Source organism: uncultured Devosia sp. (genome assembly GCF_964244875.1).
Lineage (GTDB): Bacteria > Pseudomonadota > Alphaproteobacteria > Rhizobiales > Devosiaceae > Devosia.
On the sequence record NZ_CAXTKA010000010.1, the window covers coordinates 1 to 57,671 of the forward strand.

Genomic DNA, 57,671 nt, shown 5'->3' on the forward strand with positions numbered 1-57,671 from the left:
CCCTCACAATGTTCTTCAACCAATCCCTCATCCAGAGTCCCAAGTGAACACTCCCGTCGGGGAGAGGGTGGCCGAGCGAAGCGGAGGCCGGATGAGGGTGCCTACCCCTCCAGTTCTTCGCGCAGCAGTTCCAGCTCCAGCCAATCCTCTTCGGCCTTGGCGCGGCGAGATTCGGTGGTTGCCAAGAGCTTTGACGTCTCGGCAAAGGCGTCGGGGTTCTTGGCATAGAGTTTTGGATCGGCCAGAGTGGCGTTGAGCACCTTGATCTCGCCCTCGAATTTTTCGATCTGCTTGGGCAGGGTCTCCAGCGCGTGCTTTTCCTTGAAGGAGAGCTTGCGCTTGGCGGTCGCCGCTGTGGTCTGGGGCAAAGCGGTCTTGCCGGCCCGGTGGGCCTTGGTGATGGCCGCACGGGCGTTCACGCCCTCGCCGCGCTGGATCACCATATCGGAATAGCCGCCGGCATACTCGGTCCAAACGCCTTCGCCTTCGGCGATAATGATGGAGGTGGCGACGCGATCGAGGAAGTCGCGGTCATGGCTGACGATGATGGCGGTGCCGGTATAGTCCGACACCATTTCCTCGAGCAGGTCGAGGGTTTCCAGATCGAGGTCGTTGGTCGGCTCGTCCAGCACCAGGAAGTTGGAGGGCAACGACAAGGCGCGGGCCAAAGCGACACGGGCGCGCTCGCCGCCCGAGAGCTTGCCGATCGGGGTACTGGCCTGTTCGGGGGTGAACAGGAAATCCTTCATGTATCCGACGACGTGGCGCGGTTCGCCATTGATGTGGATGGTGTCGCTGCCACCGCCGGTCAGGGCGTCCTTGAGACGCGTTTCGGGCAAGAGCTTGGCGCGGCCCTGGTCGAGCATGGCCAGTTCAATCGCCGAACCGAGCCTGATCTTGCCGCTATCGGGCGCCAGAAGACCCGTTAGCATCTTGATCAGCGTGGTCTTGCCCGCGCCATTGGGACCGACGATGCCGATGCGGTCGCCGCGCAAGACGCGGGTGGAGAAATCGGCGACGATGACGCGATTGCCATAGGATTTATGGATGTTCTCGGCCTCCACCACCAGCGCGCCCGAGGTGCGGCCCTCGGAAACCTGCATGTTGACCGAACCGGTGACGCGTCGCTGTTCGCGGCGATCCTGGCGCAAGGTGCCAAGCCGTTCGAGGCGGCCGACATTGCGCTTGCGGCGCGCGGTGACGCCATAGCGCAGCCAATGTTCCTCGCGCACGATCTGGCGGTCCAGCTTGTGGCGGTCGCGCTCTTCTTCCTCCAGCACGGCGTCGCGCCAGGCCTCGAAAGCGGAAAAACCCTTGTCAAGGCGGCGGGTCAGGCCGCGATCAAGCCAGACGGTGGCGCGGGTGAGATCGGAGAGAAAGCGACGATCGTGGCTGATCAGCACCATGGCCGAGCGCATCGAGGCTAGTTCGGACTGCAGCCACTCGATAGCGGGCAGATCGAGATGGTTGGTCGGCTCGTCCAGCAAGAGGATATCGGGCTTGGGCGCAAGGACGCGGGCCAAAGCCGCGCGACGACCCTCGCCGCCCGAAAGCGATTTGGGATTTTCCTCGCCGGTCAGGCCCAGCGAATTGAGCAGGTATTGTGCGCGGTAGATGTCGTCGCCCGGCCCAAGTCCGCCTTCGACATAATCCAGCGTGCTCTTGAACGCCGACAGGTCCGGCTCTTGGGGCAGGTAGCGCACGGTGGCGCTGGGCTCGATAAAGCGCAGGCCGCCATCATGACCGACCTCGCCCGAGGCGATCTTGAGCAGGGTCGATTTGCCAGAGCCGTTGCGGCCGACCAAGGCGATGCGTTGTCCCGGCGAGACGATCAATTCGGCGCTTTCGAGCAGGCGCGAGCCGCCAAAGGTCAGCGAAATGTTCTGGAGCGATAAGAGGGGTGCAGCAGCCATAAGGGTTCCGGTGGTTTGGCCGGGATAGAGCATAGTGGGGGATCGAGATCAATGCGCGGCGGCGAGGGCCGGGCATGCGCCAGAATTAAAGGGACCGCGATCAAAACGGATTGATCAAAGGCTGGCCAGGGTGTTGAGGACCTTGGCCAGCCCGGGAGACGGTAGCAGCAAGCCCCGTCGTTCCAATCGAGGCGATGGCAGTCGCTCCGATTTGTGGAGCGACCTAACCATGATTTAATATGAGTGTCAAACTCATATTATGCGAGGCAGGTCGAGCCGCCATGACGGCTGAGCAGAAAGGCTGCGCCTAGTGCGTAACCGCAAGTTCGGGTTCAAGCAGCAGCAGGCCAAGGCGTTCGCGCAGATTACGCTTCTTGCTCGCGAGATCGGCGATGGTATAGCCATCCAGAACCGAGAAAAACGCCCCGAGCGCCTCGCGCAAGGCGCTGTTGAGGTCGCATTCGCCGATCAGGGGACAATCGGCACCGCCGTCCTCGAAGCATTCGGCCAAGGCAAAACTTTCCTCAGTCAGCATGATGGTTTGTAGCAGGGTGATTTCAGCCGCGGGCTTGCCCAGGCGAATGCCGCCATGACGCCCGCGCACGGTTTCGAGCAAGCCATTTTCCACCAATGGCTTGATCAGCTTGAACAGGAACAGCTCGGAGATGGCATAGGCCTTGGCGATATCGGCAACGCGGCTCAGGCCGGGCTGATTGACCGCACAATAGACCAGGGCCCGGATCGCGTAATTCGATTGGCGCGTCAGTCTCACTTGCGACCTTTCCCCGGGCGTTCGGCCCGTCGATTCGTTTGGGTAGAACTGAAGTGCCTGCACTTGCGAGGCTTTCAGCCATGAAACCGATAATAGTATGCGTTGCAGCTTATAACGATTCTAAGTTATGTCAACTAAAGTTGAATGGTTTGATCATATTTTCAACTCGCATGCAGGTCCTGTGGACAGGATTTTAAATTCCTCGTATGAATTTAACGGGAAGAGGAGTTGCTTGTGACCGAGACGATCACCAAGGCAATGTTGTGCGCGGCTGTGGCTCGCCGGACCGGCCATTCCAAAGGCGATGTTGCGGCGATCAGCGATGCGATGTTCGCGACCATAAGCGCCAGGCTGGTGGCGGGAGATTATGTCAAGCTCAGCGCCTTCGGCACGCTGGCGGTTCGCCCCCGGGCAGAACGGCTGGGGCGCAATCCCAGGACCGGTGAACAACACCGCATCGCGCCGCGCCATACTGTGACCTTGATACCGAGCGGGCAATTGCGCGTCGCGCTCACCGCGCTTACACAGGAACGCGTCCTGGAACCCAGCGCTGGCTGAACGGTTCACGCCCTTGTGGCGCAGCAGGCGATTGCGGTGAATAGTGCCGCACTGTCCTGTTCGGTGAGCCATTATGCCATTACCCCAAACCATGACGCAGATCGAAATCACACGCTTCGGCGCACCCGACGTGCTGGACGCACGGGAGGCGCCGGTGCCTCTGCCCCGTGCGGGTGAGGTGCTGATCAAGGTCGCAGCGGCTGGGGTGAACCGGCCCGATATCTTGCAACGGCAAGGACACTATTCCCTGCCGCCCGATGCGTCGCCTATTCCGGGCCTCGAAGTTGCGGGCGAGATCGTCGCACTGGGCGACGGCGTCACCGGATTTGCGATGGGTGACAAAGTCTGCGCGCTGACCAACGGTGGGGGCTATGCGCAGTACTGCAACGTCCCGGCCGGACAGGTGCTGCCGATACCAAGCGGCGTCGACATGATCAAGGCGGCAGCCATCCCCGAGACCTGCTTTACGGTCTGGGCCAATCTGTTCGCCTTGGGTGGCGCCAAGGCGGGTATGACGGCTCTGGTCCATGGCGGCACCAGCGGCATCGGCACGACCGCGCTGATGATGTGCCGGGAATTCGGCATCAGGGCCTTCGCGACGGCGGGCAGCGATGAGAAATGCGCAGCCGTTACCGCGCTGGGCGGGATTGCCATCAACTACCGGGATGCTGTGTTCGACGCAGTGGTGCTGGAGCACACGAAGGGGCGCGGCGTCGATATCGTGCTCGATCTGGTCGGGGCCCGGTATTTCGAGCAGAACCTGCGGGTATTGGCGCAGGATGGCACGATCGTTCTGGTGGGGATGATGGGCGGTTCGGTGGTCGAAAAATTCAACCTGTCCGCGATCATGGCCAAGCGCGCCAGGATCACTGGCTCCACTATGCGGCCACGCAGTGCGGCCGAAAAGGCGGCGATTGCGGCGGGTTTGCAGGCGCAGGTGTGGCCCGCGGTTGCAGCGGGGCGGTGCCTGCCCATCGTGCATCAAGTGTTCCCGCTGGCCGAGGCCGCGCAGGCGCATCGGATGATGGAAGCCGGCGATCACATCGGCAAGATCGTCCTGGAAGTCAATCCAGCGCCTTGACCAGCGCCGGCACGAGCGTGAACAGATCGCCGACCAGCCCGAAATCGGCCACCTGAAAGATTGGCGCGTCGGCGTCCTTGTTGATGGCGACGACAATCTTGGCATTCTTCATGCCCGCCAGATGCTGGGTGGCGCCGGAAATGCCGACGGCGATGTAGAGATCGGGCGCAACGACCTTGCCGGTCTGGCCAACCTGCAAGTCATTGGGGGCATAACCATCGTCCACGGCGGCGCGCGAGGCGCCGATGGCGGCATTGAGCTTGTCGGCTAACGGGGCGAGCAGCGCTTCGAACTGCTCGGCGGAGCCCAGCGCCCTGCCTCCAGCGACGACCACGCGCGCGCCGCTGAGTTCGGGCCGCAAGGACGGGGACAGCTCGGCGCTGATCCAAACCGAGCGGGCGCTGTCGGGCGGGGTGGCAACCGCCTCGATCGGCGCATTACCCTCCGCGCCGGCAGGCGCGAAGGCCGATGCACGGATGGTCAGCACGAGGGTTTCGGATGCCTGCACGGTTTCGATGGCGTTGCCGGCATAGATCGGGCGCTCGAAGGTATCGGGCCCAACGATCCGGGTAACTTCGGAAACCTGCATGACATCGAGCAGAGCGGCAACGCGCGGGAGCGTGTTCTTGCCCGATGCGGTGGCTGGCGCGGCAATGGCGCCATAGCCGGGGGCGAGCGAGACGATTAAAGCCGAGACCGATTCTGCGCGCTGGTGGGCCAGGCTCTCGCCATCGGCGAGCAGCACCTTAGCGACACCGTCCAACTGGGCGGCCGCTTCGGCAACCAGCCCGACACCATGACCGGCGACCAGCAGGTGCACCGGCGCACCGAGCGCCGTGGCGGCAGTCAGTACCCTGGCTGTCGCTTGGTTCAACGATTTGCCGTCATGCTCGGCAAGCAGCAGGGTCGTCATGTCAAAGCACTCCTGACTGCTTGATCTTGGCCGCCAGTTCCTCGGGCGAGGCAAGCATGATGCCAGGCGGACGGCTGGCGGGTTCGCGTGTCTGCAAAATGGTCAGGCGGGGCGTCATATCAACGCCGAGGATGTCGGGGCTGGATTCGTCCAATGGCTTTTTCTTGGCCTTCATGACATTGGGCAAGGAGGCGTAACGCGGCGCGTTGAGGCGCAGATCGGCGGTGATCACTGCCGGCAGCGACAGCCGCAGGGTCTGAAGGCCGCCATCGATTTCGCGCGTGACATCGACGCTGGCATCTCCCAATTCGATCCTGGAGGCGAAGGTGGCCTGGGGCCAATCGAGCAGGGCCGAGAGCATCTGGCCGGTCTGGTTGCTGTCGTCATCGATGGCCTGCTTGCCCATGATGACCAGGCCGGGCGTTTCGGCGGCGATGATGGCCTTGAGCAGCTTGGCGACGGCGAGCGGCTCGACGCGGGCCGCTTCGGTCTTGATATGAATGGCGCGGTCCGCGCCCATGGCCAAGCCCGCGCGGAGGGTTTCGGCGGCCTTGTCCGGGCCAATGGTGACTACGACGACTTCGCTAGCCTTGCCGGCTTCCTTGAGACGAATGGCTTCCTCGAGAGCATTTTCATCGAAGGGGTTCATCGACATCTTGACGTTGGCGGTGTCGACGCCCGAGCCGTCGGCATTGAGGCGTATCTTGACGTAGGCATCCACCACCCGCTTGACGGGCACGAGAATTTTCATGTCGGACTATCCTGAAGCGTTGCCGCGCTTAAAGCAGGCGCGAGGGGTCCGTGCAAGTTTTCACGCGGCTTGGGGCTACATGTTGACGTAGTTCGGCCCGCCGCCCCCTTCGGGCACGACCCAGTCGAGATTCTGGTTGGGGTCCTTGATATCGCAGGTTTTGCAGTGGACGCAGTTCTGGGCATTGATGACGAAGCGGGCATCGTCGCCCTGCCCGATCCACTCATAGACGCCGGCCGGGCAATAGCGGGTGGAGGGACCAGCGAAAATGTCCAGCTCGCTGGATTTCTGCAGGGCCATATCGGCGACGTGCAGGTGCGATGGCTGGTTTTCGGCGTGATGGGTGCCCGAGATGAACACCGAGGACAGCCGATCGAAAGTCAGTACATCGTCGCGCTTGGGATAGTTGATCGGCCGGTGCTGCGCGGCAGGTTCGAGCGCGGTGTGGTCGGCCTGGCTGTGACGGAGCGTGCCGAACGGGGAGAGGCCGAACAGCGTCATGCACCACATGTCGATGCCGGCAAGACCCATGCCCAGCAGGGTTCCAAATTTGGCCAGCAGTGGCTTGACGTTGCGCACCTTGTGCAGGTCCCGGCCGATGGGGCCTGCGCGCAGGGCAGCATCGAGATCGGCCAGCGTATCGTTGGCGCGCCCGGATGCGAGCGCGGTGACAACATGCTCGGCCGCCAGCATGCCTGAGAGGACGGCATTATGGCTGCCCTTGATGCGCGGCAGATTGACCAGTCCGGCGCTGTCGCCGATCAAGGCGCCACCGGGAAACGCCAGCTTGGGAATAGACTGGTAGCCGCCTTCCGAAATGGCGCGGGCGCCATAAGAGAGGCGCGTGGCCCCGGCGAAGGTTTGCCGGATCGCGGGATGGGTCTTGAGGCGCTGGAATTCGTCGAACGGGGACAGATAGGGATTTTTGTAGTCGAGATGAACGACCAGGCCGATAGCGACCTGATTGTCTTCCAGATGATATAGGTAGGAGCCGCCGCCGACTAAATTGTGCAATGGCCAGCCCAGCGTGTGCTGCACGAGGCCAGGCCGATGGTTGGCGTCGGTGACGCGCCAGATTTCCTTGAAACCGATGCCGTATTTGGGGAAGTCGGCCTGCTTCGCCAGCCCGAATGCGGCGATGGTGCGCTTGCTGAGCGAGCCGCGAACGCCTTCGGCCAGCAGCACATATTTGCCCTTGAGCGCGATGCCGCGAGCAAAGTTGGGGCCTGGCTCGCCGGATTTTTCGACGCCCATGTCGCCAGTCGCGACGCCGACCACCACGCCGTCCTCGATCAGCAGTTCGGCGCCGGCAAAGCCAGGATAGATGTCGACGCCCAGCGCTTCGGCTTCGGCCGCCAGCCACCTACAGACTTTGCCCAGCGAGACGACATAATTGCCGTGATTGCTCATCAATGGCGGCATGATGAAGCCCGGCAAAGGGATGGCAGCGGTTTGGGTCAGCCACAGGAACTGGTCGGCCGAGACCGCGGTCTTGATGGGGGTGTCGCGCTCGCGCCAGTCGGGCAACAGGAGATCCAGCCCGGTCGGATCGATCACTGCCCCGGACAGAATATGGGAGCCCACTTCGGCGCCTTTTTCGACGACGAGCACCGCAAGGTCGGGCGACAATTGCTTGAGACGGATCGCGGCCGACAGGCCTGCGGGGCCGGCACCGACGATGACGACATCGAATTCCATTTCTTCGCGGGGCTCGGTCATGGCGGCACTCGTTGGGCTATGAGCGTGGGCCTTACCATTGTCGTTTCGACCACCGCAAGCGCCGAACGCCCTATGGAGCAAGCGTTTTTACCACAGCCGCCGCTGGCAGGACATTGTCTGCGCCAAGCCGCGTGGTTTAGCCGCGCACGAAGGCGAGCTGGACGATAAAGCCCCAACTGGCCCGGTTGGCTCCGGCCGGAATGGGCGGAAACGGGGCAGCGCGCAGCACGGTTTCGACGCCGGCCTGATCGATGACAGCATTGCCCGAAGATTTGACGATTCGCATGCCAGACGGCTGGCCGCCAGCCGAGACGGTAAACTGGACATGCACCTCGCCGGCGGCGCCCCCGGCGCCCCCCGGATAACGCAAGGCGCGCCGCAGCTTGGCGACGACCTGGCTGGGATAGCGGGCCACCTCGGCATCGCCGCCCAATCCGGCATTGCCCTCCTGGCCAGTGGCGGGCCTCGCCGCGACAGAGTCCGCCTGATTCTGGCCGCCATTGCCGGCGGGAGCGGCCAGTCGGGGCGGCGCAACCGGTGACTTGGGAGTGGTCCGTAGCGGCAAGCTTTCGGTCTGTTGCAAGGACAGCCGCCGGGTCGGTTCGGACGGACGCGGGCGGCTCAGACTATGTGGTACCGGAGCGGGCTCGAGATCGGTGATTTCGACCGGGAGCAAAGTGGCCTGCTGCAGGGGCTGAACCGGCCGCGCCCTTTGCAACGGCGTTGTTGGCCCAGGCGCTGCCGGCGCCACAACTTCGGCTTGCAGCGGCTCGGGCGAAACGGCGCTCAGCACAGCCATTTCCAGGCGTTGGGGCTCAGTCGGTGTGGTCTCAACCGGCTCGGTCGAGGTGAATCGTGGTGCGGTGGTTTGTTGGAGCGTAGCGAACAGCGGCGGCTCCGCTGCTTCCGGCCTGACTGCCGGGTCCAGCGTTTCCGGCTCTCGTGCCACGATGGTCTGGGGCTTAGTGGATGGCAACGCCTCGGCGCCGGAGGATACCAGAGTGTCGGCGGCATCGCTTTGAATGGTGCCGGTCTGGTTGGCCGAGACCGAGGCCATGGCTATCAGCTCGACAGACACCGATTGCGCGGCCGGGGCATCGCTGGGTTCCGGCCATGCAAACAGCATCAGACCCGCCCCGAGTGCGAGGGCATGGGCCAGCGCCGATCCCGGAAGCGCGTAATGCATATCAAGGGGCCTGCTGCTGTTCGGTGATGAGGCCGATCTTGTCGAAACCGGCAGCCGAAAGGGCGCCCATGACCTGCATGACCATGCCGTATCGGGCGGTAGCGTCGCCACGCACGTAGAGGCGCTCGTCGGTACCCTGGGTAGCGAGCGTGCGGACCGTGGGGACCAGCGTCTCGAGGGTAACGGGTGCGTTGTCGATAGACAGGGCACCATCAGGCGTGACTGTGACGGTAATCGGCTTGGCATCGACCGGCATGGCCTGGGCAGGGGTTTGCGGCAGATCGACCGGAACGCCCATGGTCATGAGCGGAGCGGCGACCATGAAGACGATCAGCAATACCAGCATGACATCCACCAGGGGCGTGACATTGATCTCACTGATGGGGCCGGCGCGACCACGGCGCCCGCGCCGGCCAGCGGCCTTGCCAGCACCCGCGGACATGCCCATCAGAGCGCCCTGCCCGCATCGATCTGGCGCGACAGCAAGGCGACGAGGCGATCGGCAAAGCCTTCGTGGCGTGCAATCAGCTTGCCGGCATCGGCGCTGAGCTTGTTGTAGGCGATCACTGCCGGGATGGCGGCGAGCAGGCCCAGTGCGGTGGCGAGCAGCGCCTCGGCAATGCCGGGGGCGACGACCGCGAGGCTGGTGTTTTCGGCGGCGGCGATAGCAGTGAAGGCATTCATGATGCCCCAGACGGTGCCGAACAGGCCCATGAACGGGCCGGCGCTGCCGATGGTGGCAAGAAAGCCAAGGCGCTGTTCCAGCTTGGCGCTTTGTTCGGTGACGGCCAGATCGAGCGCGATTTCAAGGCGGCTTTGCAGCCCGCCGGCGGTGGCCTGGGCGGCGTGGCTCTTGTCCCATTCGTCCATGGCAGCGATGAAGACAGCGGAGAGGCCGGAGGCGTTTGTGTCGGCGTAGTCACGGCGCAGATCGGCCAGCGGTTTGCCGCCCGCAAAGGCCTTGTCGAAAGCGGCCATGTCGCGACGCGCCTTCGCATAGGCGGCAATGCGGTTGGCGATGATGGCCCAGCACCAGACGGAGGCGAGCAGCAGGCCGATCATGACGCCCTTGACCACCCAGTCGGCCTGGAGAAACAAAGCGAGCATGGAGAAATCGTGGGCGGGAACGGCGGTGTCCATCAGCGATATCCTTAAAGCCCGAAGGTGATGGGAAGACGCGTCGCCGTGTTCAGACTGTCGAGGCACACGGTGGGGGCAAGGCCGGTTCCCTCGCAGGCCGAAATGTCGTTGATCAGCACCCGGCCGATGCCGTCACAAGGGAGGTCGGCCAGTTCGAACTGCAAGACCTTGGTCTTGCCCGGCCTCAGCGCCTTGAAATCGAGGGTAACGATGCGATCGATGACACCATCGGCGTCGAACAGGGCCGTTTCGATGGCGGCGCGATCAATCGGAGCCGCAAGTCGGTTAGCGGCTAGGAAGGTGATGCGACAGCCGTTTTGGGTCGGTTGCAGGGCATTGAGTTCGAGATCCAGCGCTGCAGGAGCTTCCTGCTGGGCCGTGACGGGTGCGGCCAGGGCCATGACGAGCGCGACGGCTTTGAAGAGGGTGGACATCAGGCAACCTTGGACTGGCGGCCATCCGAGCGGATGGCGGATTGGGGGAGCACGAAGGGAATACCCGGAACGGGAGGCTGATTGACGCGCATCGGGCAATCGAACACATCGGCCAGGAGGCTATCGGTCAGCACCACGGATGGCGCGCCGAAGCCGACAAAGCGCCCCTCGCGTAGCGCCAGGATCGCATCGGCATAGATGGCGGCAAGGTTGAGATCATGCAGGATCGCGATGACGCCGCCACCGGCATTGGCAAAGGCGCGAGCCACGTCCATGACCAGCAACTGATGCTTGATATCGAGGCTGGAGACCGGCTCGTCGAGCAACAGGTAGCGCGGCATGCCATCGAGCACCGGCACCCAGACCTGGCAGAGCACGCGGGCAAGCTGGACGCGCTGCTGTTCGCCGCCGGAGAGCTCGCCGTAAAAGCGGCCGGCGAAACCATCGAGATCGACGCGGGCCAGAGCTTCCTCGGGCAGGCGCTTGCGGGCGGACAGCGGCACGCCGGAAAGGCCGGAGGCGAGCCCCAGGGCGACCACTTCGCGTACGGTGAAGGGGAACGGCAGCGCGTTATGCTGGGGCAGCACGGCACGCATCCCGGCCATCTCGATGGGGCGCAGCAATTGCAGGTCACGGCCGTTGATGGAGATCAGACCGTCATAGGCGTAGTCGCGGCACAGCGCTTTGAGCAGCGTGGTCTTGCCCGAGCCGTTGGGGCCGATGATGGCGGTCAATTGCCCCGCTTTGGCAATAAGGCTGACGTCCTCCAGGATGCGGCAACCGGAGGTCGTGACGCTGACATCGCAGGCTTGGATCATGGCATCACCAGGGCAGCGCATTGCGGCGGGCCAGCAATATCCAGAGGAAAAAGGGACCGCCGACGGCTGCGGTGACGATGCCGATGGGCAATTCGGCCGGGGCAACGACGAGGCGGCTGACGGCATCGGCCAGCAAGAGGAACGAGGCGCCGAGCAGGGCCGAGGCGGGCAGCAGAAAACGATGATCGGGGCCGATGATCAGACGCAGCAGATGCGGCACGACGATACCGACAAAGCCGATGCCGCCGGAAACCGCGACCGAGGCGCCGGTCGCGGCGGCGACGGCGACGATGGTGGCCAGCTTGAAGCGCTGCACCGGCAGGCCGAGATGGCCTGCGGTGGCCTCGCCCAAGGTCAGGGCGTTGAGGCCTTTGGCAAGGAAAGCCGAGGCAGCGAGGGCGGCGAGGATGATGGGGCCGGAGGCCATGATCTTGGTCCAATTGGCGCCAGACAAGGAGCCCAGGCCCCAGAAGGTCAGGTCGCGCAACTGGCTGTCGGTGGCGACATAGACCAGAACACCGGTGATGGCGCCAGCCAGGGCGCCGATAGCGATGCCGGCCAGCATCATGGTGGGAACCGCGGTCTGGCCGGCCCGGGTGGCGATGCGATAGAGCAGGAACGTGGTGATCAGGCCGCCGAAAAAGGATGCGATTTGAAGGGAATAGATGCCCAGCAGGGCGGTTAGCGGTGCCAGCAGGCTGGTGCCGAGCACGATAATGCCGACGGCGCCGAGCCCGGCGCCGGCCGAGACGCCGACGAGGCCCGGATCGGCCAGCGGATTGCGGAACAGGCCCTGCATCAGAAGGCCCGAGACGGCGAGCGCAGCGCCGACGAGGACGCCCAGGATCATGCGCGGGAGGCGGATTTGGTAGATGACGGTCTGGTCGCGCGGGAGAGCGGCGGGATCGGCGATGGTGGGGCCGAACCAGGAGAAAACGAGGTTGAGCGCCGAGGCGCCGGAGGCGCCGGTGGTCATGGAGAGGGCCATGGTGACAAGCAGGATAAGGGCGAGGATAACTACGGCGCGCCGGCCCACAGCCGAACGGTCGCCGGCGGGAGCGCGGGTAAAATCGCCTGTTATGGACACCGAAGCGCTCATGGGACCTTGCCGTAAAGGGCGTCGACGAGTTCGCCGGCGGCGCTGGCAGTGCGGGGGCCGAAGCCCAGGAGATAGGCACCGTCGAGGCGGATGATGGCGCGGTTCTGGCCGGCTTTGGTGAGGGCAATGGCGGGGTGGGCAAGCAGGTCGGCATCGGTGCCGCCATGGTCGCCGCCGCGATCCATCATCAGGATGACATCGGGATTGGCGGCGATGATGGCCTCTTCGGTCAGGGCCTTGTAGCCGGAATAATCGGTGACGGCGTTGCGGGCGCCGGCCAGTTCGATGATGCCGTTGGCGGCGGTGCCGGTGCCGGAGGCCTGGATCTTGCCGCCCTGGGTGGAGAGGATGAAGAGGATGGTCTTGCGCTGGGAAAGGGCAGCGGTGCGCGCCTGGACAGCGTTCAGGGCGGCGTCGAGCTCGGCGGCGAGGGTCTCGGATTTTTCAGGCACACCAAGGGCTTGCCCGACGACGCGGACCTTGGCCAGAATGCCTTGATGGGAGAAAACCTCGGGCACGGTCTGGTAGGCAATTCCGGCATGGGAGAGTACGTCGAGGGCTTCGGGCGGGCCGCTGCCAGCGATGACGAGCAGGGCCGTGGGGGTGACCGAAAGGACGCCTTCGGGGGCCAAGGCGCGCATATAGCCGACATCGGGGAGATCGAGCACCTGGGGGGGATAAGTGGCGGTCTGGTCGCGGGCGACAAGGCGTTTTTGCTCGCCCAGGGCATAGATGATCTCGGTCAGCGACCCACCGATGGAGACCAGGCGCGAGGTATCGGCGAAGGGTTTCACCGCCTGCGCAAACGACAGCGTCGGGGCCACTAATGTCAGCATTACGCTAACGGCGACGACGATTTTGGAGGCACAGCGCATCACGGGTCCTCAAGCGGCGTTGGTTTGGGAAAACAGGGGCAGGTTTTGCACCAGATCGCGCCAGGCGACGCGCTCGTCGGAGCCCTCGATGCGCTTGCCGAAGAACTGGATGATCAGCTCGCGATTTTCGTCATAGACCTCGAGGGAGGTGACGTGACCGTCCGCAGTGGGCTTGCGCACGCCCCAGACGGCGGCGACCTGGTCGAGGCGCAGATGCAGGTGGAAGGTGTCGTCCATGATGTTGAGCCAGGGGCCCATGGTCTTGACGGTGGTGATGGGGCCGGAATGGATCTGGATGCAGCCATGATTGCCGACAAAGGCCATCAGCGGCAGGTCGGTGCCGGCAGCGGCGGTGAACAGGCCGGCGACGGCGGCATGGTCGAGCTGCCAGGCGTAATCCTCGCCAACCGTTTCGAGGGCGGTAAGGCGGGGATAGTTCAGCGCCTTGAGCAGGCCGAAGAACTGGTGAGTATCGGTCATCGCCGACCAGCGCCGGCGCAACTCGTCGAGGCCGGCAGGGGTGCCAGGCGCTGCGGGCACCGGCTTGGGCTGGGTCAGGATCGGGCCCTGATCGAGCGCACGCAGCTTGCCGACGAGCAGGCTCCAGGCGTCCATATTGGTGGCCGGACGGGCGTGGACCTTCAACACGGCCGTGCCTTGCGCATCGAAGAACTGCAGCGAGTGGCGGATGGCGCCGTCGTCGCCGGGCTTTTCGACCGCAAAGCCGAAGGCCCATTTGGAGGGGAATAGGCGCAGGTCGATCTGGGCGCCGAGCACCATGGAGGCATGGGCCCCGACCACTACCTTTTCCACCGCGCCGATCTTTTCGTGCACGGCGCTTTCGTTGCGGGTCAGGGCCATGATCTCGCCGCAGGCGGCGAGCCCGTTGAGCAGCACAGGCAGATCGGGTTCGAGCCGGGTAACGGTCTGGCCGATAAAGGCGGCGACCAGCTCAGCCTCGGAGATGGCGTGGATGCGGGCAAAATCGCGCTCGCGCATTTGCGGATGCAGGGCCCGCAGGGCACGGATTTCGCTTGGGGTCTTGAGGGTGGCGTTGGTCACTGGGGCGGCCCTATTTGGTGAGAATGAGCTTGTCCTGGCGCGTGATGCGCAGGCGGTAAGGGGTGCCGTTGTGGAGGATGATGAGCTCGTTGGCGCCATCGAACAGGGTCGCCGAGTCGATCAGGCGCGGCGAAATCGTGGCGGTTCGGGCGCTGCTGTCGCTGTCGGCCATAGCTGCCGTATCCATCCATAGGGGCATGAAATCGTGCTGTTTCAAGCTGTTGCCGCGTGGCGGATGGCTGGCGGGGCGTTGCGTTATTAGTTGACTCTAATAATCAGCTTATCTACCAAGCGCAATAGGTGATTTTATTGGTCATGTTTTATGGCCGTCACTGCCAGCCAGCCCCCAGCCAGCCAGTGCGCACAGAACAATCAGGAGTTTGGAATGGGGCTGGTGAAGACGGGCGCGGTTGCGCTGATGGGCGGCGTGGCTTTGAGCGCGATCGCGCTGCAAGGGGCGGCCGGACGGGCGACGACGCCGACACAGACCGTCAATATGAGCAATATCACGCTGCTCGAGCGCCTGGTGATCGGGGCGGGTGCGCCCAAGATCGCCATCGACACGCCGCAGGCGGTGACAGTGATCAACCAGGCCGATATCGACCAGTTGCAGGCCAGCACCACCGGCGACATCTTCGAAAGCGTGCCGGGCGTCAGCATGGTGGGCAGCGATCGTCAGTTCGGCGAGGCATTCAACATCCGCGGCATCGGCACGACGGAAAATTCGTCGGACGGCTCGCGCGTCATCGTCAATGTGGATGGGACGCCCAAGTTCAACGAGCAGTACCGCATGGGCTCGTTCTTTTCCGATCCGGAATTGTACAAGCAGGTGGAAGTGCTGCGCGGCCCGGCATCCTCGACGCTGTATGGCGCGGGCGCCCTGGGCGGAGTGATCAACTTCACCACCAAGGATGCTTCCAACTTCATCAGGGAGGGCTATGGCGGGGCCGCGCGGCTCAAGACCAGCTTTTCCAGCAATGGGCTGCAGACGCTGACCTCGGCAGTGGTGGCGCAGCAGATCACCGATACGTTCGAAGTGCTGGCCACGGGCAATTGGCGGCGCAGCGACAATCTGGACCTGGCCAAGGGCACGCCGCTCGAAGGCTCGGCGTTCGACACCTGGTCGGGCCTGCTGAAGGGCACGCTGCACTTCGGCGACAATAACGAGCAGACGTTGCGGGCGTCCTACCAGCGCTGGTACAGCGATGCCAAGGACCAGCCCTATGCACAAACCTCGACGCAGGCGGCATTCGGCTTTATCGACCGCGAGGTGATCGACCAAACCGCCGTACTGGTGTGGGAGAACCCGGCAACGGACAATCCCTGGGTCGATCTCAAGGTCAACGTCAGCTATTCGGACACGACCAACGAGCAGACCAATCATCGTGCCGTGCTGGGCGGGCCAGTCACGCCCAATACGGGCACCAATCTGTTTGCCGACACGCGCTATGGCTACAAGACCTGGCAACTCAAGGCCGACAACACGGTGGAGTGGATCGGCGACGACTTCGAGAACTTCTTCACCTTCGGGTTCCAGGGCAGCAAGCAGGGGCGCACCGCGACCCGGCCCGGCACGGCCCTGCCACTGCCTGCCCATCCGCAGGGCACCGAGGACAAGCTGGGGATCTATGCGCAGAACGAATTCGTGTGGAACGAAAAGCTGACGCTGATCGCCGGCGCGCGCGGCGATTTCCACTGGGTCGAGCCGACGACGACCGGAGTGCCCGAACGTGATGGTTCGGCATTTTCGCCCAAGCTTGCGGCGCTTTACCAGGTCAACGAGACCGTGGGCCTGTTCGCTTCGATCGCCCATACCGAACGCCTGCCTACGATCGACGAGCTTTATTCGGTGGCGGCGGCCACACCGGCCAGCGTGCGCAGTCCGCTGGGCAGTTCAGGCAAGACGGCAAGCCTGGGCCTGCGCAAGGAGAGCGCCAATACCGTCGAGGGCGGCATCACGCTATCGGACTATGACCTGTTCCAGGACGGGGACAGCGCCAGCATCAAGACCACGGCATTCTACAGCGATTTGACCGATCTGATCACGTCCAATGCGACGCCCGGCATCGCGGTGCCCGCGCCCGCCTATTACGGCAATATCGGCAAGGCGCGCATCTACGGGCTGGAAGTGGAGGGGTCCTATGACAATGAATGGTTCTACGCCAACCTGGCCTATTCGGTGACGGTGGGGGAAAACCTGGTGACCGACACGCCGCTGAGCACGGTGCCGCAGAGCAAGCTGGTTGCAACGCTGGTCGGCAAGAATTCGGACTGGGACTTGAACTATGGCGCAAGGGTGACGCTGGCAGCGGCAGGCCGCTATGTGGCCCCGGCCATCCAGCAGGGCCAGGTGGTGGCTGATGGCACGGCCGAAGCGTTCGCGACGCTCGATCTGTTTGCCAGCTGGAAGCCATCACAGGGCCAGTTCGCGGGCACGGAACTGACGGCGGGTATCGACAATGTGTTCGATGAGGACTTCCGCGAGAACCTGTCGGGTGACCGCTCGATCGGGCGGACATTCAAGCTGACGCTGGCCAAGCAATTCGACTACTGAGCGTTCCGGTGCGACTTGAACAGTTGGTCTGCCACCGTACCAGGAACCTGCGGACATGCGGGCCGTTGGCACCTTGCTAGGATTTTTGACGCTAGGATCGTAGCTGCCCTGGTCTTCTCGAGGACCAGGGCTTATTTCTGCGCGCTTTGGAAGGGTTTAACCGGAAATGCCGCCCAGGGTCACCTCGAGCGGGTCGGCAGGAACGCGTGCAGCATCGAAAAGAATAACCAAAGCCGGGCGAAGTCGCTGATTTTGTTATAAGACGGGTAAGGGCGAAGCCCTTGAACTTGACTTAGGTTATGCTTATTCTGGACCGGCTTCGCCTGAAGCTGGAGACCGGTTTGCGGCGCGTCTTGCCCAGGACACTCGACGGAAGAGTCAGCGCGCCCATCGTCACGATGGGGTTGACGGAGCTGTTTCTCGTGCTGTTTTCGGCACTGACCGCCTATATGATCTATGGAGCCTATCAGGACGCAGTCTCGCGCTCGCAGACGCGGGCCACAGCATCGGCCTATGTGGTGGCGGCGCATACCCAATGGCTGATGGAGGCCAGCTTCCAGGCATTGCGGCGGATCGATGCGGCAGCGGGCGATCGGCTCTCCGCGCTACAAGCCGATGCGATTGGCGATCTCAACGAAGCCGTGCAGAGCCTGCCCGGGAACGTGCAGGCCTGGGTGTTCGATGCCAATGGCATGCCGCGCCTGACCAATGCGGGCACATCGCAACGCGTCAATGCGGCAGACCGGGATTATTTCCTCGCGATCAAGGCGGGCCGGCCGTTCGAAATTTCCCAATTGATCACGTCTCGCTCGATCGGCGAAAACGTGTTCGTGGTGGCCAAGCGCCTGGAGCGAAACGGGGTGTTCGTGGGTTGCGCGATCATTGTCTTGCCCGCAACGGTGCTGTCGCAGTTCCGCAGTTCGCTCGAACTGGGTCCGCAATCGACGGTGGCGCTGTTTCGCGACGACGGCCTGCTGATCACGCGCGATCCGGTGCCCGACGCGCCGCAGGATCTCAGCAAATATGTGCTATTCACCGATTACCTGCCAAAAAGCATGAGCGGAACGTATTTCGCGCGGTCGCCGACCGATGGCGTCGATCGCGTGGTCGCGTACCGGCGCGTCGACGGCCATCCCCTGGTGGCGATCGCCGCAATCTCGCAAAGCGAGGCTTTTGCCAATTATTGGCAGAGCCTGCGCACGGTGTTGATCGTGGCGGTGCCGGGGCTGATCGGGCTGTTGCTGATGGCGCTGTGGACGGCCAGACTGCTGCGGCGGGACGAATTGTCCCGGCAGGCATTGAGCCTGGCGCTCGACGGCAACCAGACGCTGTTCCGCGAATTTCACCATCGGGTGAAAAACAACCTGCAGCAGGTTTCGGCACTGGTGCAACTGCAGAAGCTGCCGGCGGACGCCAAGCGCGAAATGGACCGCCGGATCGCCGCAATGGTGGCGGTGCACGAGCACATCTATCGCTCCGACCAGTTCGAGCGGGTGGACGTGGCCGACTATATCCCCAAGCTCGTACAGGAATTGCGCGAGAGCTATGGCGACGGGGTGAGCATCGCCTGCCAGGTGGAGCCGGCGGAGGTGGATCGCGAGCACGCGCTGCCGCTGGGCCTGTTGATCAACGAAGTGGTCTCCAACGCGGTCAAGCACGGCTTTACCGACGGGCGGGAGGGGCACATCAGCATCGCCCTGAGCACGCTGGCGGACGGGCGCGCGCGGCTGACGATCAGCGACAATGGCGTGGGCTTCGATCCTGCCAGCGACAGCAAGGGCATGGGCACGCGGCTGATCCGGGGACTGGCGGCCCAACTGGACGCCGACTACCGCTTCGAAGCGGCGAACGGCACCCGCTTCGTGCTGGTCTTTGCGCTGGTGGGCGTGGCGGCCTAGGCCCCGACGGTTGCCGGGGTGGGCAAGCGCCTGGACGCGCCGCGCAGGCGGAAGTCATGGCCGAGCAGGCGCTTATACTCGGCTTCCGCCAAGCCATAGGAGCCATTGGCGGTTTCCTCGAGCCCGTCGCGGTCGAGGACGATGATGTGGCCGCGATTGGAGCGGATCAGGCCCCGGCCCTCCAGCATGTGCAGGGTCACGGTGACGCCGGGGCGACGACAGGCGAGCATGGTGGACAGCAGATCATGGGTGACTTCGAGCCGGTCGCCGATAATGCGGTCGTGGGTCATCAGCAGCCAACGCGACAGGCGCTCCTCAAGCTTGGCGCGGCCATTGGCCGATGCGGTCGAGGCCGTCTGGATTTCAGCGGCGCGCACGAAGCGCAGCAGGAAATCGTGCAGCCGCCGGCTTTGGGCGATCGCCTGGCTCAGCACATCGGCATGCAGGCGCTGGGCATAGCCGGCGACCTGAACATTGGTGGCGTAAGTGGGAAACCGGTCGTTCAGCAGCATGTGACCACCCGACATGCCTTCGCGGCCGGCCACGCCGACCTCGACGTCACGGCTGCTGCTGAACCGCGAAACAATGGACAACATGCCTTCTTCGGGGAAGTAAACATAGTCGATCGGCTCGCCGGGATGCTCAATAACGTCCTTGAACACGAGTTGGGTAGGCGACAATTCGTCCTTGATCAGGGCGTAATCGTCCGGGTCCATACCGTTGAGCAGAAGATTTCGCGATCGATCGCCGAAGACTTGAGACATAGCTCTTCCCATTGGCAAGAGCAGATATTGCCCGGCCGTCCGCCCAAAAACGTGCGGACGATGGCAACATTGTACGCTCGTCCACGGACGGCACAAGCACGACTGACGTTCATAAATTGAACAAAACGTACAAATCGCGCGGGTTGGGACGGTCCTGGGTTAACATAGGTTAAGTGCAGGCAAGCGGGCTCGCGTCAAGGGTCGAATCGATCGGCCGGCAGCGACGGTTTCCACTGCCTCGAGCGCTTGCCAATGCGGGGGCGATGGGCGAGCCTAGCGCCAGACCGGAGGAGCGAGCATGAAGCAGCTGATCACCACATTGGGGCGCCTGGGCAAGGACGAGCTGGGCATGATCCTGCCGCACGAGCATGTGTTCGTGGATTTGCGCACGCCCGACCAGGCGGGTTATGCAGAGGCCGAGACGGCCGACGTGGTGGCGCTGATGGCGCCGCAGATCGCCGCGATCCAGCGCCAGGGCATTACCGCGCTGGTGGAATGCAGCACCGGCGGGGTCGGCCGGCGCGCCGATATCGACCTGGCGGTGTCGCAGGCCACCGGCCTGCCGATCGTGGTGCCGACGGGCAATTATCGCGAACCGTGGATCCCCCACTGGATCCGGAGCGCCAGCGGCGATGCACTGGAGGCCTGGATGGTCGGGGAACTGACCGGCCAGATCGAGGAGAGCGGGGTAACCGCCGGCTGGATCAAGCTCAGCGCCGGGGACGATGGAATCACGGCGCTGGAGGAGCGCATCCTGCGGGCGGCGGCGCGGGCGGGGCAGCAGACGGGCGCGGTGATCGGCTCGCACACCATTGCCGGCCGGGTGGTGATGGACCAACTCGACATCATCGAGGACGAAGGCTACCGGGCCGAGCGGTTCATTTCCATCCATACCCAGGCCGAGCCCGACTTCGGCCTGCACCAGGCGGTGGCGGCGCGCGGGGCCTGGATCGAATACGATCATATCGGGCGCGATCCCGACGCCGAGGTGTGCGCGCTGATCCTTCGGGCGTTAGGGGCGGGGCTGGGCGGGCAATTGCTGCTGAGCCACGATCTGGGCTGGTACGACCCGGCCCAGCCGGGCGGGGGCACGCCCCGGCCCTATACGCGGCTGGTCGAGGTCATGCTGCCGATGCTGCGCGACGCCGGGGTGAGCCAGGAGGTGCTGGACGGGCTGACGCGGGACAATCCGTTCGCGGCGTTTGCCCGCTAGGCGCGCTATTGGGCGGCTTGCAGGCGGCGTTCCTCGGCAGCCTCCTGCTGGCGGGTGGAGCCGCCCCACCACGAGATCCAGGCCGCAGCCAGATACAGCACCAGGGAGATGGAAAAGGCGATCTTGATGCCGACCATGAACGGACCCGAAAGCAGGTCGGGGAAGAAATGGCTGCCGGTGATGGTGGCCAATTGGTCGGGCGCCAGCGCAGCCAGGGCTGCGGCGGGAATCAGCTCGCCCATGGGATTATAGCCCAGGAACGCGGCAAAGAGGCTGGCGACCGGCGGGGCGGCGGCGACCTGGGCGGCAATATCGGCGGGCAGTCCCTGCGCGATCAGGCGTGTTTGCATCACCGCGGGCAGGCTCCAGGCGAGGCCGATGATCATGAGCGTGAAAAACACCCCGATGGAGAGCACCTGCCCGGCATTCATGGTGGTGGCGCGCAGGCCCGAGGCCTGGCCGCGCTCGGCGGCGGGGACTGCGTTCATGATCTGGGTGCCGTTGGGCGCGCTGAACAGGCCCGAGGCGACGCCATTGACGAACAGCAACAGGGCAAAGACGGGATAGGGGAAATCGGCGCCCAGCAGCATCAGCCCGAAAAAGGTCGCGGCGCCCAGCACCATGCCGCCGGATGCGAAGCGGTGCGAGCCGTAGCGATCGGACAGGATGCCGGCGGCCGGGCCCGAGAGCAGCACGCCCAGGGTCAGCGGCAGCATGAAGATGCCGGCCCAGAGCGGGGTGGATTCAAAGCTGTAGCCATGCAGCGGCAGCCAGATGCCCTGGAGCCAGATGATCAGCATGAACTGCAGGCCACCCCGCGCGATGGAGGTCAGCAGGCTGGCCGAAATGCCGGCGGCGAAGGGGCGGATGCGCAGCAGGTTCAGATCGAACATCGGACGCGCGACGCGCTTTTCGATGGCATAGAAGGCGACAAGGAAGGCCAGGCCGAGCAAAAGCTCGAGCAGGACCTTGGGACTGCCCCAGGCCATCAGATCGGCGCCGTGCGGCTGGATGCCGTCATTGACGCCGATCAACACCAGCACGAGGCCGACGGCGAAGGTGATGTTGCCCCACCAGTCGAGCCCGCCATGGCGTTGCGGCGGGGTCTGGTCGCGCAGGCTGACGAAGGCCCAGATGGTGCCGATCAGCCCGATGGGAACATTGACCCAAAAGATCAGCCGCCAGTTCACATCGGCCAGCACGCCGCCCAGGATGAGGCCGATGAACTGGCCACCGATGATGGCCATGGTGTTGATGCCCAGAGCCAGGCCGCGCTGGTGCGGCGGAAAGGCATCCACCAGGATGGCGGTCGAGGTCGCGGTCAACATGGCGCCGCCGACGCCCTGAAGGATGCGCATCCACACCAGATAGCCGGCGGCGCCGTCGCCGGTGGGCATGAAGCTGAGGGCAATGGAGGCCAGGGTGAAGATGGCAAAGCCCAGATTGTAGATGCGGGCGCGCCCGAAAATATCGCCCAGCCGTCCGAAGGTGACGACCAGGACGGCGGTCGCCACCATATAGCCCATGATGGTCCAGAGCAGGGTATTGGTATTGCCCGGATCGAGCGGCTGCAGGCCGATGCCGCGAAAGATCGCCGGCAGGCTGATCAGGATGATCGAGCCGGTCACGGAGGCGGCAAAAACGCCGAGCGTGGTATTGCTCAGCACCAGCCATTTGTGGCGATCGCCGCGGGCGAGGCTTGTATCTAGGTTCGACATGACTTCAACATAGATGTGGTGTCGCGTTCGGTGGGCGGCGATCTCAGGGTCGCTGCCGCAAACGTCGGTGTGGGTGATATCCCCTGCGAGGGTATATAACTAGGATGCTAACTAATTAATATGACGGATTTTGCAGAGCTGCTGCGCATTTTTACCGCCGACATGGTAGTGGCGGGACGGATGTGGCGCAAATTGGCGCGCGAGGCGGTGGCCCGCCATGGCGTGGCGGAAGCGGGCGCGGCGCCGCTGCTGTGGATCGGGCGGCTGGGCGGCAAGGTGCGCCAGAACGTGCTGGCGGATTATTGCGGCATGGAGGGGGCGTCGCTGGTGCGGATCCTGGACGACCTGGAAGCGGCGGGCCTGGTGGTGCGCGTGCCCGACGCGTCGGATCGGCGCGCCAACCTATTGGACCTGACTGACGAAGGCCAAAGCCGGCTGAGGGAGATCGAAGCGGACCTGGCAGCATTCCGGCTGCGCACGTTCGAGGATATCGGGCCGGGCGATATCGAGGCGGCACTACGGGTGTTCGGCGCGATCAAGGCGGCGGCGGAGCGGGATGGCCAGGGCGGCAACGACGCTTAGCCGGGCTCTTCGAGATCCTCGGGATCGGCCGGGGGGCGATGGATATAGTTCTGGTCTGTCAACCACTCGCGCAGGATGGCGTTGATGGCATCGTTGCGGCTGAGATGGCCGGCGGGCGCGCCGTCGCGATCGGCGATGAACCGATCGAGGCCATTGATCAGGTCTTCGTCAAGATCAGGGATTGGGCTGAGATCGGGTGTTGCGGTCATCGGCGCCTGCGGCGGTGTTGGGAGAATTGAGGCAACACCCCTGCCCGGCCCGGGGTTCCGCCCATGCCCAAACGAAAAACGGCGCCCGAAGGCGCCGCTTTCAGTGACCGGCCTGATGGCCGTGAGCGGTGTTACTGCACCAGGGTCAGGTTGGTTGCCGAGATCTTGCCGTCGCGGCCGGTCTCGAGCTCGTAGGTCACCTTGTCGCCTTCGTACAGGCCCTGCAGGCCCGAGCGCTCGACAGCAGAGATATGGACGAACGCGTCCTTATCGCCGCCTTCAGGCGAGATGAAGCCGAAGCCCTTGGTGGTGTTGAAAAATTTGACGGTACCGTTGATGGTGGCCATGATGATAATCCTGATAGCCCGAAGCACAAGCGAACGAGCGAATACCCAATGGCAACATGCCAAGGGGATGTAAACGTTCGCAAAGTAAAGAGGGGAGCCAGGGCCGGCGAACCAGCGATCAGGCAGCCGACGATGGCTGAAAACGTAGCGCCCTTATCTACCTTTGTTTGGCAAAAGTAAAGAGCGGGCCAGTGCCGGCCGGCTGGTGCTGTTCGAGCCCCCAACCGGTGGTGCAGGCCGGGCCCGCAAACAAAGACGGCTTAACGCTTGCGGGCCTTGCGGGCGGCGTAGCGGCGGTCGCGTTCGGCCTTGCGCTCTTCTTCGCTCTGGGCCTCGCGTTCGCGCTCGGCGATCTCGCGTGCCGCGGCCGCTTCGGCTTCGGCGGCAGCAGCGGCGGCGTCGGCCAGACGCTTGGCCTCGGCGGCTTCCGCGTTGAGGCGGGCGCGTTCGGCCTGGCGAAGCTCGCGCGCGGCGGCAGTGGCTTCGCGCTCGGCACGCCTGGCGATCATTTCGGGGTCGTCAGGCTTGGGCGCTGCCTGGAATTTCTGGAGCAACAGTTTCTTGGCCGCGACGGCATTGTTACGGCGTTCGGCGAAACCGGCTTCCTTGGGCTGCTTCATGTCTGGTCCTGTTTGAGGCAATGTCGAAATCGTCGCCGCGCGTTCCGATGGCCAAGCCAGTCCCATGCGGCAAACGCGGTGGCTTTAGCCGATTGAACGCGACAGGACAACACTTGGTGCCACGCGACCGCGGTTTTTGCGCGGCGCCGCAAGCGTATCAGGGGAGCTCGGGCAAATAGGGCCAGCCGTCATCGGTCCACAGGATGGGCGCGGTTTGCAGCTTGGAGCGGCCCCGATCGTCACCATCGTAAAAGTGATAGACCAGGCTTGGGACATCGCCGGCGACGAAGCTTTCCTGGCCGCCGGGCCCGATATAACGGCCGGTGGCGGCCAGCACGCTTTGGGCGGCGCCCGCCATCATGTCGTTCCCGGCCCGGTCGCGGTAAGGGCCGGTGATGGCATCGGCGCGGCCCACCATGATGTGGTAGGTGCTGTCGAGCCCGGCGCAGCATTGATCGAACGAGACGAACAGATAGAATTTGCCATCGTGTTCCAGGATTGCCGGCGCCTCGATGCCGGCGCCGTTGCGGGACGCCAGGGCGAGGGGCGGCGCCGCGGGGTCCAGCGCCTTGCCGCCGGCGGGATCGATCTCGATCAGGCGGATGCCATCCCAATAGGAGCCGAAGACGAGCCAGGCCCGGCCATCGGCGGTGTCGATGCGATAGGGATCGATGGCGTTGAAATCGTCGCCCTGCCGGCTCTGGACGATCATGCCCTGGTCCTGCCAGCCTTGCCCGGGCGCCGCCGGATCGAGCGCGTCATTGGTCATCAGGCCAATGGCGCTGACCTGGATGCCGAAGACCGAAACGGCATAGTAGAGAAAGTGGCGGCCGTCACGCGCGCTGATCGAAGGCGCCCAGATATTGAGCGGCTGAAAGCCCAGCGCCGGTCGTACCCATTTGGGCAGGCCCTTGCCGACGGCGCCGGCATCGGTCCAACTGATGCCATCGGGAGAGGTCTTGGCCCGGATGGCGCCGCGATATATGCCGCCCTCCTCGCCCGTGCCGAAAGCCATATAGGCGCCCTCGACGATGGCCAGGGTGGGATCGTGAATATCCAGATCGCCGCGCAAGACGGGTTGGGTGGGCCGGTCCTCTGCCAGAGCGGGCAGGGCCAGCAGGCAGAGGACCAGGGCTGACAGCAGGCGCGCCATGGCGTTACCCCTTGATGCCCGCCGACAGCATGATCGCCTGGGTGACGCGGCGCTGGAAGATCAGATACAGCACTGCCACGATCAAAGCTGCCGAAACGGCACCGGCCAGCTCGCGCGCATATTGCACGCCAAAAGCGTCATCGACCTGGGTGATGCCCACGGCGACGTTCATGGCTTCCTGCTTGGTAACGGCAAGGAACGGCCAGAGGAACGCGTTCCAGGAGCCGATGAAGGTGATGATCGCCAAGGCCGTGGTGATGCCCCAGTTCATGGGCAGGTAAATCCGGAACAGGATGCCGAACTCGCTGGCCGAGTCCATCATGGCCGCCTCGCGCAGTTCCTTGGGCACGGAGTCAAAGAACTGCTTGTAAACGATGACGGTCACCGGCGCGATCAGCTGGGGCAGGATGACACCAAGCCAGTTGTTGATCAGCTTCATCTGGCTGACCAGGATGAAGTGGTTGACGATCAAAGCCTGGATGGGAACCATGAAGCTGGCCAGGATCAGGAACCAGAGCAGCTTGCGGCCGGGGAAGTTGAGCTGGCTGATGGCATAGCCGCAGGTGAGGCTCATGAAGATGACGATCAGGGTCACGCCGGAGGCGGTGATCAGGGAATTGAGGTACCAGCGGCCGATATTGGTGTTGAACAGGACGTGCCAGTAATTGTCGAAGGTCCAGGTCTTGGGGATCAGGTTGAGGCCGGGCTGGACCACCTGGGCCTCGGGCTTGAGCGTGGTGATGATGGCCCAATACAGCGGGAAGGCCCAAATCAGGGCGATCACCAGCGTCAGCACGGTCAGCGCAATGCCACCGATATCGAACGCGCGCAGGGCGCGGCGCCGCGGGGGCGCGGAAGCGAGCGACCGGGACATGACGGCCTGGGTGTCTGCGCTCATTTTTCGCCCCTCGCCCGCAGGAATTGGTATTGCAGCATCGAAACGACGATGACCATGACGAACAGCGCCACTGAAATGGCGGCGGCGTAGCCGCCCTGGTTTTTCTGGAAGGCCTGGTTGTAGATATATTGCACGAGGACCATGGAGGGATCGGCCCGCCCGCCCTGGACGAACAGATAGACCTGATCGAAAATCTTGAGCTGCAGGATGAGCTGGATGGTCAGCACCAGAGCGGTGACCGGCCAGATCAGCGGCCAGGTGATGCGGCGAAACTGGGTCCAGCGATTGGCATTGTCGAGCTGGGCAGCCTCGTAGATTTCGGGCGAGATCGAGCGCAGGCCGGCCAGGAACAGCAGCACGTTGAAGCCACAGGTCCACCAGACGGTGACCAAGGCCACGGCCGGCATGAACAGCGGCACGGTGCGGAACACGGGGGTGCGCTTGCCCAGCAAAGGCTCGATCAGATATTGCATGATGCCGAACTGCAGGTCGAACATCCAGTTCCAGATGCGATAGACCACCGAAACGGGCAGGATATAGGGCAGGAAGAACATCGCCAGGATCAGCGATTGCTGCCAGCCCTTGAGGCGGTTGACCATCATGGCGATGCCCAGCCCGATCAGGGTGTTGGGAATGACGGTCAGCAGGACGAAATAGAGCGTGTTGATCACCGCGGTCTTGAAGCGGCGGTCGTCGAACATCTCGAAATAGTTCTCGAGGCCGATCCAGTTGCCGGGCCCGATCAGGGGCGCGTCGGTAAAGGACAGCTCGACCATCCTGTAGGTCGGATAAACGAACAGCAGGCCATAAATGACCAGAAAAGGCGCGACCAGGATGAACGCCGTAATGATTTCAGTTCGCCGGTTCTTGATCATTGCGCCCTCCCGTGTCGCTGTACCAATGTGCCGGCCGGACCCGAAGGCCCGGCCGGCAAGGCAAGAGCCGGTTACTCGGCTTGGTCCTGCAGATCGGCGGCCATTTCTTCCATGGCGGACTGGGCGTCCATTTCGCCGTTGATCGCGGGCATCAGATAGTTGCCGGCCGCGTCATAGATGGGCGAGGCCACGCCGGCCAGAACCGAGCTCGGATCGAAGGCGGCGGTATCGGCCAGCACCGAATAAGTGGCATTGGGCTGCAAGGCCTTGAACTCGGCGCTGTCGCGCACGGGCGAATAGGCCGGGATATGGCCGGCATTGGCCCAGGCGAGCGAATGCTTTTCCATCCAGGCGATGACTTCCATGACGGCCGCCTTCTTTTCGGGCGTCATGTCCTTGCCGACATTGTTGGGAATGGCGAAGGAATGGCTATCGGCCCAGGTGGCGGGATGATCGAAGAACACCGGCAGCTCGATGGCGCCCCATTCAAAGCCGAGCTCGCCCTTGGCGGCCAGATCGGTGAAGGTGGGGACTTCCCAGACGCCGTTGATGTGCAGGGGCGCGGCGCCCGAGGTGAACAGCGCGATCGACGCGGGATATTCGGTCTGGGCGGGGGCGAGGCCGCTGGATACCCAATCGGCCACGACATTGACCGCATTGACGGCCTTGCCGAGATTGTCGCCGGACAGGAACTGGCCCTGGTCGTCCAGGAACACGCCGTCCTGCTGGTTGAGGAGCGAATAGAAGATGCGCCACTGGCTGTCGCCGGCCGCCGAATGGATGGAGACGCCGTATTCGGAGCCGCCGTCCTTGAGCTTTTGCAGGGCGGCCTTGAAGTTGTCGGCGCCATCGAGGCCGGTGGGCAGACCGTCTTCGCCGAGCAGGCCGGCTTCGGCCAGCTTGTCCTTGTTGTAGTAGAGCACGACGGAGTGGATATCGAAGGGCACGGCATAGATCTTGCCATCGCTCTGGGCGGCGGCCCAGTTGGCGGGGGCAAAGGTATCGGGACCGAGCCCGACGCTGGCCAGGTCCTCGGCGCTGATCTCGGCGAGAGCGCCCGATTGCACGCCCAGCGGCAGGCGGCTGATGTGATAGGTCATCACATCGGGACCTTCCCCGATGGCGGCAGAGGTCTGCACCTTGGTGTAGAACGGGGTGCCCCATTCCAGGGTCGTCGCCTGGATTTCGATCTTGCCCTGATGTTCCTGGTTGAACTCATCGAGCAGCGCCTTCATGCGGACGCCGTCGCCGCCACCCAGGAAATCCCACCAGACCACGGTTTCCTGGGCCATGGCACCACCGGCCGACAGCAATGCGGTCGACAGCATTGCCACCCTCAATAACGATTTGATCACTTTCATCCTCCCGAACGGGCTTTGCACCCTACGCCGTTGGTCGTGCGGCCCAATCCGGGGGCGTATCCCGGACGACCGTGAGCCGGGCCACAGCGCGTGTGGCCTGGAAATCGTCAGCGCTTGGCTGGCGCGGCGCCGTGATAGGCGCGGCCGTCGGCATCGAACAGGATGGCAGCCGATCCATCGACGGCGAAGGTGACGGGCGCCGCGATGGCGACGTCGCTCAGGCCTTCGTCCTCGCCGACCAGCGCCGTACCGTCACTCAGGCGCGCGTGGATCAAGGTGCGTTCGCCCAGCCGTTCGATCACGTCGGCGACCCCTTTTACCGCACCGCTGCCGGAGCGATTGAATTGCACCGCCTCCGCCCGAATGCCGAGCACGAGTTGGCCGTTGTCGGGGATCGAGGCGGGCGCGATCCCGGTCTGGATGACGGAGCCATCGGCCAGGGTAGCCACAGCGCGGCCGCCATTGTCGCCAAGCTGGGCCACCGGCAGGAAGTTCATGGCGGGAGAGCCCACGAAGGAGGCGACGAAGCGAGTGGCGGGGCGCGAATAGATTTCCATCGGCGTGCCGATCTGCTCGATGCGGCGGTTGTTCATCACCACGATGCGGCTGGCCAGGGTCATGGCCTCGATCTGGTCGTGGGTCACGAAGACCATGGTGGCCTTCATGCGCTGGTGCAGTTGGGCCAGTTCCACCCGGGTGCGGACGCGCAGGCCGGCATCGAGATTGCTGAGCGGCTCGTCGAGCAGGAAGGCCTTGGGATCGCGCACGATGGAGCGGCCGATGGCGACGCGCTGGCGCTGGCCACCCGAAAGCTGAGCGGGCTTGCGGTCGAGCAGTTGCTCGATTTCGAGAACCTTAGCGGCGCTGTCGACCCGCGCCTTGATCTCGGCGCGGGGCGTGCCGATGTTTTCGAGGCCAAACGACATGTTGTTGCGCACGGTCATGTGCGGATAGAGCGCGTAGTTCTGGAAGACCATGGCGACTTCGCGCTCGTTGGGCGGAAGTTGATCGACGCGGCGGTCGCCGATCCAGATTTCGCCGCTATCGGTGGCCTCTAGACCCGCAATCATGCGCAGCAGGGTGGATTTTCCACAACCGGAGGGCCCCAGGAAGACCATGAATTCCTCGGAGGCGATGGTCATCGACACCCCCTCGAGAACCTGAACCGCGCCAAAGCGCTTGCTCACATTGATCAGCTTGATCTCAGCCACGCCAAGTCCTCCCATTGCGCGCCGCGGGCCTGGCCCGGCGCAGCGAGCGGTTTGCCGCTCTTGCTTGTTGGTCCGTGAGCTTCCTCCAGCTCCGGACTTTGAGCCACGCTATCTTGGCCATCGCCATTGTCAACACAAGTTTAGATGTATATCAGCCAATTTGATTTAGTTACGCGGTCGCTGGCTTCAGACCCGCTGCGGTGATGATGACGGCATCCAGCAGAGCCGTGGCGACCGGATCGGCGCCGGGCGCTGCATGGGTAAGGCGGAAGGTGGTGGCAACCAGGCCGCCCTTGCCCACCAGGCGCTCGGCCAGCGTCACGCCGGGCTTGTGAATCCAGCCGATGACGACGCCCGCATGGACGGGACCGGTAAATTCGAAGGTGCGAAAGCCGGTCATGACATAGTGGGGCACGACGCCATCGAACGACAGATCGTGCAAGGGGCCGCCGGGAATATCGGCGAAGGCGCCGGCGCGCCGGAGCCAGCCGAAATTGGCGATCCAGTCGCCGCGCCACAGCGTGCCGTCGCGCTCCACAAGGCCAATGCCAGGCAATTGCTGGTCGATGCCGACGGGCAGGTTGCGCTCATCCACTACCATGGCGCGATAGGGCTTTTCGCCAACGGGAATGTCGGTGCGCAGATTGCTGTGGGTGGTCACGCTGCCGTCGGCGAGCACGACATAGCGGGCGCCCTGACGCATGGCCTCGATATCGCCGGCGTCCAGCGCATGGGCGAGGATCACCTCGGCGGTGGCGGCGTCGGTCACCTCATAGCCCAGGGCGCGGGCGAAATTGGCCAGGATCGGGTCGGCGGCGGCGACGCTGGGTCGACCCGAGAGGGTGCGCGGCGCGTACAGGGCGATATCAAGCGTGTTGCGGGCGAGCACGGCGCCGCCGGCCGTCAGCTCGAAGGCAAGGTGCAGGACCTGGTTGGCGCTGACGTCGGGCATGACGATATCATGCCGGCCAAGTGCCGCCAGGGCATTGGGGCCGGTTGCGGCGACTGCGGCGCTGCCGGTGACGCCGCCACTCCAGCGCAGTTCGGCGCCATCGGGAATGGACAGGGCGCCGGTCGCGACCGACAGCTCAATGCCCAGCGTGGCGCCGGCGGAGGCCGACCAGGAGGCCGGGCGCGCGATGATGACAATATCGGTGTTGACGCTGGCGAACCGGTCATGGAACACGCGCGGATTGCGGTTGATGTCCAAAAGGCCATTGGCCTCCCAGTGCACGTCGGTAAATTCGGTGATGACGTAGCCGACGATGGCGGGATAGGCGCGCATCACCTCGATCTGGTATTTGAGGTTGGCGAACTGGTACCATTGCGCCGCTTCGATGAAGGCGGTGAAATCGGTGAACACGGTATCGAGATGCAGCGCGGCAAAGCGGCTCTGGATGCCGTGCGGCACGGCGACACCCTGCCCCCAGGTGTCACCGGTTTCCATCCAGAACGGCTCGGTGCCGTCCTGGAGCAGGACCTTGGCCGGGTCGGGCAGGCCCCAGACGCCGAATTCGGACACGATCAGCGGCTCGTCGCCGCGCCATTCGGCATCGCCCAGGCTGGAATAGGTCCAGGCCGCGCTGTTGGCGAATTGCTCGGTCAGATCGTCCCACTCCTCGCGGCGCTCGGGGACCGAACGATAGTAATGGTAATCGTTGAGGTCGGACTTGACGTGGAAATTGGGGAAACAGGCCGAATTGTCGGAGACGAGCCGGCTCGGATCCAGTTGCTTCAGCCAGTCATAGGTGTCCTTGAGCCACTGGCGATGATCGGCATTTTCGACCAGCCGCGTGCCCCAATCCTCGTTGATGATGGTCCAGGCGATAATGGAGGGATGATTGCCGTCGCGGCGCAAGATGCCCGCCATGGTGTCGCGCAGGCGCTGGGCCGACGCAGCGGTGAAGGTCTGCACATTGGGGATTTCGGTCCAGAGCAGCAGGCCCAAGCGGTCGGCGACCTCGATATAGCGCGGATCGGGCACCTTGATATGGGTGCGCAGCATGTTGAGGCCGAGCGCCTTGGCCTTGCGCACCTGATCCTCGAGGAATTCGACGGATGGCGGGGTGCAGATCCCCTCGGGATAATAATCCTGATCGAGCGCAGCGCGGAGGTAGAGCGGCTGGCCATTGAGCCAGAGCTTGCCGTCGCGCGTTTCGATGGTGCGGAAGCCGAAAACCACCGAGACGGCATCGATGGCAACGCCATCGGCCACAAGCGCGATTTCGGCGGTGTAGAGATTGGGGGCGTCGGGCGACCACGGCACCACCGACGAGACCGTTGCCGAAACGGAGCCTTCCGTGCCCTGCCCGCTCGCCGCCGTGGTGCCGTCGGGAGCGTGGATGAGTACGCTCAGCGCGCAATCCTTGGCCGCGGGAGACAGCTCGAGCGCGAAGACGACCTCGCCGGAGGCCAGATCGGGCGTGACGGTGACATGCTCGATATGGCGCGCGTCATGGGCCTCCAGTTCCACCGATTGCCAGATCCCGCCAAGCGGGCCGTACCAGCTCTGCTTGCCATGGGGAATTTCGGCGAACGGAAACAGCGGATAGGCCGTCCGGTCCGCGGTGGGCAGAATGGCGCGGACCTCGATCTCGTTGTGCGCCTGGAGCACTGCCGGCGGCAGCACGAAGGAAAACGGCAGGTAGCCGCCCTCGTGATCGCCCAGGCGCTCACCGTTCAAAAGCACTTCGGCGTAGTAATTGACGGCGCCGAATTTGAGCGAAACGGCACGATCCTGCCAGTCAGCGGGAAGATCGAAGCTGCGCCTATAGGTGGCGGTGCCCGAAGCGTCGCGCAGATCGGCGAATTCGGACTGCCAGGGGGATGGCACGGTGGCGGTGCGCCAGTCGCCGCGACCCTCAAGGCGGAACTGCCAGGCACCATCCAGCGACATGGTCTGGCGCAGGCTTGCCCCGGTGTCGGCGCGCGAAAGCGTGCTGTCCGCCATCATCTCGATTCCCCCCTTGGGTTATTTTATTAGTTATATTATTATCAGTGTTACGGCACCAAGGGATGGTTGGCAAGCGCAGAATGCGCCCAACTTGTGCCAGGGGGGACGGTCCTGTAACTGGATCGGAGCAGCATGAGTGCGGTGTCACCGGACGGGGATGATGTGAGCAAACGCGCCACCATGATCGATATCGCCAAACTCTGCGGCGTGTCGCAGGCGACGGTATCACTGGTGCTCAACGGGGCGCCCAATGCGCGGGTTTCGGAGGCGACACGGGTTCGCGTGATCGAAGCGGCCGAGGCGCTGGGCTACCGCAAGGGGCACCAGCATCGGGTGCCCGAGGATCGCGTCCGGGTGATCGGGCTGATCATCGATGAGGTGAGCACCACCCCGTTCGCATCGCAGTTTCTGGAAGGGGCGCGCGACGAGGCGGCCCTGCAGGATGTGGTGATCGCCACGTTCTGTACACGCGGCGATCCCAAGATCGAAGCGGCAGCGCTCGACATGCTGTTGCAGCACGACATCATCGGGGTGCTCTATGCCTCGCTGGTCACGCGCCAGCTGGACGCGCCCGATCGCCTGGATGGTGTTCCGACCATATTGCTCAATTGCTATGAGGCCCGGCGCCGGCATCTGTCGGTGGTACCCGGCGATGTGGCGGGCGGGCATGCGGCGACCGCCGCCCTGCTCAAGGCGGGACACCGCCGGATTGCCCATCTCAAGGGCGAGGACTGGATCGATGCGGCGCGCGAGCGCGAACAGGGTTACCGGCAGGCGCTGACGACCTGGGACGTGCCGATCGAGGACGAGCTGGTGCTGACCGGCGGCTGGACCGTGGATGGGGGGCGCGCATTGACCGAGCAGCTGCTGGACATGGACCATCCGCCCACGGCGATCTTTTGCTTCAACGACCGCATGGCGATGGGCGCCTATGATGCGGTGCGCAGCCGGGGACTGAGCGTGCCGGGGGATATGTCGATCGTGGGGTTCGACGACGAGGACCTGGCGCTTTACCTGGTGCCGCCGCTCTCCACCGTGGTGTTGCCGCATGACGAAATGGCGCGCTGGGCGGTGGGGGCGCTGATGGACCACAATGCCGGGCTTTCAGCGCAGCGGCGCACGCAAAAGATCAAGGTGGAGTGCCCCCTGATCGAGCGCGGCTCGATCGCCGCTCCCAAGGTAGGGGCGAGGATTTCAGCGGCGTGAGGGCGCGTCAGGCCCCGACGTCCAAGCCGGCCATAACCGCGCCGGACGCCATCGCCGCGTCGTGGTTCCAGCCGAGCAGGCGCTCGGCCTTGGCGGTGCTGAAAAAGCTGCGCAGGCCGCTCAGATCCCCGATGATGGGAATATCGGGGAAATAGCGGGCGGCAAGGGTCAGGCTGGGCACTTCCACCGTGGTGGTCGGGGAGACGATGTAAAACGCCTCGTGGCCAACCAAGGGCTGGGTGACGCTGCGCAGGCAAGCGTCCGCGGCGGCATTGAGATTGGTCCAGGCCCAGAGGTGCTTGTCGACATTGGGGCCTTCGGCCGGATAGACGGCCACCGCCATCGCCCTGTCGGGCACCACATAGTGAAAGCGCATGCTGGCAATCGCGGTGCCGTCATAGCGGCGCACGAAGCTATCGGCCTGCTGCTCGCAGATCCATTTGGAGAGGCTATAGGGATCTTCGCTGTAATTGGGGTGGGTTTCGTTCAAGGGGAAGAAATCATAGCGCGGGCGGCGGCTATAGGCGTGGCCGATGGCGTTGACGCTGGAGGCCTGGCAGATGCGCAGGATGCCGTTTTCGGCAGCGGCGCGCAGGGCATTGTAGCTGCCCACCACATTGTTGTTGTGCACGACATGGTCGGGATGCCGGCCCGGCGAGGGGATGGCGGCCATGTGGATCACGGCGTCGCAGCCGGCAAAGGCTGCGACCAGGGCGTCGTAGTCGGCCATTTCGGCCTGGATGAAATCGACGCCGGCGGGCAGGTCCGGCGGGGCGGGAACCCGGTCGATGCCGACCAGGCTGTGCCCCTCCGCCAAGGCCAGGGTGGTGATGCCGCGGCCAATGCGGCCGCTGGCGCCGGTCAGCGCTATTCTCATGCCGCGGCCCCCTCGTAAACGGCTTGCTGCAGGCCGCGAATATAGCCGATGGCGTAGAGCCGGCCGAAAGCGGAGTAGCCGGCATTGGCGTTGCTGTCGCCCTCGACGGTGGGCACGTGATCGGGGCGCAGGACGCCATCGAAGCCGATATCGCGATAGGCCTTCATGCAGGCCAGCATGTCGGTCTTGCCGGCGTCGTGCCAGGTTTCCTCGAATTTTTCCGGCACGCCGCGCACGTCGCGGAAGTGGATAAAGGAGATGGCTTTGCCGAACTTGCGGATTTCGCGCGGCAGATCGTCGGTCATCAGGGTGAAATTGCCCTGGCACATGGTGATGGTGTTCATCGGGCTGGGCGCCAGGTCCAGAAGGCGCTGATAATTCTCGATCGAGCGCATGATGCGGCCGACGCCACGAATGGGCGAAAGCGGGGGATCGTCGGGGTGCATGGAGAGCTTGACGCCGGCCTGTTCGGCAACGGGCAGCACTTTTTTGAGGAAGTATTCGAGATTGGTCCACAGCGCCGCCTCGTCGATGGGAGGCTGGGTGGTGAGATCGGCGGGCACGTCATCGAGATCAAAGCTGGTGACCACCGAGCCACCGCGGGAGGGCGTCGCCATATTGGTGCGGACCCAGTTGAAATCGGTCATCCATTCGTAGCACCAGACGGGAATGCCGAGCCGGCCCATGCTTTGCAGCAGCTCGCAGACGACGGCGATCTCCGCGTCGCGCCCAGGCAGGCCGCGCTTGGCCTTGTTGAGGGGGGGACGCGCCTCGATGACGACGAGCTTGAAGCCGGCCTCGTCATAGACCTGCTTCATGCGCTCGAGCGGGGCCAGATCGCCCAGCTGTTCGCCGGGCCGCAGGGTATCGAACGGCAGGCCGCCCACCGCCAGGTCGACGCCTGCCTGCCGGGCAAGCTTCCAGACCGGGGTGGGCGTAGGGGAAATGAATTCGGCAATCTCGAGCATGAAACCTCACTCAATAACAATGGCGCGTGCAGCCGCCGGGGGCCGACGCAAAGACCGGTCCATTGAATCAGACCGGCAGAAGTTCGGAAAGCCGTTCCGCCACGATCTGGGGCTGCTTGTCGTGCAAATAGCAGGCGGCGGCCTGGCGGGGATTGATCTGGAACAAGGGTGGGCGCGTCTGGCAGACCGGCATGGCCTGGGGACAGCGCGAGCGGAAGGGACAGCCGGTGCTGGCGCTGCCGGCTTCGCGCGCCATGATGGAATGTTCGCCCCAGCGCTGGTCGAGATTGGGCCAGGGGATCGAATCCACCAGGAGCCGCGTATAGGGGTGCTGGGGCGACTTGATCACCGCATCGACATCGCCGGCTTCCATCACCCCGCCGCGATAGAGCACGATGATGGATTTGGCGATATGGTAGGCGGTGGTCAGATCGTGGGTGATATAGATGATGGACACGCCATGGTCGCGCTGCAGATTGCGCAGGGTTTCCAGGATATTGGCGCGCAGCGAGGCATCCACCATGGAGACCGGCTCGTCGGCGATCAGCAGGCGGGGCTTGAGCAGCAGCGCGCGGGCGACGTTGATGCGCTGGCGCTGGCCGCCCGAAAGCTGGTGGGGAAAGCGGCCTAGGATGTCCTCGGGGCGCAGGCCGACGGCGGTCAGCGCCTCTTCCATGCGGTGACGCGCGTCGGCCTTGCTGCGGGCCAGCTTGAAGCGCTTGATCGGCACGGTGAGCAGGTGATCGACGGTGTAGAACGGGTTGAACACCGCAAAGGGGTCCTGGAACACGGCCTGCACTTCGCGGCGATAGGCCAGGCGGTCCTTGCCGACCAGACCGGCGATGTTCTTGCCCTTGTAAAGGATTTCCCCGGTGGTGGCAGTGATGAAGCCCAGCAGCAGCATGGCCAGCGTGGTCTTGCCGCTGCCGCTTTCGCCGGCCACGGTCATGATGGTGGGCTCGTTTTCATTGAGGGTCAGCGAGATATCGCGCAGGGCGACATTGGCATGGGGGCTGATGATGCCGCGCTGATAGACCTTGGAGACGTTTTTCAGTTCGAGCAGGTTAGCCATGGCGCCGGCTCTCCTCGGCATAGAGGTGGCAGGTGACGCTGCGGCCGCCGGCAAGCGTAACCGCTTCGGGCCTGACGGTGCGTTGCAGTTCCTCGGCATGGGGGCAGCGCGGGTGAAAGGCACAGCCGCTCGGCAGGCGCAGCAGGGAGGGCGCAAGGCCCGGAATGCCGCGGAACACGCCCTTGTTGTCGAGATTGGGGAGGCTTGAAATCAGGGCCTGCGAATAGGGATGCTTGGGATCGGTGAACATTTCGCGCACGGTGGCGACCTCGACCAGGCGGCCGGCATACATGACCGCGACCTTGTCGACGAACTGGGCCATCAGGCCCATGTCGTGGCCGATCAGGATGACGGCGGCGTTGATCTGGTCCTGCACGCGGTCGATGGTTTCCATCACCTGGCGCTGGGTGACGACGTCGAGCGCGCTGGTGGGCTCGTCGGCGATGATGACCTTGGGCTCGAGCAGGATGCCGATGGCGATGCAGACGCGCTGCTTCATGCCGCCGCTCAATTCATGGGCATACATGCGGAACACGCCCGGATCGAGATCGACGGAGCGCAGCGCGTGCATGCAGCGGTCCATGATGGCGGAACGGGCTTCGCGCGGCATGTGGGACTTGATGGCATCGACCATCTGGGCGCCGATGCGCATGACCGGGTTGAGCGAATTCATCGCGCCCTGGGGGATATAGGCGATCTTGTCGAGCCGGGCGCTGCGCATGGCATTGTCATCGAGGGCCATCAGATTGGTGCCGTCGACGGTGACGCTGCCGCCTTCGATGCGCCCGGGCGGCTTGATCATGCGCATCATGGCCAGGGCCATGGTGCTCTTGCCGGAGCCCGATTCGCCCACCATGCCCAGCTTTTCGCCGGCGCCCAGGGTGAAGCTGACATCGTCGAGCGCCTTGGCGCGGCCCAGGTCGGTATAGTAGGTGACCTCAAGGCCTTGCACCTGCAGCACCGATCGGGCGCCCGCCGCGTCATAGGCGGCGGTGGCGTTGCGCGAGCCGACCTGGGGGCCGGTGGCGGTTGTATCCATCATGATGATTATTCCGACCTGCGTACGCGGGGATTGGCGAGTTCGTCCAGACCCATATTGACCAGGGCCAGCGCGCCCAGGATCAGGATCATGGCGAAGGCGGGCTCCAGGGGCCACCACCACCAGCCGTTGAAAAAGGCGCCCTGGCTCTGGGCAGCCCAGATGATGTTGCCCAAGAGCGGTTCGCGCAGCGGGCCGAGGCCCAGAACGGCCAGGTAGAAGGAGGCAAACACCGCCGCGAACACCTGGCCCACGAAGGCGGCGGCGATGAAGGGCAGGAGGTTGGGCAGGATTTCGCGGAAGATGATGCCCATGTCCCCGACACCCGACAGCTTGGCGACGGCCACGAACTGGCGCTCCTTCATGGTCATGACCTGGGCGCGGATCACCAGGGTGGGACCCATCCAGGCCAGCATGGCCACGATGATGGCCATGGTGAAGATGGTCACATCGCGCTTGTCGAGCGAACCGGCGACCACGACCTGGATCAGCAGCACGGGAATGGGCGTCAGTATCTGGCAGATGGTGCGAATGGCGGAGTCGATCCAGCCGCCGAAATAGGCCGAGGTGAAGCCCAGGACGACGCCGACCAGCGTGCCGATCCCGCCGGCAAGCAGCCCGATGAAGGCGGTCTGCCACATGCCCACGACCATGGCCGCCAGCAGGTTGCGGCCAAAGAAATCGGTGCCGAAGGGATATTTGAGGCTGGGCGCCTGCTTGAGCGCCGCCGAGAGCGGATAGGCATGCTTGGGATTGACGGTGAGAAGTCCGATCACGGTAAACAGGGTCAGCGCGACCAGGATGATGACGCCGAGCGCCAGGCCCTTGTTGCGGCGCAGGTAGCGGAAGAACAGCACGATCTTGCCCGGCTGCTGGATGGTCTGGGCTTCGGATGCCATGGTGATGTTTGCCACGATGTGCTCCTAGTTCGCGCGAATACGCGGATCGAGCAGCGGATAGACGAATTCGAGGATCGTCATCAGCGCCGCGATGGCGATGGTTATGAAAATGACGATGCCGTAGATCACGGGAAAGTCGTTGGCGCGGATGGCCAGGTTCAGCGCCGTGCCGATGCCGGGCAGGCCGAATATGCCTTCGACGATCACGGCCGAGGTGACGACGGTTCCCAGCGCCAGGGCCAGCCCGGTCACCTGCGGCAAAAGCGCATTGCGCAAGTAATAATCGCGGAAGATGCGCCGCCCGGTCAGCCCCTTGTGTTCGGCAAAATTGACATAGTCCTCGCCCTGGATGGTGATGCCCATGCCGCGCATGGACAGCACCCAGCCACCGACGGAGCCGAAGATCAGCGCCAGAGCGGGCAGGATCTGATGCTCCATCAAATCGAAGAAAAACGACCACGACCAGGTCGGCACGATGCCGGCCGAATAGGCGCCGCCCAGCGGCAGCCATTTGAGGCGGAAGCCGATGAAGAACAGCAGAAGGATACCCATGATCACCGGGGGCACGCCGGTCAAAAGGATGAACGGGGTGGCCAGCGAGCGCAGCCAACCCGGCGCCTTGGGCCAGGCGGCGACGGCGCCGAGCAGTGTGCCGATGACGAAGCTCAGAACGGTGGTGACCAGCAACAGGCCGATGGTCCAGGGCAAGGCCTGGGCGATCACTTCGGTGGCGGTGGTTGGATATTTGCTCAGCGAGTAACCGAAATCCAGCCGGACGATGTTGCCGAGGTATTGCCAGTATTGCTCGAGCAACGGCCTATCGAGGCCAAATTGCTGCTGCATGGAGGCAATCATTTTTTCGATGTCGCCGGGGGAAAATCCGCCGGTGCGGGCCAGTTCGCCGAAACGCTCGCGAATGGCGTTGCGCGAGGACAGGCGCGGGATGAAAAAGACGATGGTGGACGCGGCCCAGACAACGAGAACGAAAAACAGGAGACGCTTGACGACGATCTTGAGGTTCAATGGACTATTTCCCGATAGGTCTTGGCCGGCAAGGAAGGTGCGCGCCGGAACGCGCACCCCGAAGCGCTTACTGGGCGCCGGAAGGCTGCAGCCCGGCAATCACCAGCATGCCGGTATGGGCCCAGAAGGCGCCGTTGGTGCCCAGGCCGACATTGGTCGAAGACGGCCAGTTCTTCCAATAGTGGTTGTTGTAGGGGATGCGGTGCAGCCACTGGATGACCGGGACGTCGATGGTATCGCGCCAGTAGATCCCCAAGGCCTGAGCCGCGCCGGTGATGAACTTGGGATCGCTGGAGTCGAGTTGAGCGATACCGTCCAGCACAGCATCATATTCGGGGTTGGAGTAGCGCGAGAACCGGTTATTGCCGGCGCCCGAACCAATGGCACTGCTGTATTTGCCGTGGAACAGGTTGAGCGCTTCGAAGGGATCGAACAGCGAGGCGCCATGGCCGAACATGTAGAGACCGGCCTTGCCGTCCACCATGTTCTGATAGGCATCGGTGCCGAAGTTCACGTTGGCATCAAAACCAGCCTGGCGCAGCATTTCGGCCAGCACCGGGGCGATGTCGCCATGGATGCTTTCAAAGGCCTGGATGGTGGCGTCGAACGTCTGGCCGTCCTTTTCCCACAAGCCGTCGCCATTGAGGGCAAAGCCCGCCTCGGTCATCAGCCTGGCGCTTTCTTCCAGGTCGTACTTGCCGGGCTCGTACTTGGCTTCCTCGGCCTTGACCTCGGGCGAGTCGGCAAAGGCCTGCAGGTTCGGGTAGAGCGGGAACGGATAGATGGTGGCGATCTTGGCGCCTTCGTAAAGCACTTCGTTGATCTGGTCGCGGTTGATGGCCAGGCTGATGGCCTTGCGCACGTTGGGATCGCTGTAGGGCGCGAGACCGTCGTTCATCCACAGCGAATTGGGCCACCAGTCGAGATAGCCATAGGGCGACTCGGTACCGGTCCAGGACTGCACTTCAGGATTTTGCTGCAGGATATTGCCGATGATCTGGGCGCGCATGTCCACCGAGGAATCGAACTCGTTGTTGACCACGCGCTGGGCGACGGTATCGACAGGCTGGTTGAGGATGTTGACCACCACCACGCGCTTGACCGCCGGCAGGGCGATGCGGCCCGCTTTGACGGCCCACCAGTCTTCGCGCAGATTGAAAATCTTCTGGTTGGTGTTCCAGGCCACGATATCGAAGGGACCCGAATGGGGGATATCGTTGCGGCCGGGCGCCTTGGTCGGGTCGGCCTGGCCGGCCAGATAGCCTTCGGGCACGATGGGGATGCCGGTATCGAATTTTTCGGTCAGCACTTCGAACTTAAAGCGCGGCGAGGGCGCCTTGAACTTGACCTCCACGGTCAGATCGTCGGTGGCGGTGACGCTTTCAACCAGGTCGGCGAACTGGGTGTGGTAGGGCAGGGTTTCGTATTTGATCTGGCCTTCGAAGGTATAGACCACGTCCTTGGCGGTGACGGCCGTGCCGTCGGACCATTTGGCATCGGCGTTGAGCTTGATGACGAGCGCGGTGAAGGTGTCGTCGGTATAGTCCATGCTGTCGGCCAGCCATGGAATGAACTCGTTCTTGTAGATGCCGAAATACATGAGCGGCTCCCACATCAGGTTGTTGCCTTCCTGATGGGTATAGCCGGGCAGCACCCACGGATTGGTGGTGCCGATGGACGAGCCCCCGGCAACGCCCCAGCCCAGGATAACGGTCTGGTTGCGCGGCACGTCCGCCAGCGCGGCGGCAGGCACGATATCGGACGCGGCGACGGGCGCGGCATCCTGAGCAAGGGCCGCAACCGGCGCGAAGGCCAGCGTCAGCGACGCTATTGCTGCAGCGAGTGTGTGTTTAACCATGTGACAGCTCTCTCCCTTTGTCTGTCATGGGGACCAAGACGCTTGGCGCGTCGATTTTTCTAGACCATCATTGCCCGTGCGAAGCCTGCCACCTCCCCTGCTCCAGGCCCTGACGGCGGCCCGGATTTCACTCCCGAGGGCGCGGCCATGGCAAGACAGACAGCCATGAACACGCGCCGGATTGTTGTTGTTTTTCGATTTTTCGAAGTCCACGACATAGCGACCTGCGAACACGGGTTCGTCAGCGCAATCATCGACGCGATCAAAACAACATCCTCATCGCCAACCGCCGCGAGATGTTTCCCCTCGTCGGCATCGACCCGGTGCTCTTTAGAACCAGTGTTGTCAGCACCAGCGTGACAACCCGGTTTTATTATTATGGCATCAATGATTAGACGCGGCGATACCCCGAGTCAACGCGCGAAATTATATCGTTGCCAATCTGCCGGGTAATGCGAGCGAAAGTGATCGCCATAGTCTCCTTCAACTGGAAAATGCCGCAACACTGTAGCCGATCACGGTGGGCAGGGCGGGATGGATAGCGATAGCGGTGGGGACACCGCGCCGGTTGATCGGGTTGGGGCCGGTCGAGACGGCGTCGTTCAGATCGAAGGCTGCGGCGATCGGCTCGAGGCCAAGGCCGCGATACAGGTTGTTCCAGGGTTTGCCGGCGATGCCGCGATCGGTGTGCCAGATCTGCAGCGACGGCAGCAGGGTGCGGTCCCAATCCAGCACCACGCCGCACCCTTCATCGAGATAGGTTGCGGTGAGCGGTCCGCGCATGCCGCAAAGCTGGACATTAAGATTGGCAAGGGGCAGCGGAACATGGCTCAGGTCAAGCGTGCCGGCCGCCTGCACAACGGCCGAAAGCCTGGCGAATTCCTGGTCGCGGGCCGAGACGGCCTGGGTCGGGTGAACCAGGCCGAAGCCGAATTCGGCGGCCAGTTCGAGCCGGCCGAGGGTTTCGGGCAGGCGCAAGATGGGATGCAGGCCGACCGAGATGGCGCTCTGCCGGCGGGCATGGATCGTCAGGGTCAAATCGAGCGCCGGCGCATCGCGGCGAACCGCTATCGTGCGTTCGAGCCGCCGGACCGGCGAGGGTTCCGCATAATCGAGCGCCAGCGTGATCGCGGCCGGGCCAGCATTGGTGATGGTCCATTCGGCGTCGCCGGCGGGACCGTGGATGGGCAAGGCAGCGGGGGAATTGGGCAGATCCTGCCAATCGGCGGGCATGGGGCCGGTATGACCACCGGCGCCCATCGGCACGCAGACGAAATCGCCGCCCAGTTCGCGCAAATGCCCAATGATGGCGGGATCGTCAATCGTGCCCATCCAGGGGGCTTTGGCGAAGGGGCGAAACGGTCCAGCGGGCAGATCGAAGCGGCACTCGGCCAGCATGGCGGCGGTAGACAGCACGGTGGCCTCGCCATGATCCCAGACGAGGTCGTGCGAGGTCATGGCGCGGCATCCACGGTTATGGTCATGGCGTCGAGAGCGCTGGGGTCGGGTGGCAGTTCGGTGTCGCCGGCGGCAAGGCCGTTGGTGGCCAGGATATAGGCCAGCATATCGGCATAGGCGGCGGCCGGCAGGGTGCCGGGACGCGAGGGGGGCATGGTGTCGTGCGCCTTGCGGTAGAGATCGCCGACCGATTTGCCGTTCCACTGCGCGGCAAAGTAGGGACCGGCCAGAGGGGTGCCATAGGTGGCGCTGACCAGGTTCTGGCCATGGCAGGAAACGCAGTTGGCGCTGTAGGCGGTCTTGCCGCGCTCGGCCTGGGCGGCGGTGAAGGTAGGAGGCAGGCCAGCGGCGGCAACCGTATCGCCAGATGGCGGCGCCATCGCATCGGGCGCCGGGGTGCTGGCCGAGGTGGCGTTGGCGGCGTAGGTGAAGGCCAGGATCGCGCCGGGATGCTGCATCGTGGTGGTGGTGCCGCCGGCAATGGCTTCGGCAAGGCCGCCGGGATCAGTCGCCACGTAGAGCGTCTGGCTATCGGGGCTCAGGGCCATGTCGCGGAAGCGGTCTTCCGACTGGAAGTAGCGCTCGATCGGGCCGCGCAGGGATTTGCCGTCGGGGGCGAGCGGCAGGCGGTAGATCGAGCCGCGCTTGAGCGTGGTGACGAGCAGGGACTTGTCCCAGCCGGGAATACCGCCGCCCTCGGGCATATAAGCCTCGATGCTGGAGGCGGCGACGGTCGGCCAGCAGATGAAATCGATGCCCTGGCAGACCGGATCGGTAAAATCCCAATCGCCGGGGACGGTGAACAGTGTCGCCAGGGGGTCCTGCATGGGCGGGGTCCAGGCGGTTTCGTTTTCCACGGGAACACTTGGATCGATGGTGATGTCGGAAAATTCGAGCTGCTCGCAGGGCGTGGCGGCATCTTTCCAGCGGGCATATTGATAGGCCTGGTCATCGCGGAAGCCGGCGACATGGGGCCAGCCGAAATTGCCGCCGTGCACCAGGATATTGACCTCGTCGTCGGTCTTGGGACCCTGTTCGGACGCGTAAAGCGTGCCGTCCGGGGCGAAATCGATGCCCTGCATATTGCGGTGGCCATAGGTGAAGACGTGGCTGACAACGCCATCGATAGACGGATTGTCGGCCGGGATGGTGCCATCGAGGTTGAGGCGCAGCGACTTGCCCTGATAGGCGATGAAATCGTTGGCTGCCAGTTCGTCGGGCGTGGGCAGGCGCTGGGCCTCGATGGGGATGCACCAGTTGCCGAGCTGGTCCTTGCCGCCATCGCCGATGGTATAATAGAGCCTGGCGTCCGGGCCGATCTTGAGGCGGCCCGAATTGTGATCGTTGCTGGCGGGCAGGCCGGCGATCAGCTCGAGCGGATCGCCCAATGTGTTGGTGGCGGGATCGTAGGTGAGGCGAACGATCTTGGTGTAGAGGAAACGATAGGGGCTCTGCGGATCGGTGACCACGGGGTCAGCGCCGCGCGCCTCGTCGATATAGGTATAGGCTGCGTAAACGTAGTCGTTGCCGGTGCCCCGGAGCAGATCGGGGTGGAGCGCCAGGCCCAGAAGGCCGTCCTGACCGCCGGGGGCATAGACCTCGGCAAGGTCGATCAGCGTGGTCTTGCTGCCGGTGGCGGGATCGATGCGATCGATGCGGCCGGCGGTGCGCTCGGTGACCCAGAGCTGGTCGTCGGGACCCCAGGTCAGCTCCCAGGGGCCTTCGAGACCGGTCGTTAGCACCTGCATTTCAAACGGCACGGTGCCGGCGACCACGGCTGCAGGGGTATCCTGCGCCAGCGCCGGAGCGAGCGTGGAGGACAGGATCAAAGCCAGCTCCAGGCCGAGTTTCATAGTCAAAGCTTTCTTGCGGGCTACCAATTGGTCACCGAGCCATCGTGGCGGCGCAGGTGCGGCGCTTCCCAGAACTTGAAGCTGGCCTGGTTCAGCATGGCCTCGTTGACGTCGATGCCAAGACCGGGGCCATCGGGCACCTGAAAGACGGCGCCATCGAGCATGGGCATTTGCGGAAACAGCTCGGCGGTGGGCGTACCGGAATAGAGATCGGTGGGGTTGGCACGGGTTTCGAGCGCGAAGAAATTGGGGACGGCGGCGGAAAAGTGGATGGTCGCGGCGGTGCAGATGGGACCCAAGGGATTGTGGGGCATCATGTCGACGTAATGGGCTTCGCTCCAGCCGGCGACTTTCATGGCTTCGGTGAAGCCGCCGACATTGCAGATGTCGAGGCGGTTGAACTGGTGGATGTCGCGCTCGATGTAGGGCAGGAACTGCCATTTGCTGGCGAATTCCTCGCCGATGGCGAAGGGCACGTCGGTCATCCGGCGCAGGGCTTGGTAGGCTTCGGGCGTTTCGTCGCGGATGGGCTCTTCGAGGAAATCCAGCGTGCCGGACGGCATTTTCTGGCAGAAGCTGGCAGCCTCGGCCACCGACAGGCGATGGTGGTAATCGATGCCGAGGACGACCTCGTCGCCAAGGGTCTCGCGGGCCTTGGCGAGGAAGCGGGCGGTTTGACCGATGGATTGGCGCGGCTCGAACACGCCATTGCCATTGTCCCAGGCGGCGGGGAAAAAGCGGATGGTCGACCAGCCCCGCTCGATCAGCGCCTGGGCGGCTTCGAGGGTTTCGGGCCCGGTGATGCTGGGGGTGGAAGCGAAGGTGGGAATGTGGTCGCGGTGCTTGCCGCCGAGCAACTGATAGACGGGGACGCCCAGGGCCTTGCCCTTGATGTCGTGCAAGGCGATGTCGATCGCCGATTGGGCGGCGAGCAATACCCGGCCGCCCTCGAAATACTGGCTGCGATAGAGTTCCTGCCAGATGGCGCCGATCGCCATGGGATCGCGGCCGAGGAGAAACTCGCGATAGTGCTCGAGGGCTCCAACGACGGCCTTCTCGCGACCCGACAGCCCGCTTTCGCCCCAGCCATGAATGCCCTGGTCGGTCTCGATCTTGACGATGAGCTGGTTGCGATGGCCAACCCAGACCGGAAACGGCAGAATGGCAGTGATCTTCATGGCGGGCTCAACGAAGCTGGGGATGAAAGGCGACAGCGGTAGGGGAGCCGGTGGGGATCGGCGTGCCGAATGGCGCCAGGGCACCGGTCTCGGGCCGGTAGCGGAACAGGTCGATGCGATCGCTTTCCTGATTGGCGACGGCAAGAACGGTGCCGGTCGGATCGAAGGCAAAATCGCGCGGGATATTACCGCCGCAGGGCGTGGTGCCGATAAAGCCGGCAATGCCGGTGGACTGGTCGATGGCAAAGCCCGCGACGCTGTCGTGGCCGCGATTGCCGACATAGAGGTGGCGGCCACCGGCCGCAAGATCCACGGCTGAACAGGAAACACCGGCATGCTCGCCGGGCGGCAGGGTCGATGCAAGCGCCAGCAGGGTGAAGCTGCCGGCATCGGCGTCGAAGGCGAGAGTGGCCAGGGTGCAGGTCAGCTCATTGACGAGATAGACGTAGGGCAATGTAGGGTGAAAACGGAAATGGCGCGGGCCCGAGCCCGGCGGCAAGACGGTTTCGCCATGGGGCGTCACGGCGCCGGTCTGCGCATCGAAGCGGTAGACCAGCAGCTTGTCGATGCCGAGATCGGCGACGACGACGAATTTATTGTCTGCGGTCCAGCGGATGCAGTGGGCGTGGGGGCGCTCCTGCCGCGCGGCATCGGGCCCAAGTCCGGTGTGGGTGGCTTCGGACACGAGAGAGCCCAGCGTGCCGTCGGCGGCGCGGGGATAGATGGCGATGGATTTGTTCGGCTTGGCGCTGATCGGCAAGCCGCCGTAATTGGCGATGCCGACGAAGCGACCGGAGTGGTCGTGGCCCAGATGGGCCGTGTAATCGCCGCGCGTGGGTTGTTTGGCGAGGTATTGCAAAGCGCCGGTATCGGCATCGATGGCGTAGCTAGTGACGAGGCCTTCGTTCCAGCCGGACACTTCACTGACGGCGGCGAGCGATTTGCCGTCTCTCGATACTTCGAGGAAGGTTGGGTTGTCGATGCCCTCGGTCACCGCGAGCGGCGCGGCGGCGCCGGTGTCGAGATCGAGCCGGAAGGCGGCGATGCCTTTGGCGGCGGGGTTGGCGACATAGCCGATGCCGCGATTGACGCCGCCGACATAGAACAGAACTGAGGGCATACGAACTCCAGATGATCTTGGGTGAACGGCCCGCGCCGACGCGCGGACCGATCGCAGCTTAGGCGGCCTTGAGGAATTCGGCCATGCGGATCAGGCCCTGCATGTAGCCGATGGCGTGGGAGCGGCCGCGATGGTTCCAGTCGCTGTCGCCATCCAGCTTGGGCACATGATCGTCGAGCAGGAAGCCGTCAAAGCCGAGCCTCGACAATTGGACAATGACCTCGGCGGGATCGAAATTGCCATCGCCGATGAAGCACTCGGTGAAGTTGGGCACCGAGCCCTGCACGTCGCGGAAATGGATGTAGGAAATGCGGCCCTTGGGGGCAAAAAAATCGATCATCTCGGTGACATTGGCCTTGCCGCCGGGCATTTCCGAACAGCAGCCGAGACAGAGGTCCAGCGCCCAGCTTTCGGAGCCGCCGACCAGGTCATAGGCCTTCTTGAAATTCTCCGGCTTGTAGAACAACCGCGCCACGCCACCGAGCATGGGTACCGGGGGATCGTCGGGGTGCAGCGCCAGCTTGAGCCCCTCCTGCTCGGCGACCGGCAGCACCGCGTTCATGAAATAGGTGTAATTGCTCCACATCTGGTCTTCGGTGATCACCGGGCCGTCCTTGCCAAATAGAGGCATTGAGGAGGCCCGGCCAAGCGTCGTCGGCATGAAAGAGCGCAGCGTTTCCAGATTGTCGATATTGGCTTCGACGACGGCCATGTCGAACTGCCTGGCAGTCGCCCCGCCGCGGGTCTGGCCCGAACGATCGGTGGTCCAGACCGAATTGGGCATGAAATGCAGGCCCAGCACCGGAATGCCGGCGCGGGCAACGGCGCGGATGGTGGCCTGGTAGTTCTCGATCTGCTCGTCGCGGCCATCGAGACCCATCATCGCCTTGTGATAGAAATGGGTGGGGACGTTTTCGATCGCCTCGAAGGTGAGGCCCGCGGCCTCGACCTGATCGACCAAAGCGCGCACATCGGCTTGCTCCCAGCGGGTATCGCCCGGCAGGGTGGGGTTGTTCATCTGCAGCCCCGTCGCGCCGATCTGGGCGGCAAAGCGCAGGCGCTCCTCGCTCAGATCGTGAAACTGCCCAACTGCAACTCGGATCGCCATGTTCGTTTGTCCCTGATTTATTGAAGTATCCGTCAGCCCTTGACCGAACCATCGGCCAGGCCCGCAACCATGAAGCGTTGTGCCACGAAGTAGAGGATCATCAACGGCAGCGAGGAGATCACCGCGCCGGCCATCAGCGGTCCCCAGGGCAGCACGTCGCTGGTGATGAGGTAGTTGAGCGCCAGCGGCGCGGTGCGCTGGGACTCTGAGGTAATGAGCACCAGGGCCAGCAGCAGTTCGTTCCAGGCGCCGGTGAAGGTGAAGATGGCGACCGCGGCAATGCCCGGCGCCGAGAGCGGCAAAACGATGCGGAACAGCACCCCGAGCCGCGTCAGCCCATCGATCATGCCCTGCTCCTCGACCTCGCGGGGCACGCCGCGAAAATAGCCCTGCAACAGCCAGGTCGAGAGCGGCAGCGAGAAGGTCAGGTAGACCATGATCAGGCCGAACAGCGAATTGCCGAGGCGCAGTTGCGCCATGACGATCGAGAGCGGGATGAACAGCAGCGAACTGGGCGTCAGATAAGCAAAGAGGAGCAGCCGCCCGACAAAGCCACGGAACCGGTAGCGGAAGCGGACCATGGAATAGGCGGCGAAGGAGGAGATGATGACCGAGATGATAGTGACGGTGAACGAGACGATCAGGCTGTTGCGGATGGCCACGAGGAACTGGCCGTCGCTGAGCAGCTTTTGGTAATTGTCCAGCGTGAACGTGCGGGGCCAGAGCGCGGGGACACGGTAGATTTCGCGCGGCAGCTTGAGCGAGGTGATGATCATCCAATAGATGGGAAACAGCACCAGCAGTACGGCGATCGCAAGCGCCGTGTAGCTCAGGACGCGCCCCAACAGGAAGCGGCGGCGCAGGCGGGCGCCGGCCTTGCTCTTGGCGAGTGGCATGGAAGCGGCAATAGCGCTCATCACTCTTCGTCCCGCATCATCAGCGAGGTGGCAAAGATGACGAGGATCGCCAGGATCGGCAGCATGGCGACCGAGACCGCCGCAGCCTCGCCGACGCGCTGGGTCTGCATGCCGAAATAGGCCAGGACCGGGAAGACCATGGTCGCATCGGACGGCCCGCCGGCGGTCAGCAGCCAGACATGCTCGAAGCCGTTGGCGGTCCAGATCGAGGACAGGAGGGTGGTGACGATCACCACCTGGCGAATGCCGGGGACGGTGACGACCCAGAAGCGTTGCCAGCCATTGGCGCCATCGATATGGGCCGCCTCGTAAAGGTCCCTGGGCACCGATTGCAAGGCGGCGAGTATGGAGATGAACCAGAACGGAAAACCCCGCCACACCGAGGCGAGAATAACCGAGCCCATGGCGGTCTGGCGCTGGCCGAGCCAATCGACGACATGGGGGTAAATGCCGGTGCCGGTCAGCACCAGATTGATGCCGCCGCCGATCGGCTGATACAGCACGCGCCAGGTGAGAAAGGCGACGAAGGCCGGCATGGCCCAGGGCAGCATGAGAAAAGAGCGGAAGAGGCCGCGGCCGGGGATGGCCTGATGCACCAGTAGAGCCAGGCCAAGACCCATCAGCAATTTGAGCCCGTCCGAAACCACGACGATGATCACCGTGTTCCAAATCGCGGCGGTGAAGGTGGCCGATTTCGAGAGGTAGATGAAATTGTCGAAGCCGATGAACCTGCCGACGCTGCCGACCACCTGGTCGGTGAACGAGACATAGATGGCAAAAAAGAACGGATAGGCGACGAGCCCGATGATCAGCAGGACGACGGGCGCCACCAACCCATAGGCAAACAGCCTTGTGCGCAGGCCGGTCGGCAGGCGCCGTGGGCGTAGTGGCCTGGTTGATGGGTCGGCGGCTAACGACATGGTCTATCCCGGAGGCATTCCCCGGACAGCCAGGTTCATGCGGCCAGTTGGTGATGCCGGGCTGCAATTGGCGATTTCTGCGCTTCCGGTGCTCAAGTACAAAATGTACGCTGCGCGCCGGTTCTCAAAAACCACCATTTTCGCTCCGTCCTAACGCAACTGTCCACATAACCTAGGCCGCCCCGGGGTCGAATAAATCTGGCGGGTCAGTACTTGTCGTAGATGATCTGGCCCTGGGTCTGGGCCTCGTCCATGGCCCGGTCGAAATCCCAGCCGTCGACGACGACGCGCTGGGCCATCTTGGGGATGATGAAGTTGGACGACAGATCGGCCCAGCCGGCGTTGTATACATCGGGAAAAGCTGGGGCTGTGCCCGCCTTGGCCAGGCCGAGCAGCCCGGTCAGGATGGGATTGGTGCCATCGAAGGCACTGAGCTGTTCCTGGTTTTTGAGCACCGGGCCATAGATCGCCACGTTGAAATAGGCGTTCATGAATTCGGGCTGCGCCAGGTGTTCGAGCAGCGCCTTGGCCTCGTCCTGGGCGCCGCTCGACTTGGTGATGGCGCGGGTTTGCGGGGTGATCGGGGACACGGTGCCCTTGGGTCCGGCGGGGAGCGGGGAGAAGGCGCTGCCGTCATAGAGTTCGGGATCATCATTCTTGGCGGCGATGCCGACCGAGCCGGTATTGGCAATGAAAGCGGCCTGGCCGGAGAGATAGGCCTGGTTGTCGCCGGCACCGTCCCAGGTGGTGTTGCCGGGCGGGAAGATGCCCTTGTCCCAGGCGTCCTTGAGCCAGGTGAGGTAGGCCCGGGTTTCCTCGGACTTGATGGTGACCGTCTTGCCGGTGTCATCGGCGATGCGGCCACCATAGGATTGCAGCACGTTGACCTGCACGTTGGCGTCGCCGACATTGGACAGCGCCAGGCCAAGGCCCGAAACCGGGGATTGGTTCACGGCAACGGCCTGCGCCACCAATTCGTCCCAGGTCTTGGGTGCCTCGGTGAAGCCGGCAGGCTCCAGCAGGTCCTTGCGGCGCAGCAGCAGGTTGCCGTTGACGCCAAAGGGCAGGCCGGTGCGGCCGCCGGCATCGGCAGTGGTGTCGGTCGCCTTGTCGGTGCCTTCGAACCAGCCGCCCTGGGCTGCGCCGATTTTCGCATAGAGATCGTCGAGCGTGATGAACTGGCCCTGGCGCGACAGCAGCAGCAACAGATCGAGCGAAAGATCGAGCGCGTCGGGCATGGTGTTCGACGATACCGCCGCCGAGACCTTCTGCACGGTCTCGTTCTGGTTGATCATCACCACTTCGGTGGCAACGCCATTGGCCTGGCCCCAGGCATTGATGGTGTCGGTCAAAAGCGTATTCGCCTCGTCCGAAAAGATCAGCCCGCCCCAATAGGTCAGCTTCTTGGCCTGCGCGATGGCGGGCATGGGAAAGCTGCCCGCGGCGGCAAGGGCAAGGCTGCTGGCGGCGGTGCCGAGCACGCGGCGGCGTGTCCAACGAGGCGCGGCACTGTTCGGCTTGTCGTTCATGAAGCTTCCTCCCACCCGGCTGGCGCCTTGGCGGCGGCTCAGCAAAACCATCCGGATCGTGTCGTTGCACGGGGCAGCGAGCATCCGGCGATGACTGCGACCCTCCTCCGGGCCCTTGACGCGATGCTTTTAAATATATTTAAACGCGTCTAGAAAATGTTAGAGCCGTGGCGTAAGACCTGTCAACGGCTTATTGCGACAGAATTACCGATAATCCTGATTGGGGGCCTGCAGTGGGTCAAGGGATCGACAATCCCGGTTATCTGGCATTCGTGGATGCGCTGCTCGATGGCAGGCTCAAACTCGGGCAAACCCTCAAGCAGGAGGAATTCTGCGCCATCCTGGGCATTTCGCTCTCGCCATTTCGCGAAACCACGACGCTGCTCGAGGCCGAGGGGCTGGTCACGGTGCGCCGCCGGATCGGGCTCACGATCTTTTATCCGGACGTCAAGTTCGTCGGCAATACCTTCCAGCTCCGCGGCATCCTGGAGCGCGAGGGACTGGCCAAATTCGCCCGCTCGGTCGGCCCGTCCTGGCTGGCCAAGGCCCGGGCCGACCATGATGCGATCATCGCGCATGTGGAAACGGTGCGCGATCCGGCGGTCTATCGGGAGCCGGTGCGGCAGCTGGAATGGGCGTTCCACAACAGCTTCATCGCCGCTTTCGAAAACCAGCAGATCGCGGTGATCTACGAGCGGCTGCACCAGAAGATGTTCCTGCTGCGGCTGGTCAACCTGGAATCGGTGGGACCGGCCAATACGGTCCAATCGATGCGCGAACATCTTGCCGTCATCGACGCTCTGGAACGGCGTGACGCCCAGGCCGCCGTCGCCGCGCTGGACCACCACCTGCAGGGCGTGCTGCACCGGGTGTTGACGACCTGAATGCGTTCTCGGGCACAAAAAAACGCGCCCCGGAGGACGCGCCTTATTTGGTGCTGTCGAAGCTTGTTAACAGCCAGACCGCTTTTTCTGAACTGCTAGGCAGTGAGATCAATATGCATAAGCGGATAAGATTTTCAACTCGGAAAATAGTTATATGAATTGATCGTGTGTAGGGTATTGATTTTGGCAACCGGTGGCGTTAGCGTTTTTTGTCAGCTAGCGCTGATTGGTTGCGGGAATGCCGTCTACACAAAATGCCGCTCTGCTTAAGCAAGGCGATCGTGTGTAGTTGCCGCCAGACTGCTTCTTCTGAACTGCTTGGCAGCAGCGCCTGTGCCTATCGTACAAATGCGCTTGGCACAGGCGCCGGTATTTGCAAAGCTGACAAGAGCTTGTGGGGGGCAATCATGGCAAATTCCGCGAAGGCGTTGTTCGCCTTCGATATCGGCACGAACTCGATCGGCTGGAGCGTGCTCGATCTTGAGGGTGACAGTCCAAGCCGCATCATCGACGGCGGCGTGCGCATCTTTTCGGATGGTCGCGAACCCAAATCGGGCACATCGCTGGCCGAGGGCCGGCGGGTGGCGCGGGGCATGTCGCGGCGGCGGGAGCGCTATAAAAGGCGGCGCAAGGCGCTGCTGCGCACGCTGGTAGAATATGGGCTGATGCCCGACGATCCGGCGGCGCGCAAGGCCCTGGTCGCCGAGACCAATGACCGCCGCGCCGACCAGATCGCCAGCGACGTCTATGCGCTGCGGGCCCGGGCGCTGGACGAGAAATTGCCCCTGCCCCATCTCGGGCGCGCGCTTTTTCACCTGAACCAGCGCCGCGGCTTCAAGTCCAACCGCAAGACCGACCGGAAGGACAACGACCAGGGCAAGATCGCCGCCGGCATCTCGCAACTGGGCGCGGAAATGGGCAAGGTGGGGGCCCGCACGCTGGGCGAGTTCCTCTACCAGCGGCGGCTTGGGGGAGACTGGGTGCGGGTGCGCCCGTCGCGCATGGCCGGCAGGGACGAGGGCAAGGCGGAGGAGGGTTATGGCTTTTATCCCGAGCGCAGCTTCCTTCGGGCGGAGTTCGACGCGATCTGGGACGCACAGGCAGATCACTATCCCGATGTGTTGACGCAGGAGCGGCGCGAGCATCTGGCGGCGGTGATCTTTCACCAGCGACCGCTCAAGAAGCCGCGCGTGGGCAAATGCAGCTTCAATCCCGATGAGGCGCGCGTGGCCAAGGCGCACCCGCTGTTCCAGGAGTTCCGGCTCTATAAAGAGCTGAACGAGCTCGAGATCGTGCATCGCGACGAACGCCACGAGAAGCTGACGCCCGAGCAGCGCGACATGCTGTTCGGCATTCTCAAGAGCCAACGCTCCTCGCAAATGAGCGCCATTCGCAAGGCGCTCAAGGCGCCCCTGGGGGCGCGGCTCAACAAGGAGCGCGAGGCCCGCGACAAGCTTTTGGGCGATGAGGTCGCCGCCGAAATGAGCGCCAAGGAGCGCTTCGGCCAGGCCTGGTTCGAGATGCCGCTCGATGAGCGCTGGGCGGTGATCGCCATGTTGATCGAGGAGGACGATCCGCTGGGGGTCACGGCCTGGCTGGAGGAAAGATACGGCTTTGCCAGCGAGCGGATCGACGCTATCGCATCGGCCCGGTTGCCGGCCGGCCATGGCCGGCTGGGGCCGACCGCACTGGCCGCCATGCTGGAGGAATTGCGCGACGGCACGGCAAGCGAGGATGGCACGGGCCGCACCGTCGTCTTGACGGAGAGGCAGGCCCTGGAGGCCGTGTGGGGCGACAATCCGGCGGTGACCAGCGCCGTGCGCGATCTGCACACCCTGCCCAAATATCAGGAAGTGCTGGCGCGCCGCATTCCGCCGGGCAGCGAGGAACCGGACGATCCCTATGACGTGCGCAAGGGACGCATCAGCAACCCGACCGTGCATATCGGGCTCAACCAGCTGCAGAAAGTGCTCAACGGTTTGATCCGCCGCTATGGCAGGCCCCAGGAAATCGCCATCGAACTGGCGCGGGAGCTCAAGCTGAGCGAAGAGCAGAAGGCCGAGAAGAACCGGGACATCGCCAGAAATACGCGCGACGCGCAGATGCGGTCGGAGCAATTGCGCAATCTGGGCCACACCGACAACGGCTATAATCGCGTATTGCTCAAGCTTTGGGAGGAGCTGGATGCCAATGTGCTGAACCGGGTTTGCATCTATTGCGGCAAGGCCATCGGGGTAGAAACACTGTTTTCCAAAGCAGTTGATATCGACCATATCCTGCCCTGGTCGCAGACGCTGGATGACAGCCAGGCCAATCGCCTTGTCTGCCATGTCGAATGCAACCGGCAAAAGGCCAACCATGCGCCGGCGGCCGTGCCGCAATGGCACGAGCGTTATGACGAGATATTGGAGCGGGCCAATCGCCTGCCGCTGAACAAGCGCTGGCGGTTCGGACGCGATGCGATGAAAAAATTCAAGGACGAGGAGAGTTTCCTCGCCCGGCAGCTCACCGATACGCAATATCTGTCGCGCCTTGCACACGAGTATGTCGCGGCCCTTTTTCCCCATGAAGAGCCCGACGAGTGGGGGGTGTTCGCCAAGAAGAACCATGTGCGGATCATTGCGGGCCGCATGACGGAGATGCTGCGCCGGCAATGGGGGCTGAACTCCATCATCAAGGAGGGCATTGCCCAGGACGAGGAACGCCGCGATGATGAGACCGACGCCGAATGGAAAGAACGACGCAAAAAGCTCAAGAACCGCAATGACCACCGCCATCACGCCATCGACGCGGCCGTGGTGGGCGTGACCAGCCGCGCGTTGTTGCAGCGCATCGCCACGGCAGCGGGTGGCCGCGAGGCATCGGGGCTGGAGGATACCATCCGCGACCTCCCGCCGCCCTGGGAAGGCTTTCGAGGCGATCTCAAGGCGGTGATCGATCGCATCGTGGTCAGCCACAAGAGCGACCACGGCACCCTGCCCCGTGCCGGCCAGATGGGCCAGACGGCCGGCGCCTTGCATAACGACACCGCCTACGGGCTGACCGGGCAGTCCGATGCCCGCGGCACCCCGATCGTGGTTCGGCGCAAGCCGTTCCTGTCGCTGACGGAAAAGGATATTCCGGCCATTCGCGACCGGCAATTGGCCGAGGCTCTTCATGCTGCGATCGCCGGCCTGTCCGGAAAGGAACTGGCGGCGGCACTGGACCGGTTCAGCCAAGGCCAAGCCTACAAGAACATTCGCCATGTGCGCATGATCGAGGTGTTGAACGTCATCGCCATCAGCGACAAAGAGGGGCGCGCCTACAAGGCCTACAAGGGCGATGCCAATTATCGCTACGACGTGTGGGAATTGCCCGATGGCAAATGGGTGGAGGAGATCCTCTCCATGTATGAGGCACACCAACCCGATTGGCAGTCGCGCGTTCACGCCGGAAATCCAGCCGCCCGGCGGGTGTTGAGCCTGCACCAGAACGACATGGTGGCTTATGAGCATCCCAAGAACGGGCCGACCATAGGCCGGATCGTCAAGTTCAGCTCGGGCATGGTAGCGTTTGCAGGTCATAAGGAAGCCGGGGCGCTGAAAGCACGCGATGCCGATGCCGAAGACAATTTCAAGTATTTCTACAAGGCGGCCGGCGCCATGAAAGCTGCCAAAGTGCGACAAGTGCGCGTCAACGAGACTGGCCAGTTGTTCGATCCAGGTCCGCAGGATCGAGAAAGTCGGATACTGCGGAAGCAAAATTGCGCTGATTCATAGTAAACCCGGTCATGCCTTGCCTCGGCAATTTGTTTTAGACTACGCCAAAAACATGGAGCGCGTGGTCGACATTGAAACCGAGGGTCTGTTCCTCGCCGTGCATCGCGGTTTTCTGACCGTGAACGCACAAAGCGAGGAGCGCGGCCGCATTGCGCTGGACGATATCGGCGCCCTGATCGTGCATGCCCACGGCACCACCTGGTCGACCAGCGTTTTCACCCGCCTCGGTGAACGCGGCGTTCCGGTCGTCATTTGTGGCACCAACCATGCGCCCGCAGCCATGGTGTGGCCGCTGGATGGGCATCACCTGCAAGGCGCCCGTATGCGGGCACAACTGGCGGCGAGCCGACCACTGTCGAAACAACTCTGGCGCCAGATCGTGGCTGCCAAAATCCGCATGCAGGGCGAAATCCTGCGTCGCAATGGCCGGGAAGCCGGTGCCTTCGACCTGCTGGCACGCAAGGTGCGTTCCGGCGACCCGGACAATATCGAAGCGCAGGCCGCCCGCCGCTATTGGAAGGCACTGTTGGGCCCCGATTTTTCCCGGGACCAGGACGCCGGCGCCATCAATGGGCTGCTCAACTATGGCTATACGGTGCTACGCGCCATCGTTTCACGCGCGATTTGCGCTGCCGGCCTGCACCCGACCTTGGGCATTTTCCACGCCAATCGCGCCAATGCCTTTGCCCTGTCGGACGATTTGATGGAGCCCTATCGCCCGTTGCTCGACCAATTGGTGGTGGACCTGGTCGCCAGCGGGAAAACCGAGGTCACACCCGAGACCAAGCAAGCGTTGACGCGCATCGGCACGCTAGATTTGCCCGGCCCTTTGGGCCAGTCGCCCCTTTCGGTTCAGGTGCAGCGCTTGGTGCATTCCCTGGCCTGCAGTTTTGAAACCGGTACGCCCCAACTCGACCTGCCAAGCCCGCCAAGCGCGATGATCGCCACCAATGGGGAGGCGCTGCTCGATGACGCGACGCGAGCATAAGGCCAATTCGGGAACAACTCACCTTAGCGGATATCAGCTCATGTGGATGCTTGTTACGTTCGATCTGCCGGTTGAGACCAAGCGACAACGCGCTGCCGCCAGCAAATTTCGCCTTGCTCTGCTTGATCTGGGCTTTGAAATGAGCCAGCTTTCCAATTACCTTCGCTTTTGCAACGGCAAGGAGCAATTTGAAGCTTATGTCCGCAAAATTGAAGCCCAACTGCCCGAATCGGGAGACGTCTACATCTTTCAATTCACCGACCGACAATACGAAAACATCGTGCGTTTCTCCGACCAAGGCCGTCGGGCGCAAAAGAAAAACCCGACTCAAATGGTTCT

General features: G+C 63.7%; 51 protein-coding genes (1 of these 51 running past the window's edge). 11 read left to right on the forward strand and 40 right to left on the reverse strand.

Annotation, left to right across the window (positions count from 1 at the left end; translation table 11 throughout):
* Positions 1–101: 101 nt before the first annotated feature.
* The gene (locus ACFE8X_RS12300) at positions 102–1,913 is read right to left on the reverse strand and encodes an ABC-F family ATP-binding cassette domain-containing protein (protein ID WP_375451774.1); all 1,812 of its coding nucleotides are present in this window, start codon (positions 1,911–1,913) and stop codon (positions 102–104) included.
* A 307-nt stretch (positions 1,914–2,220) separates the two neighbouring features.
* Entirely contained in the window at positions 2,221–2,685 is a 465-nt protein-coding gene (gene rirA, locus ACFE8X_RS12305; RefSeq protein ID WP_375451775.1) for an iron-responsive transcriptional regulator RirA, read from the reverse strand.
* A gap of 234 nt (positions 2,686–2,919) precedes the next feature.
* Between rirA and ACFE8X_RS12310 the strand changes: the two genes are divergently transcribed.
* Both ACFE8X_RS12310 and ACFE8X_RS12315 read left to right on the forward strand, forming a co-directional pair.
* Positions 2,920–3,243, forward strand: a complete 324-nt coding sequence (locus tag ACFE8X_RS12310) for an HU family DNA-binding protein (RefSeq protein ID WP_375451776.1) — start codon at positions 2,920–2,922, stop codon at positions 3,241–3,243.
* Between the two features lie 73 nt (positions 3,244–3,316).
* A complete protein-coding gene (locus tag ACFE8X_RS12315; RefSeq protein ID WP_375451777.1) occupies positions 3,317–4,324 on the forward strand; it encodes an NAD(P)H-quinone oxidoreductase in 1,008 nt (335 codons plus the stop codon).
* Here ACFE8X_RS12315 and ACFE8X_RS12320 read toward each other — a convergent pair.
* The 12 genes from ACFE8X_RS12320 to hemP all read right to left on the reverse strand — a co-directional run bounded on the left by ACFE8X_RS12320 (position 4,308) and on the right by hemP (position 14,493).
* A complete protein-coding gene (locus tag ACFE8X_RS12320; protein ID WP_375451778.1) occupies positions 4,308–5,237 on the reverse strand; it encodes an electron transfer flavoprotein subunit alpha/FixB family protein in 930 nt (309 codons plus the stop codon). The genes ACFE8X_RS12315 and ACFE8X_RS12320 overlap by 17 nt on opposite strands.
* Before the next feature lies 1 nt (position 5,238).
* Positions 5,239–5,988 (reverse strand): electron transfer flavoprotein subunit beta/FixA family protein, encoded by a 750-nt coding sequence (locus ACFE8X_RS12325; protein ID WP_375451779.1) that lies wholly within the window; start codon positions 5,986–5,988, stop codon positions 5,239–5,241.
* 75 nt (positions 5,989–6,063) lie between these two features.
* Positions 6,064–7,707, reverse strand: a complete 1,644-nt coding sequence (locus ACFE8X_RS12330; protein ID WP_375451780.1) for an electron transfer flavoprotein-ubiquinone oxidoreductase — start codon at positions 7,705–7,707, stop codon at positions 6,064–6,066.
* A 136-nt stretch (positions 7,708–7,843) separates the two neighbouring features.
* On the reverse strand, positions 7,844–8,893 hold the full coding sequence (locus tag ACFE8X_RS12335) for a TonB family protein (RefSeq protein WP_375451781.1): 1,050 nt from the start codon (positions 8,891–8,893) through the stop codon (positions 7,844–7,846).
* Position 8,894: 1 nt separating this feature from the next.
* Positions 8,895–9,341, reverse strand: coding sequence for an ExbD/TolR family protein (locus ACFE8X_RS12340; RefSeq protein WP_375451782.1), 447 nt, complete (start codon positions 9,339–9,341; stop codon positions 8,895–8,897).
* Positions 9,341–10,033 (reverse strand): protein TolQ, encoded by a 693-nt coding sequence (gene tolQ, locus ACFE8X_RS12345; RefSeq protein ID WP_375451783.1) that lies wholly within the window; start codon positions 10,031–10,033, stop codon positions 9,341–9,343. Before tolQ ends, ACFE8X_RS12340 begins: the two co-directional genes overlap by 1 nt.
* 11 nt (positions 10,034–10,044) lie before the next feature.
* Positions 10,045–10,467 carry a hypothetical protein gene (locus tag ACFE8X_RS12350; protein ID WP_375451784.1) on the reverse strand — a complete coding sequence of 141 codons (423 nt, stop codon included), beginning with the start codon at positions 10,465–10,467 and terminating at the stop codon, positions 10,045–10,047.
* Complete coding sequence (locus tag ACFE8X_RS12355) at positions 10,467–11,285, reverse strand: heme ABC transporter ATP-binding protein (RefSeq protein WP_375451785.1); 819 nt, start codon at positions 11,283–11,285, stop codon at positions 10,467–10,469. Before ACFE8X_RS12355 ends, ACFE8X_RS12350 begins: the two co-directional genes overlap by 1 nt.
* A gap of 4 nt (positions 11,286–11,289) precedes the next feature.
* Positions 11,290–12,384, reverse strand: coding sequence for a FecCD family ABC transporter permease (locus ACFE8X_RS12360; RefSeq protein WP_375451786.1), 1,095 nt, complete (start codon positions 12,382–12,384; stop codon positions 11,290–11,292).
* Entirely contained in the window at positions 12,381–13,220 is an 840-nt protein-coding gene (locus ACFE8X_RS12365) for a hemin ABC transporter substrate-binding protein (RefSeq protein ID WP_375451890.1), read from the reverse strand. Before ACFE8X_RS12365 ends, ACFE8X_RS12360 begins: the two co-directional genes overlap by 4 nt.
* 48 nt (positions 13,221–13,268) lie before the next feature.
* Positions 13,269–14,321, reverse strand: coding sequence for a hemin-degrading factor (locus tag ACFE8X_RS12370; protein ID WP_375451787.1), 1,053 nt, complete (start codon positions 14,319–14,321; stop codon positions 13,269–13,271).
* A 10-nt stretch (positions 14,322–14,331) separates the two neighbouring features.
* Positions 14,332–14,493 carry a hemin uptake protein HemP gene (gene hemP, locus ACFE8X_RS12375; protein ID WP_375451788.1) on the reverse strand — a complete coding sequence of 54 codons (162 nt, stop codon included), beginning with the start codon at positions 14,491–14,493 and terminating at the stop codon, positions 14,332–14,334.
* A 213-nt stretch (positions 14,494–14,706) separates the two neighbouring features.
* Here hemP and ACFE8X_RS12380 point away from each other — a divergent pair, with 213 nt between their 5' ends.
* Both ACFE8X_RS12380 and ACFE8X_RS12385 read left to right on the forward strand, forming a co-directional pair.
* Complete coding sequence (locus ACFE8X_RS12380) at positions 14,707–16,875, forward strand: TonB-dependent receptor domain-containing protein (protein WP_375451789.1); 2,169 nt, start codon at positions 14,707–14,709, stop codon at positions 16,873–16,875.
* Between the two features lie 299 nt (positions 16,876–17,174).
* Entirely contained in the window at positions 17,175–18,773 is a 1,599-nt protein-coding gene (locus tag ACFE8X_RS12385; RefSeq protein WP_375451790.1) for a sensor histidine kinase, read from the forward strand.
* Here the strand turns inward: ACFE8X_RS12385 and ACFE8X_RS12390 are convergent.
* Positions 18,770–19,537: a Crp/Fnr family transcriptional regulator gene (locus tag ACFE8X_RS12390; RefSeq protein WP_375451791.1), complete on the reverse strand. Its 768-nt coding sequence runs from the start codon at positions 19,535–19,537 to the stop codon at positions 18,770–18,772. The genes ACFE8X_RS12385 and ACFE8X_RS12390 overlap by 4 nt on opposite strands.
* 298 nt (positions 19,538–19,835) lie before the next feature.
* Here ACFE8X_RS12390 and ACFE8X_RS12395 point away from each other — a divergent pair, with 298 nt between their 5' ends.
* Positions 19,836–20,750, forward strand: coding sequence for a phosphotriesterase (locus ACFE8X_RS12395; RefSeq protein WP_375451792.1), 915 nt, complete (start codon positions 19,836–19,838; stop codon positions 20,748–20,750).
* A 5-nt stretch (positions 20,751–20,755) separates the two neighbouring features.
* Here the strand turns inward: ACFE8X_RS12395 and ACFE8X_RS12400 are convergent, their stop codons facing one another.
* Positions 20,756–22,468 (reverse strand): MFS transporter, encoded by a 1,713-nt coding sequence (locus ACFE8X_RS12400; protein ID WP_375451793.1) that lies wholly within the window; start codon positions 22,466–22,468, stop codon positions 20,756–20,758.
* Positions 22,469–22,588: 120 nt separating this feature from the next.
* Between ACFE8X_RS12400 and ACFE8X_RS12405 the strand changes: the two genes are divergently transcribed.
* Positions 22,589–23,050 (forward strand): MarR family winged helix-turn-helix transcriptional regulator, encoded by a 462-nt coding sequence (locus ACFE8X_RS12405; RefSeq protein ID WP_375451794.1) that lies wholly within the window; start codon positions 22,589–22,591, stop codon positions 23,048–23,050.
* On the opposite strand, the gene ACFE8X_RS12410 is transcribed toward ACFE8X_RS12405, so the two are convergent.
* The 9 genes from ACFE8X_RS12410 to ACFE8X_RS12450 form a co-directional block, all read right to left on the reverse strand.
* A complete protein-coding gene (locus ACFE8X_RS12410) occupies positions 23,047–23,259 on the reverse strand; it encodes a hypothetical protein (RefSeq protein ID WP_375451795.1) in 213 nt (70 codons plus the stop codon). The genes ACFE8X_RS12405 and ACFE8X_RS12410 overlap by 4 nt on opposite strands.
* 131 nt (positions 23,260–23,390) lie before the next feature.
* Positions 23,391–23,606, reverse strand: a complete 216-nt coding sequence (locus ACFE8X_RS12415) for a cold-shock protein (protein ID WP_299723032.1) — start codon at positions 23,604–23,606, stop codon at positions 23,391–23,393.
* Between the two features lie 260 nt (positions 23,607–23,866).
* A complete protein-coding gene (locus ACFE8X_RS12420; RefSeq protein WP_375451796.1) occupies positions 23,867–24,226 on the reverse strand; it encodes a DUF6481 family protein in 360 nt (119 codons plus the stop codon).
* A 157-nt stretch (positions 24,227–24,383) separates the two neighbouring features.
* A complete protein-coding gene (locus ACFE8X_RS12425; RefSeq protein ID WP_375451797.1) occupies positions 24,384–25,379 on the reverse strand; it encodes an arabinan endo-1,5-alpha-L-arabinosidase in 996 nt (331 codons plus the stop codon).
* A gap of 4 nt (positions 25,380–25,383) precedes the next feature.
* A complete protein-coding gene (locus ACFE8X_RS12430; protein ID WP_375451891.1) occupies positions 25,384–26,211 on the reverse strand; it encodes a carbohydrate ABC transporter permease in 828 nt (275 codons plus the stop codon).
* 62 nt (positions 26,212–26,273) lie between these two features.
* On the reverse strand, positions 26,274–27,152 hold the full coding sequence (locus tag ACFE8X_RS12435) for a carbohydrate ABC transporter permease (RefSeq protein ID WP_375451798.1): 879 nt from the start codon (positions 27,150–27,152) through the stop codon (positions 26,274–26,276).
* Positions 27,153–27,223: 71 nt separating this feature from the next.
* A complete protein-coding gene (locus tag ACFE8X_RS12440; protein ID WP_375451892.1) occupies positions 27,224–28,504 on the reverse strand; it encodes an extracellular solute-binding protein in 1,281 nt (426 codons plus the stop codon).
* 116 nt (positions 28,505–28,620) lie between these two features.
* Positions 28,621–29,724 (reverse strand): ABC transporter ATP-binding protein, encoded by a 1,104-nt coding sequence (locus tag ACFE8X_RS12445; protein ID WP_375451799.1) that lies wholly within the window; start codon positions 29,722–29,724, stop codon positions 28,621–28,623.
* 169 nt (positions 29,725–29,893) lie between these two features.
* A complete protein-coding gene (locus ACFE8X_RS12450) occupies positions 29,894–32,677 on the reverse strand; it encodes a glycoside hydrolase family 2 protein (protein ID WP_375451800.1) in 2,784 nt (927 codons plus the stop codon).
* A 132-nt stretch (positions 32,678–32,809) separates the two neighbouring features.
* On the opposite strand from ACFE8X_RS12450, the gene ACFE8X_RS12455 reads away from it, so the two are divergent.
* Positions 32,810–33,883 carry a LacI family DNA-binding transcriptional regulator gene (locus tag ACFE8X_RS12455; RefSeq protein WP_375451801.1) on the forward strand — a complete coding sequence of 358 codons (1,074 nt, stop codon included), beginning with the start codon at positions 32,810–32,812 and terminating at the stop codon, positions 33,881–33,883.
* 7 nt (positions 33,884–33,890) lie between these two features.
* Here the strand turns inward: ACFE8X_RS12455 and ACFE8X_RS12460 are convergent, their stop codons facing one another.
* From ACFE8X_RS12460 to ACFE8X_RS12530, 15 genes are all read right to left on the reverse strand, one after another.
* Positions 33,891–34,760 carry an NAD-dependent epimerase/dehydratase family protein gene (locus ACFE8X_RS12460; RefSeq protein ID WP_375451802.1) on the reverse strand — a complete coding sequence of 290 codons (870 nt, stop codon included), beginning with the start codon at positions 34,758–34,760 and terminating at the stop codon, positions 33,891–33,893.
* Positions 34,757–35,728, reverse strand: coding sequence for a mannonate dehydratase (locus ACFE8X_RS12465; protein WP_375451803.1), 972 nt, complete (start codon positions 35,726–35,728; stop codon positions 34,757–34,759). Before ACFE8X_RS12465 ends, ACFE8X_RS12460 begins: the two co-directional genes overlap by 4 nt.
* A gap of 67 nt (positions 35,729–35,795) precedes the next feature.
* Complete coding sequence (locus tag ACFE8X_RS12470) at positions 35,796–36,800, reverse strand: ABC transporter ATP-binding protein (RefSeq protein WP_375451804.1); 1,005 nt, start codon at positions 36,798–36,800, stop codon at positions 35,796–35,798.
* Positions 36,793–37,842, reverse strand: a complete 1,050-nt coding sequence (locus ACFE8X_RS12475) for an ABC transporter ATP-binding protein (protein ID WP_375451805.1) — start codon at positions 37,840–37,842, stop codon at positions 36,793–36,795. The genes ACFE8X_RS12470 and ACFE8X_RS12475 overlap by 8 nt, the downstream gene beginning before the upstream one ends.
* Before the next feature lie 5 nt (positions 37,843–37,847).
* Positions 37,848–38,753 carry an ABC transporter permease gene (locus tag ACFE8X_RS12480; protein ID WP_375451806.1) on the reverse strand — a complete coding sequence of 302 codons (906 nt, stop codon included), beginning with the start codon at positions 38,751–38,753 and terminating at the stop codon, positions 37,848–37,850.
* Positions 38,754–38,762: 9 nt separating this feature from the next.
* A complete protein-coding gene (locus tag ACFE8X_RS12485; RefSeq protein ID WP_375451807.1) occupies positions 38,763–39,761 on the reverse strand; it encodes an ABC transporter permease in 999 nt (332 codons plus the stop codon).
* Between the two features lie 67 nt (positions 39,762–39,828).
* Positions 39,829–41,619 (reverse strand): ABC transporter substrate-binding protein, encoded by a 1,791-nt coding sequence (locus ACFE8X_RS12490; RefSeq protein WP_375451808.1) that lies wholly within the window; start codon positions 41,617–41,619, stop codon positions 39,829–39,831.
* Positions 41,620–42,102: 483 nt separating this feature from the next.
* Positions 42,103–43,077, reverse strand: coding sequence for a hypothetical protein (locus ACFE8X_RS12495; RefSeq protein ID WP_375451809.1), 975 nt, complete (start codon positions 43,075–43,077; stop codon positions 42,103–42,105).
* Positions 43,074–44,930 (reverse strand): glucose/sorbosone family PQQ-dependent dehydrogenase, encoded by a 1,857-nt coding sequence (locus ACFE8X_RS12500; protein WP_375451810.1) that lies wholly within the window; start codon positions 44,928–44,930, stop codon positions 43,074–43,076. The genes ACFE8X_RS12495 and ACFE8X_RS12500 overlap by 4 nt, the downstream gene beginning before the upstream one ends.
* Positions 44,931–44,950: 20 nt before the next feature.
* Positions 44,951–46,108, reverse strand: coding sequence for a mandelate racemase/muconate lactonizing enzyme family protein (locus tag ACFE8X_RS12505; protein ID WP_375451811.1), 1,158 nt, complete (start codon positions 46,106–46,108; stop codon positions 44,951–44,953).
* 7 nt (positions 46,109–46,115) lie between these two features.
* Positions 46,116–47,228: a lactonase family protein gene (locus ACFE8X_RS12510; protein WP_375451812.1), complete on the reverse strand. Its 1,113-nt coding sequence runs from the start codon at positions 47,226–47,228 to the stop codon at positions 46,116–46,118.
* A gap of 58 nt (positions 47,229–47,286) precedes the next feature.
* Entirely contained in the window at positions 47,287–48,336 is a 1,050-nt protein-coding gene (locus tag ACFE8X_RS12515; protein ID WP_375451813.1) for a mannonate dehydratase, read from the reverse strand.
* A 32-nt stretch (positions 48,337–48,368) separates the two neighbouring features.
* Entirely contained in the window at positions 48,369–49,253 is an 885-nt protein-coding gene (locus tag ACFE8X_RS12520) for a carbohydrate ABC transporter permease (protein WP_375451814.1), read from the reverse strand.
* Entirely contained in the window at positions 49,253–50,173 is a 921-nt protein-coding gene (locus tag ACFE8X_RS12525) for a carbohydrate ABC transporter permease (RefSeq protein WP_375451815.1), read from the reverse strand. Before ACFE8X_RS12525 ends, ACFE8X_RS12520 begins: the two co-directional genes overlap by 1 nt.
* A gap of 206 nt (positions 50,174–50,379) precedes the next feature.
* Positions 50,380–51,702 carry an ABC transporter substrate-binding protein gene (locus ACFE8X_RS12530; RefSeq protein ID WP_375451816.1) on the reverse strand — a complete coding sequence of 441 codons (1,323 nt, stop codon included), beginning with the start codon at positions 51,700–51,702 and terminating at the stop codon, positions 50,380–50,382.
* Between the two features lie 233 nt (positions 51,703–51,935).
* On the opposite strand from ACFE8X_RS12530, the gene ACFE8X_RS12535 reads away from it, so the two are divergent.
* From ACFE8X_RS12535 to cas2, 4 genes are all read left to right on the forward strand, one after another.
* Positions 51,936–52,586, forward strand: a complete 651-nt coding sequence (locus ACFE8X_RS12535; protein ID WP_375451817.1) for a GntR family transcriptional regulator — start codon at positions 51,936–51,938, stop codon at positions 52,584–52,586.
* Between the two features lie 407 nt (positions 52,587–52,993).
* A complete protein-coding gene (gene cas9 / locus ACFE8X_RS12540; RefSeq protein ID WP_375451818.1) occupies positions 52,994–56,344 on the forward strand; it encodes a type II CRISPR RNA-guided endonuclease Cas9 in 3,351 nt (1,116 codons plus the stop codon).
* 52 nt (positions 56,345–56,396) lie between these two features.
* Entirely contained in the window at positions 56,397–57,332 is a 936-nt protein-coding gene (gene cas1 / locus ACFE8X_RS12545; protein WP_375451819.1) for a type II CRISPR-associated endonuclease Cas1, read from the forward strand.
* Positions 57,313–57,671, forward strand: the 5' portion of a protein-coding gene (gene cas2, locus ACFE8X_RS12550; RefSeq protein WP_375451820.1) for a CRISPR-associated endonuclease Cas2. Its footprint extends 7 nt past the window's final position; 359 of the gene's 366 nt are visible here — the first part of the coding sequence; it begins with the start codon at positions 57,313–57,315; its stop codon lies off the right edge, out of view. The genes cas1 and cas2 overlap by 20 nt, the downstream gene beginning before the upstream one ends.

Coding starts and splice junctions, on each gene's coding strand:
- ACFE8X_RS12300 (WP_375451774.1), bottom strand. CDS start 1,913: ATGGCTGCTGCACCCCTCTTATCGCTCCAGAACATTTCGCTGACCTTT.
- ACFE8X_RS12315 (WP_375451777.1), top strand. CDS start 3,317: ATGCCATTACCCCAAACCATGACGCAGATCGAAATCACACGCTTCGGC.
- ACFE8X_RS12320 (WP_375451778.1), bottom strand. CDS start 5,237: ATGACGACCCTGCTGCTTGCCGAGCATGACGGCAAATCGTTGAACCAA.
- ACFE8X_RS12325 (WP_375451779.1), bottom strand. CDS start 5,988: ATGAAAATTCTCGTGCCCGTCAAGCGGGTGGTGGATGCCTACGTCAAG.
- ACFE8X_RS12330 (WP_375451780.1), bottom strand. CDS start 7,707: ATGACCGAGCCCCGCGAAGAAATGGAATTCGATGTCGTCATCGTCGGT.
- ACFE8X_RS12335 (WP_375451781.1), bottom strand. CDS start 8,893: ATGCATTACGCGCTTCCGGGATCGGCGCTGGCCCATGCCCTCGCACTC.
- ACFE8X_RS12340 (WP_375451782.1), bottom strand. CDS start 9,341: ATGGGCATGTCCGCGGGTGCTGGCAAGGCCGCTGGCCGGCGCGGGCGC.
- tolQ (WP_375451783.1), bottom strand. CDS start 10,033: ATGGACACCGCCGTTCCCGCCCACGATTTCTCCATGCTCGCTTTGTTT.
- ACFE8X_RS12350 (WP_375451784.1), bottom strand. CDS start 10,467: ATGTCCACCCTCTTCAAAGCCGTCGCGCTCGTCATGGCCCTGGCCGCA.
- ACFE8X_RS12355 (WP_375451785.1), bottom strand. CDS start 11,285: ATGATCCAAGCCTGCGATGTCAGCGTCACGACCTCCGGTTGCCGCATC.
- ACFE8X_RS12360 (WP_375451786.1), bottom strand. CDS start 12,384: ATGAGCGCTTCGGTGTCCATAACAGGCGATTTTACCCGCGCTCCCGCC.
- ACFE8X_RS12365 (WP_375451890.1), bottom strand. CDS start 13,220: ATGCTGACATTAGTGGCCCCGACGCTGTCGTTTGCGCAGGCGGTGAAA.
- hemP (WP_375451788.1), bottom strand. CDS start 14,493: ATGGCCGACAGCGACAGCAGCGCCCGAACCGCCACGATTTCGCCGCGC.
- ACFE8X_RS12380 (WP_375451789.1), top strand. CDS start 14,707: ATGGGGCTGGTGAAGACGGGCGCGGTTGCGCTGATGGGCGGCGTGGCT.
- ACFE8X_RS12385 (WP_375451790.1), top strand. CDS start 17,175: ATGCTTATTCTGGACCGGCTTCGCCTGAAGCTGGAGACCGGTTTGCGG.
- ACFE8X_RS12390 (WP_375451791.1), bottom strand. CDS start 19,537: ATGTCTCAAGTCTTCGGCGATCGATCGCGAAATCTTCTGCTCAACGGT.
- ACFE8X_RS12395 (WP_375451792.1), top strand. CDS start 19,836: ATGAAGCAGCTGATCACCACATTGGGGCGCCTGGGCAAGGACGAGCTG.
- ACFE8X_RS12400 (WP_375451793.1), bottom strand. CDS start 22,468: ATGTCGAACCTAGATACAAGCCTCGCCCGCGGCGATCGCCACAAATGG.
- ACFE8X_RS12405 (WP_375451794.1), top strand. CDS start 22,589: ATGACGGATTTTGCAGAGCTGCTGCGCATTTTTACCGCCGACATGGTA.
- ACFE8X_RS12410 (WP_375451795.1), bottom strand. CDS start 23,259: ATGACCGCAACACCCGATCTCAGCCCAATCCCTGATCTTGACGAAGAC.
- ACFE8X_RS12415 (WP_299723032.1), bottom strand. CDS start 23,606: ATGGCCACCATCAACGGTACCGTCAAATTTTTCAACACCACCAAGGGC.
- ACFE8X_RS12420 (WP_375451796.1), bottom strand. CDS start 24,226: ATGAAGCAGCCCAAGGAAGCCGGTTTCGCCGAACGCCGTAACAATGCC.
- ACFE8X_RS12425 (WP_375451797.1), bottom strand. CDS start 25,379: ATGGCGCGCCTGCTGTCAGCCCTGGTCCTCTGCCTGCTGGCCCTGCCC.
- ACFE8X_RS12435 (WP_375451798.1), bottom strand. CDS start 27,152: ATGATCAAGAACCGGCGAACTGAAATCATTACGGCGTTCATCCTGGTC.
- ACFE8X_RS12450 (WP_375451800.1), bottom strand. CDS start 32,677: ATGATGGCGGACAGCACGCTTTCGCGCGCCGACACCGGGGCAAGCCTG.
- ACFE8X_RS12455 (WP_375451801.1), top strand. CDS start 32,810: ATGAGTGCGGTGTCACCGGACGGGGATGATGTGAGCAAACGCGCCACC.
- ACFE8X_RS12460 (WP_375451802.1), bottom strand. CDS start 34,760: ATGAGAATAGCGCTGACCGGCGCCAGCGGCCGCATTGGCCGCGGCATC.
- ACFE8X_RS12465 (WP_375451803.1), bottom strand. CDS start 35,728: ATGCTCGAGATTGCCGAATTCATTTCCCCTACGCCCACCCCGGTCTGG.
- ACFE8X_RS12470 (WP_375451804.1), bottom strand. CDS start 36,800: ATGGCTAACCTGCTCGAACTGAAAAACGTCTCCAAGGTCTATCAGCGC.
- ACFE8X_RS12475 (WP_375451805.1), bottom strand. CDS start 37,842: ATGATGGATACAACCGCCACCGGCCCCCAGGTCGGCTCGCGCAACGCC.
- ACFE8X_RS12490 (WP_375451808.1), bottom strand. CDS start 41,619: ATGGTTAAACACACACTCGCTGCAGCAATAGCGTCGCTGACGCTGGCC.
- ACFE8X_RS12495 (WP_375451809.1), bottom strand. CDS start 43,077: ATGACCTCGCACGACCTCGTCTGGGATCATGGCGAGGCCACCGTGCTG.
- ACFE8X_RS12500 (WP_375451810.1), bottom strand. CDS start 44,930: ATGAAACTCGGCCTGGAGCTGGCTTTGATCCTGTCCTCCACGCTCGCT.
- ACFE8X_RS12505 (WP_375451811.1), bottom strand. CDS start 46,108: ATGAAGATCACTGCCATTCTGCCGTTTCCGGTCTGGGTTGGCCATCGC.
- ACFE8X_RS12510 (WP_375451812.1), bottom strand. CDS start 47,228: ATGCCCTCAGTTCTGTTCTATGTCGGCGGCGTCAATCGCGGCATCGGC.
- ACFE8X_RS12515 (WP_375451813.1), bottom strand. CDS start 48,336: ATGGCGATCCGAGTTGCAGTTGGGCAGTTTCACGATCTGAGCGAGGAG.
- ACFE8X_RS12520 (WP_375451814.1), bottom strand. CDS start 49,253: ATGAGCGCTATTGCCGCTTCCATGCCACTCGCCAAGAGCAAGGCCGGC.
- ACFE8X_RS12525 (WP_375451815.1), bottom strand. CDS start 50,173: ATGTCGTTAGCCGCCGACCCATCAACCAGGCCACTACGCCCACGGCGC.
- ACFE8X_RS12530 (WP_375451816.1), bottom strand. CDS start 51,702: ATGAACGACAAGCCGAACAGTGCCGCGCCTCGTTGGACACGCCGCCGC.
- cas9 (WP_375451818.1), top strand. CDS start 52,994: ATGGCAAATTCCGCGAAGGCGTTGTTCGCCTTCGATATCGGCACGAAC.
- cas1 (WP_375451819.1), top strand. CDS start 56,397: ATGGAGCGCGTGGTCGACATTGAAACCGAGGGTCTGTTCCTCGCCGTG.